General features: G+C 69.6%; 50 protein-coding genes (2 of these 50 only partly in view). 29 read left to right on the top strand and 21 right to left on the bottom strand.

Annotated features, from left to right (window positions below):
* Both AC06E6_RS11200 and AC06E6_RS11205 read left to right on the top strand, forming a co-directional pair.
* Positions 1 to 362 carry the end of a LysR family transcriptional regulator gene (locus AC06E6_RS11200; protein ID WP_478061354.1) on the top strand. Its footprint begins 568 nt before the window's first position, so the window shows 362 of its 930 coding nt (coding positions 569-930); its start codon lies beyond the left edge, outside the window; the stop codon is at positions 360 to 362.
* A 33-nt stretch (positions 363 to 395) separates the two neighbouring features.
* The gene (locus AC06E6_RS11205) at positions 396 to 596 is read left to right on the top strand and encodes a hypothetical protein (RefSeq protein WP_478061356.1); all 201 of its coding nucleotides are present in this window, start codon (positions 396 to 398) and stop codon (positions 594 to 596) included.
* Positions 597 to 784: 188 nt separating this feature from the next.
* Here the strand turns inward: AC06E6_RS11205 and recD are convergent, their stop codons facing one another.
* Genes recD through recC form a run of 3 tightly spaced genes read right to left on the bottom strand, consistent with a single transcriptional unit; the run spans position 785 to position 9698 of the window.
* Positions 785 to 2722 (bottom strand): exodeoxyribonuclease V subunit alpha, encoded by a 1938-nt coding sequence (gene recD / locus AC06E6_RS11210; RefSeq protein ID WP_478061358.1) that lies wholly within the window; start codon positions 2720 to 2722, stop codon positions 785 to 787.
* A complete protein-coding gene (locus AC06E6_RS11215) occupies positions 2719 to 6345 on the bottom strand; it encodes a UvrD-helicase domain-containing protein (protein WP_478061359.1) in 3627 nt (1208 codons plus the stop codon). Before AC06E6_RS11215 ends, recD begins: the two co-directional genes overlap by 4 nt.
* The gene (gene recC, locus AC06E6_RS11220; RefSeq protein ID WP_478061361.1) at positions 6342 to 9698 is read right to left on the bottom strand and encodes an exodeoxyribonuclease V subunit gamma; all 3357 of its coding nucleotides are present in this window, start codon (positions 9696 to 9698) and stop codon (positions 6342 to 6344) included. The genes AC06E6_RS11215 and recC overlap by 4 nt, the downstream gene beginning before the upstream one ends.
* 284 nt (positions 9699 to 9982) lie before the next feature.
* Between recC and AC06E6_RS11225 the strand changes: the two genes are divergently transcribed.
* From AC06E6_RS11225 to AC06E6_RS11250, 6 genes are all read left to right on the top strand, one after another.
* Complete coding sequence (locus AC06E6_RS11225) at positions 9983 to 10771, top strand: ABC transporter ATP-binding protein (RefSeq protein ID WP_104940037.1); 789 nt, start codon at positions 9983 to 9985, stop codon at positions 10769 to 10771.
* The gene (locus AC06E6_RS11230) at positions 10771 to 11520 is read left to right on the top strand and encodes an MlaE family lipid ABC transporter permease subunit (RefSeq protein ID WP_104940038.1); all 750 of its coding nucleotides are present in this window, start codon (positions 10771 to 10773) and stop codon (positions 11518 to 11520) included. The genes AC06E6_RS11225 and AC06E6_RS11230 overlap by 1 nt, the downstream gene beginning before the upstream one ends.
* 107 nt (positions 11521 to 11627) lie before the next feature.
* Complete coding sequence (mlaD, locus tag AC06E6_RS11235; RefSeq protein ID WP_161614557.1) at positions 11628 to 12143, top strand: outer membrane lipid asymmetry maintenance protein MlaD; 516 nt, start codon at positions 11628 to 11630, stop codon at positions 12141 to 12143.
* Between the two features lie 2 nt (positions 12144 to 12145).
* Positions 12146 to 12814, top strand: coding sequence for an MlaC/ttg2D family ABC transporter substrate-binding protein (locus AC06E6_RS11240; protein WP_104940039.1), 669 nt, complete (start codon positions 12146 to 12148; stop codon positions 12812 to 12814).
* Positions 12804 to 13112, top strand: coding sequence for an STAS domain-containing protein (locus tag AC06E6_RS11245; RefSeq protein WP_104940040.1), 309 nt, complete (start codon positions 12804 to 12806; stop codon positions 13110 to 13112). Before AC06E6_RS11240 ends, AC06E6_RS11245 begins: the two co-directional genes overlap by 11 nt.
* Before the next feature lies 1 nt (position 13113).
* Complete coding sequence (locus AC06E6_RS11250; protein WP_478061365.1) at positions 13114 to 14154, top strand: MlaA family lipoprotein; 1041 nt, start codon at positions 13114 to 13116, stop codon at positions 14152 to 14154.
* Between the two features lie 91 nt (positions 14155 to 14245).
* On the opposite strand, the gene AC06E6_RS11255 is transcribed toward AC06E6_RS11250, so the two are convergent.
* The 4 genes from AC06E6_RS11255 to AC06E6_RS11270 form a co-directional block, all read right to left on the bottom strand.
* On the bottom strand, positions 14246 to 14428 hold the full coding sequence (locus tag AC06E6_RS11255; protein WP_313255990.1) for a hypothetical protein: 183 nt from the start codon (positions 14426 to 14428) through the stop codon (positions 14246 to 14248).
* An 84-nt stretch (positions 14429 to 14512) separates the two neighbouring features.
* Entirely contained in the window at positions 14513 to 15058 is a 546-nt protein-coding gene (locus tag AC06E6_RS11260) for a glutathione peroxidase (RefSeq protein WP_478061367.1), read from the bottom strand.
* A gap of 42 nt (positions 15059 to 15100) precedes the next feature.
* The gene (locus AC06E6_RS11265) at positions 15101 to 15793 is read right to left on the bottom strand and encodes an alpha/beta fold hydrolase (RefSeq protein WP_313232042.1); all 693 of its coding nucleotides are present in this window, start codon (positions 15791 to 15793) and stop codon (positions 15101 to 15103) included.
* Between the two features lie 67 nt (positions 15794 to 15860).
* A complete protein-coding gene (locus tag AC06E6_RS11270) occupies positions 15861 to 17426 on the bottom strand; it encodes a DNA recombination protein RmuC (RefSeq protein WP_478061369.1) in 1566 nt (521 codons plus the stop codon).
* An 81-nt stretch (positions 17427 to 17507) separates the two neighbouring features.
* Here AC06E6_RS11270 and AC06E6_RS11275 point away from each other — a divergent pair, with 81 nt between their 5' ends.
* The 4 genes from AC06E6_RS11275 to AC06E6_RS11290 all read left to right on the top strand — a co-directional run bounded on the left by AC06E6_RS11275 (position 17508) and on the right by AC06E6_RS11290 (position 20855).
* Entirely contained in the window at positions 17508 to 18041 is a 534-nt protein-coding gene (locus tag AC06E6_RS11275; protein ID WP_161614241.1) for a nucleoside 2-deoxyribosyltransferase domain-containing protein, read from the top strand.
* A 19-nt stretch (positions 18042 to 18060) separates the two neighbouring features.
* Entirely contained in the window at positions 18061 to 18684 is a 624-nt protein-coding gene (leuE, locus tag AC06E6_RS11280) for a leucine efflux protein LeuE (protein WP_104940046.1), read from the top strand.
* Positions 18685 to 18706: 22 nt separating this feature from the next.
* Complete coding sequence (locus tag AC06E6_RS11285) at positions 18707 to 19063, top strand: DUF488 domain-containing protein (protein ID WP_313256000.1); 357 nt, start codon at positions 18707 to 18709, stop codon at positions 19061 to 19063.
* A gap of 352 nt (positions 19064 to 19415) precedes the next feature.
* Complete coding sequence (locus AC06E6_RS11290) at positions 19416 to 20855, top strand: amino acid permease (RefSeq protein WP_478061373.1); 1440 nt, start codon at positions 19416 to 19418, stop codon at positions 20853 to 20855.
* 295 nt (positions 20856 to 21150) lie between these two features.
* On the opposite strand, the gene AC06E6_RS11295 is transcribed toward AC06E6_RS11290, so the two are convergent.
* On the bottom strand, positions 21151 to 22392 hold the full coding sequence (locus tag AC06E6_RS11295; RefSeq protein ID WP_478061375.1) for a dipeptidase: 1242 nt from the start codon (positions 22390 to 22392) through the stop codon (positions 21151 to 21153).
* Positions 22393 to 22539: 147 nt separating this feature from the next.
* Positions 22540 to 23709: a class I SAM-dependent rRNA methyltransferase gene (locus AC06E6_RS11300; RefSeq protein WP_478061377.1), complete on the bottom strand. Its 1170-nt coding sequence runs from the start codon at positions 23707 to 23709 to the stop codon at positions 22540 to 22542.
* 277 nt (positions 23710 to 23986) lie between these two features.
* Between AC06E6_RS11300 and AC06E6_RS11305 the strand changes: the two genes are divergently transcribed.
* Positions 23987 to 24946: a TerC family protein gene (locus AC06E6_RS11305; protein WP_104940328.1), complete on the top strand. Its 960-nt coding sequence runs from the start codon at positions 23987 to 23989 to the stop codon at positions 24944 to 24946.
* 100 nt (positions 24947 to 25046) lie between these two features.
* Positions 25047 to 25841: a rhomboid family intramembrane serine protease gene (locus AC06E6_RS11310; RefSeq protein WP_104940051.1), complete on the top strand. Its 795-nt coding sequence runs from the start codon at positions 25047 to 25049 to the stop codon at positions 25839 to 25841.
* A 7-nt stretch (positions 25842 to 25848) separates the two neighbouring features.
* Here the strand turns inward: AC06E6_RS11310 and AC06E6_RS11315 are convergent, their stop codons facing one another.
* From AC06E6_RS11315 to rpmH, 7 genes are all read right to left on the bottom strand, one after another.
* Positions 25849 to 26925: a glycerophosphodiester phosphodiesterase gene (locus tag AC06E6_RS11315; RefSeq protein WP_478061431.1), complete on the bottom strand. Its 1077-nt coding sequence runs from the start codon at positions 26923 to 26925 to the stop codon at positions 25849 to 25851.
* Between the two features lie 160 nt (positions 26926 to 27085).
* Complete coding sequence (locus tag AC06E6_RS11320) at positions 27086 to 28702, bottom strand: ABC-F family ATP-binding cassette domain-containing protein (protein WP_478061379.1); 1617 nt, start codon at positions 28700 to 28702, stop codon at positions 27086 to 27088.
* Between the two features lie 184 nt (positions 28703 to 28886).
* A complete protein-coding gene (mnmE, locus tag AC06E6_RS11325; protein WP_478061381.1) occupies positions 28887 to 30236 on the bottom strand; it encodes a tRNA uridine-5-carboxymethylaminomethyl(34) synthesis GTPase MnmE in 1350 nt (449 codons plus the stop codon).
* A gap of 3 nt (positions 30237 to 30239) precedes the next feature.
* Positions 30240 to 32894 (bottom strand): polysaccharide deacetylase family protein, encoded by a 2655-nt coding sequence (locus AC06E6_RS11330; RefSeq protein WP_478061383.1) that lies wholly within the window; start codon positions 32892 to 32894, stop codon positions 30240 to 30242.
* A 131-nt stretch (positions 32895 to 33025) separates the two neighbouring features.
* Entirely contained in the window at positions 33026 to 34738 is a 1713-nt protein-coding gene (yidC, locus tag AC06E6_RS11335) for a membrane protein insertase YidC (protein ID WP_240213002.1), read from the bottom strand.
* Positions 34738 to 35199: a ribonuclease P protein component gene (gene rnpA / locus AC06E6_RS11340; RefSeq protein ID WP_054668516.1), complete on the bottom strand. Its 462-nt coding sequence runs from the start codon at positions 35197 to 35199 to the stop codon at positions 34738 to 34740. Before rnpA ends, yidC begins: the two co-directional genes overlap by 1 nt.
* Before the next feature lie 38 nt (positions 35200 to 35237).
* Positions 35238 to 35378 carry a 50S ribosomal protein L34 gene (rpmH, locus tag AC06E6_RS11345; protein WP_006404565.1) on the bottom strand — a complete coding sequence of 47 codons (141 nt, stop codon included), beginning with the start codon at positions 35376 to 35378 and terminating at the stop codon, positions 35238 to 35240.
* 253 nt (positions 35379 to 35631) lie between these two features.
* On the opposite strand from rpmH, the gene dnaA reads away from it, so the two are divergent.
* The 13 genes from dnaA (at position 35632) to AC06E6_RS11410 (ending at position 48890) form a co-directional block, all read left to right on the top strand.
* Complete coding sequence (dnaA, locus tag AC06E6_RS11350) at positions 35632 to 36960, top strand: chromosomal replication initiator protein DnaA (RefSeq protein WP_240213001.1); 1329 nt, start codon at positions 35632 to 35634, stop codon at positions 36958 to 36960.
* 321 nt (positions 36961 to 37281) lie between these two features.
* Entirely contained in the window at positions 37282 to 38382 is a 1101-nt protein-coding gene (gene dnaN / locus AC06E6_RS11355) for a DNA polymerase III subunit beta (protein WP_104937593.1), read from the top strand.
* A gap of 15 nt (positions 38383 to 38397) precedes the next feature.
* A complete protein-coding gene (locus AC06E6_RS11360; RefSeq protein WP_478061387.1) occupies positions 38398 to 38622 on the top strand; it encodes a hypothetical protein in 225 nt (74 codons plus the stop codon).
* 347 nt (positions 38623 to 38969) lie between these two features.
* On the top strand, positions 38970 to 40070 hold the full coding sequence (gene recF / locus AC06E6_RS11365) for a DNA replication/repair protein RecF (RefSeq protein WP_478061389.1): 1101 nt from the start codon (positions 38970 to 38972) through the stop codon (positions 40068 to 40070).
* Positions 40071 to 40179: 109 nt separating this feature from the next.
* Entirely contained in the window at positions 40180 to 42639 is a 2460-nt protein-coding gene (gyrB, locus tag AC06E6_RS11370) for a DNA topoisomerase (ATP-hydrolyzing) subunit B (RefSeq protein ID WP_313247962.1), read from the top strand.
* Between the two features lie 73 nt (positions 42640 to 42712).
* Positions 42713 to 43555: a lysostaphin resistance A-like protein gene (locus tag AC06E6_RS11375; protein WP_478061391.1), complete on the top strand. Its 843-nt coding sequence runs from the start codon at positions 42713 to 42715 to the stop codon at positions 43553 to 43555.
* Positions 43556 to 43627: 72 nt separating this feature from the next.
* Positions 43628 to 44434, top strand: a complete 807-nt coding sequence (locus AC06E6_RS11380) for a M48 family metallopeptidase (protein WP_104937597.1) — start codon at positions 43628 to 43630, stop codon at positions 44432 to 44434.
* Between the two features lie 153 nt (positions 44435 to 44587).
* Complete coding sequence (locus AC06E6_RS11385; RefSeq protein ID WP_240212998.1) at positions 44588 to 45781, top strand: heme biosynthesis protein HemY; 1194 nt, start codon at positions 44588 to 44590, stop codon at positions 45779 to 45781.
* A gap of 146 nt (positions 45782 to 45927) precedes the next feature.
* A complete protein-coding gene (locus AC06E6_RS11390) occupies positions 45928 to 46599 on the top strand; it encodes an energy transducer TonB (protein ID WP_104937599.1) in 672 nt (223 codons plus the stop codon).
* An 85-nt stretch (positions 46600 to 46684) separates the two neighbouring features.
* Positions 46685 to 47428, top strand: a complete 744-nt coding sequence (gene exbB, locus AC06E6_RS11395) for a TonB-system energizer ExbB (protein WP_054661248.1) — start codon at positions 46685 to 46687, stop codon at positions 47426 to 47428.
* A gap of 45 nt (positions 47429 to 47473) precedes the next feature.
* Positions 47474 to 47899, top strand: coding sequence for an ExbD/TolR family protein (locus AC06E6_RS11400; protein ID WP_104937600.1), 426 nt, complete (start codon positions 47474 to 47476; stop codon positions 47897 to 47899).
* 3 nt (positions 47900 to 47902) lie between these two features.
* Positions 47903 to 48313, top strand: a complete 411-nt coding sequence (locus AC06E6_RS11405) for an ExbD/TolR family protein (RefSeq protein WP_055768671.1) — start codon at positions 47903 to 47905, stop codon at positions 48311 to 48313.
* Between the two features lie 250 nt (positions 48314 to 48563).
* Positions 48564 to 48890 (top strand): ExbD/TolR family protein, encoded by a 327-nt coding sequence (locus AC06E6_RS11410; RefSeq protein WP_240213107.1) that lies wholly within the window; start codon positions 48564 to 48566, stop codon positions 48888 to 48890.
* Positions 48891 to 49192: 302 nt separating this feature from the next.
* On the opposite strand, the gene AC06E6_RS11415 is transcribed toward AC06E6_RS11410, so the two are convergent.
* The 3 genes from AC06E6_RS11415 to cls form a co-directional block, all read right to left on the bottom strand.
* Positions 49193 to 49948: a pyridoxine 5'-phosphate synthase gene (locus tag AC06E6_RS11415; RefSeq protein ID WP_240212997.1), complete on the bottom strand. Its 756-nt coding sequence runs from the start codon at positions 49946 to 49948 to the stop codon at positions 49193 to 49195.
* Positions 49945 to 50223: a hypothetical protein gene (locus AC06E6_RS11420; protein ID WP_233996262.1), complete on the bottom strand. Its 279-nt coding sequence runs from the start codon at positions 50221 to 50223 to the stop codon at positions 49945 to 49947. Before AC06E6_RS11420 ends, AC06E6_RS11415 begins: the two co-directional genes overlap by 4 nt.
* 69 nt (positions 50224 to 50292) lie before the next feature.
* Positions 50293 to 51753: a cardiolipin synthase gene (gene cls, locus AC06E6_RS11425; protein ID WP_478061396.1), complete on the bottom strand. Its 1461-nt coding sequence runs from the start codon at positions 51751 to 51753 to the stop codon at positions 50293 to 50295.
* A 112-nt stretch (positions 51754 to 51865) separates the two neighbouring features.
* On the opposite strand from cls, the gene AC06E6_RS11430 reads away from it, so the two are divergent.
* A complete protein-coding gene (locus AC06E6_RS11430; RefSeq protein ID WP_240212996.1) occupies positions 51866 to 52957 on the top strand; it encodes a PA0069 family radical SAM protein in 1092 nt (363 codons plus the stop codon).
* A gap of 19 nt (positions 52958 to 52976) precedes the next feature.
* On the opposite strand, the gene AC06E6_RS11435 is transcribed toward AC06E6_RS11430, so the two are convergent.
* Positions 52977 to 53405 (bottom strand): nuclear transport factor 2 family protein, encoded by a 429-nt coding sequence (locus AC06E6_RS11435; protein ID WP_240212995.1) that lies wholly within the window; start codon positions 53403 to 53405, stop codon positions 52977 to 52979.
* 115 nt (positions 53406 to 53520) lie between these two features.
* Positions 53521 to 54534 (bottom strand): class 1 fructose-bisphosphatase, encoded by a 1014-nt coding sequence (locus AC06E6_RS11440; RefSeq protein ID WP_104937606.1) that lies wholly within the window; start codon positions 54532 to 54534, stop codon positions 53521 to 53523.
* A gap of 187 nt (positions 54535 to 54721) precedes the next feature.
* On the opposite strand from AC06E6_RS11440, the gene AC06E6_RS11445 reads away from it, so the two are divergent.
* Positions 54722 to 55810, top strand: partial view of an MgtC/SapB family protein gene (locus AC06E6_RS11445; RefSeq protein WP_478061399.1) — the 5' portion only. Its footprint extends 147 nt past the window's final position; only the first 1089 of its 1236 coding nucleotides appear in the window; it begins with the start codon at positions 54722 to 54724; the stop codon falls past the right edge of the window.

Here is a 55810-nt window from a genome sequence, read left to right on the forward strand (position 1 = left end):
ACCGCGGCTTCCAGTACAGCTACACCCGCGGTGGCAACACCTGGCGCTTCCGCCACCCGCGCCACGGCGAATATGCGCAGACCGTGCCGCGCCAGTTGCAGGCCAACAACGCCGAAGTGTTCGCCGCGGCGCTGCGCGGCGGGCTGGGACTGGCCCTGCAACCGGAGTTCATGGTCTGGGACGACCTGCGCGCCGGCCGCCTGGAAACGGCGATGGACGACTGGCAGGTGGAGCCGATCGCGCTGCACATCGTCACCCCGCCCGGCCTGCGCCGCCCGGCGCGCGTACAGCGGCTGATCGACTACCTCGCCGCCGGGCTGGAACGTGCGCCGTGGGCGACGGGCGCGGGCGCAAGCCGCTGACCTCGCGGCTGGACGAGGACCACGGGGAAGGCGATGACCCTGGCGATGCGCATGCTGCTGGCGGGCCTGCTGCTGGTGCTGGCCGCAACCGCGGGCGCGACCGCGCAGGTACCGGACCGGGCCTTCATCGAAGGCCGCGACGACGCGCTCGATACCAACCCGCTGGAAAGCCAGCTGCGCGATCGCCCCGATTTCCCGCCAGCGCCGCTTTCTCGGCGATCGCTTCCAGGATGAATCCATGCGGCGTCATGCCGGTTTCCTTCGCCATCTCGGCGATGCGGGCCTTCAACTCGTCCGCAAGGCGGATGGTGGGGGTGCCCATGAGCTGCCCCGTTGGATCACTGATTCCGGACCGAAGTAGCACACGTGTGCTACTTGTCGGCACGAGCACTGATCGCCGGTCATGCAGGGCACAGCGGGCACTATCCCTGCGCCTGGCCCAGCCGCTGCGCCAGGCCCGACCAGCGGCTGGCGTGGCGCGACAGCGCGGCTTCGATCACCGCCGCGTCGCCGGCCAGGTGCAGGGCGTGGCGGGCGCGGGTGATGCCGGTGTAGAGCAGTTCGCGGCTGAGCACGCGGTTGTCGCGGTGCGGCAGCTGCAGCCAGACCTCGTCGAACTCCGAACCCTGCGCCTTGTGCACGGTCATGGCAAAGGCACTTTCGTGCGCCGGCAATGCCGCCGGGTGGAACGGCCGCGGCGCGTCGGGACCGTCGCCGGCGAACCAGGCGGTGGTACCGCGGCCGGTGCCGTCCCGCAGGCAGATGCCGACATCGCCGTTGAACAGGCGGTGGCGATAGCTGTTCTCGGTGACCAGCAGCAGGCGCCCGTGGAAGTGGGCGGGGGCGCCGCCGCGCGGGGTCGTGCCGCCGAGCAGTTCCTCGATGCGCGCGTTGAGCCCGCGCGCGCCCTGCAGGCCTTCGCGCACGGCGGTGAGCAGGCGCAGGCGCCCGGCCAGGGCCAGCGCCTGTGCCGGCGTCTGCGCGGCGGCCAGTGCTTCCCAGTAGCGCTGCAGCGGTTCACGCCAGGCCTGCAGCGGATCGTCCTCGGTCTCGTGGAAGTGCACGCCGGGCAGCTGCGCGTCGCGCAGCAGCGACAGCGCGCGGGCGGCGTCGCCGCCGCGCATCGCCGCGGCCAGCGGTGCCAGCTGCAGCGCCTCGCTCTGCCGGTAGCCGCGCTGCAACTGCACGCGGGTGCCGGCGAAACCGGTCGCCGGCGGCGTGATGGATGCCGCCGGCAGTGCGCCCAGCAGCCCCTGCAATGCCTGCGCGTCGTCGGGCGTGATGCGCGTGCCGTCGCCGGCGGCGCGCAGGATGGCGCCGAGCACGTCGCCGGCTTCCACCGAGGGTAGCTGGTCCGGGTCGCCGAGCAGCACCAGCCGGGTGCCGCTGGCCACCGCCTCGACCAGCTTGGCCATCAGCGGCAGGTCGATCATCGAGGCCTCGTCGACCACGATCGTGTCGTACGCCAGCGGGTTGTCGGCGTGGTGGCGGAAGCGCGGCGAATCCGGAATCACGCCCAGCAGCCGATGCAGGGTGGTGCCGGTGGTCGGCAGCTGCGCGCACAGCGCGGCGTCCACGCCCAGCCGCGGCAGCTGCTGCACGGCGTTGCGCAGGCTTTCGGCCATGCGCTCGGCGGCGCGGCCGGTGGGCGCGGCCAGCGCCACGCGCGGCGGCGCGCGGCCGGCGGCCTGGGCCTGCGCGGCCAGCAGCACCAGCAGGCGCGCGATGGTGGTGGTCTTGCCGGTACCCGGCCCGCCGGTGACCAGCAGCAGCGCGTGGCGCAGGGCCAGCGCCGCGGCGCGGGCCTGCTGGTCGCCAGCGGGGGAAGCGTCGGTGGGTCCGGCGGCCGCAGCGGCGGGCACCTGGGCGAACAGGTCACCCTGCCGGGCCGCCGGGCCCGGCGCGGCGGCCGCGTTGCCGGGAAACAGCTGCGCGAACAGCGGCGCCAGCGCCGCCGGATCGGCGGCCTGCAGCGGGGCCTGGCCGATGCGCTGCAGGCCCAGCGCCAGCCGCCGCTCGTACTCGCGGTAGCGCCGCAGGTACAACAGGCCGTGTTCCCAGGCCAGCGGCGCCTGCGTGGCCTCGTCGGCATCGTCGTCGGGCCGCGCCACCCAGGGCGATGCCTGCAGCTGCGCGATCCAGCCTTGCGCGTCGGGCCAGGGCAGCGCGGCCTCGACCAGCCGCGCCGGCCGCGCCGGGTCGAACCCGGCGTGGCCGTGGGCGACGGCCAGCGAGGCCAGCGCGGCGGCGGCCAGTACCGCGTCGGGGGTATCGGGATCGAGCCGGCGCAGGCTTTGCGCCAACGCGTGGTCGAGCGCACGCAGCGCCCCGGCCTTGTTGAGTGCGGCCAGCAGGCTCATGGCTGGCCTCCCAGCCGGGCCAGCAGCGCGGCGTGGGCGTCGTCACCGCCGGCGAACAGCGCGTCCACCGCGTGCACCAGTTCCGGCGCGAAGGCATGCGCGTACACCCCCGGCGAAGGCGTGCGGGTCGCATCCAGGCCACGGCAGAACAGGTAGCGGATGCCGCCGAAATCACGCGCGTAGTCATAGCCGTCGCCCAACCGGAAGCGTAGCCAGCGGTGCAGCGCCACGGTGTAGATCAGCGCCTGCAGGTCGTACTCGCTGTGGCGCATGGCCGCCTCCAGCTGCGCCGGGGCGTAGCCGGGCAGGCGGTTGGACTTGTAGTCGAGCACGTACCAGCGGCCGTCGCGCAGGTAGGTCAGGTCGATCTTGCCGGTCATCAGTCCTTCCAGGCGGCCACGCGCACCGAAGCCGTGGCGGCCGCGCACCACGCCGTGCGCATGCAGCACGCGCAGCAGCACCGGCACCGCGGTGGGCTGCATGGCGAAGTGGAATTCGATCTCGGCACGGCGCTCGCCCGCGGCCAGCGCATGCAGCGCGCCGCCTTCGGGCAGGTCCACGGTCAGGGTCTGCCCGACCAGCACGGTGAGCAGGGCCACGCCGTCGTCGATGTCGGCCTCTGCATAGCCTTCGGCGCGCAGTGCCGCGGCGATTACTCCGGCCTGCCCCGCAGGCGCCGCGTCGCCCGGCCGCCAGCCGCGCCAGGCGCCGAAGTCGGTGTTCTCCAGTGCCGCATGCAGCACGTTGCCGAAGCGGCTGCCGGCGAAGCGCGGATCGAAGGCCTCCTGCGCCGTGACGGGATCCTGGCCGGCATCGTCTTCGCCCTGCGCCGGTTCGTCGGCGGCGCCGCCGCTGTCCTGCGTGGCGGCGGCCGACGTGTCGTGGCCGGCCTCGGCGTGGGCGAGCTGGGTGAAGCTGTAGACCCACCAGTCCAGCGCCAGCGCGCGGCGCACCCCACGCACCGGCGGCACCGCCGGCTCGTGCGCGGGCGGCAGCCGCGCGGGCAGCGCATCCACGCTGCCCGCGACGATCTGGATGTCGGGGTGCGCGGCCAGCCGCTGCATGTCATCCAGCAGCGGCCCCAGCCGCGAACCGGGCAGCCCGGCCAGGGCGCCACCGGCGATCCACAGCGCGTGCTCGGCGCGGGTGAGGCCGACGTACAGCAGGCGCGCGGCTTCGGCCGCCTCCTCGGCGGCGGCCTGCTGGCCGACCGCCTTCCACTCCGCCGCGTCCTTGTCGATCTTCCAGTGCAGTACGCGGCGCTCACCATCGTGCACGATGCGGTGGCCGTCGCTGGCCGGTGCGCCGCCGTCGATGCCGACGAACGGCAGGTACACCAGCGGGTATTCCAGGCCCTTGCTCTTGTGCAGGGTGATGACCTGCACCCGGTGCGCGTCCGATTCCAGGCGCAGCAGCTGGGCCTCGTCGCCGTCGTCGGCGTGGGCGATGCGCGCCTGCAGCCAGTCGAGCAGGCCATGCAGGCCGATGCTGCGGCTGCCGGCTTCCTGCAGCAGTTCGCCCAGCTGCAGGTAGTTGGTCAGGCGGCGTTCGCCGTCGACCAGCGCCAGCAGGCGCTCGGCCTGTTCGGCGCACAGGTCCGACAGCATCGCCAGCACGCCGCCGCGCTGCCAGCGCTCGCGCCATTGCAGCAGGCGTTCCTGGTGCCGGCGCTGGCGGTCGCCCTCGTGCTCCATCGCGGCGATGGCCGCGGCGCTTTCGCCCAGCAGCACGGTGGCCAGCGCGGCGCGCAGGCGGCCTTCGTCGGCCGGTTGCAGCAGCGCCAGCAGCAACAGCCGCAGCTCGTGCGCCTCAACGGTCGCGAACAGGCTGTGTTTGCCGGCGGCCACCGCGGGAATGGCGGCAGCGGCCAGCGCCTGCTGGATGCGCGTGGCCTCGCGGTGCGAGCGCACCAGCACGGCGATGTCGCCGGGGCGCACCGGGCGGCCATCGACCAGCGCCCTGCCCTGGCGCGCCGCGGACAGCACGCGGTGGATGTCGGCCACGCAGGCCACGGTGGCGGCGTGGCGCGAGTCATCGGCCTTGAGCGGCTTGCCATCGGCGTCGGCGTCGAGCAGGTGCAGGGTCAGCGCCGGCGCGGGGACGCCGTCGAGCAGGTAGTCGGCATCGCTGCGCTTGGAGCCGGGCTCGACCGGCTCGAAGCGGATGCGCGGGTCGAGGAAAGCCTGTTCGCCGGCGTTGGCGTACAGCGCGTCGATCGCGCGCAGCAGCCCGGGGCGCGAACGGAAGTTGTGCGCCAGTCGCGGCGCCTCGGCGGCGCGCTCGCGGGCCTGCAGGTAGGTGTGCACGTCGCCGCCACGGAAGCCGTAGATGGCCTGCTTGGGGTCGCCGATCAGGAACAGCGCGGCGGCGGCGGGCGGTTCGGCGAACACCCGGCGGAAGATGTCCCACTGGCGCGGGTCGGTGTCCTGGAATTCGTCGACCAGGGCGAAGCGGTACTGCGCGCGCAGGCGTTCGGCCAGCACCATGCCGGCTTCGCCGTCCAGCGCCGCATGCACGCCGTCGATCAGGTCGTCGTAGGTCTGCACCCGGTACTGCTGCTTGTGCCGCGCCAGGCGCTGGCGGGCGTCGTCGCGCAATGCATGCAGCAGGACGATGGACTGCTGCCGGCGCCATTCGGCGAAGCGCGCCTGCGCCTGCACGTAGTCGGCGATCAATGGCTGCAGCGGCGACACCGGGGTGCTGCCGGCCTTGGCCTTCACGGTGCGGGCCGTCAGCGCGTCGAGGGTGAGCCGCTGCAGCCGCTCGTCCAGCGTTGCGGCCGGATCGGGATGGCGCGCCCAGTGCAGCAGCTGCCGGAACAGCGGTTCGATCCATTCGGCCTTGTAGCTGCTCCTGTTGAGCACGCCGCCCTCCAGCGCGGCGCGCAGCTGCTGCAGGTAGGCGTCGCCATGCGCGGCCAGCCCGCCGGCAAGGCGCAGCGCGGCGGCGTCGCGCGGCGGGCCGGCATCGTCCAGCGGCGCTGGCGGCAGCGCCGGCAGCAGCGGCAGGTCGGCGACCAGTACCGGCAGGTCGGCCGCCAGGGCGTCCGGGCCCTTCCACAGCGCGGTCAGGGCCGCCAGCGCATCCCCGCGGGCGGCATGCTGCCGCCACAGGTCGGCCGCGAGCCCGGCGTGGAGCGCGCGGGTATTGGTCAGCAGTTCCGGCGCGGCGAAGCTGTGGCCGCTCTCCAGCGCGTGTTCGGCCAGTACCCGGGCGCAGAAGCCATGGATGGTGAAGATCGCCGCCAGGTCGGTTTCCTCGGCGGCGATGCGCAGGCGCCGCGCCAGCTGCGCGGCGCTTTCGGTGCCCAGCTGCAGGTAACGGCGCAGGATGGCGCCGGTCAGCGCGACCTCGTGGCCCGCGTCCGCCGCTGGCGCGGCCTCGGCCAGCCGCGCCGCCAGGTCCAGGCGCTCGCGGATGCGCCTGCGCAGTTCCTGGGTCGCCGCTTCGGTGAAGGTGACGGCCAGGATCTGGCCCATGCGCAGGTGCCGTTCCACCACCAGCCGGGTGAACAGGGTGGCCAGGGTGAAGGTCTTGCCGGTACCGGCGCTGGCCTCGATCAGGCGCAGGCCGTCCAGCGGCAGCTCCAGGTACGGGTCGTTCACAGGTGCTGCGGCGCTCATGCGCGGTCCCCGCCGCCGGTCGCCACCCGGCCCTCGCGCAACGCGGTGAACACCACCAGGCTGTTGTGGATAAATCTGTTGGTAGTGGCCGCGTCGGCGAACGGATCGGCGCCGCGCAGCGCCAGTTGCACGGCTTCGCCGTCACGCTCGCCCCAGCTGCGGTCGCTGCCATGCCACTTCTCGCGCGCGACCTTTTCGCGGGCGTCCGGATCGGCGTTGTAGATCGCCCAGCCGGTGTAGGGGGCGAACGGCAGCGGCGCCTGCAATCCCCGCGCACGCAGCTGCAGCAGGGCCTGCAGGGCGGCGCGGGCCTGTTCAGCCGGTGGCGGCGGCAGGATGTGCGGGCCAAAGCCGCCATCGCCGGCATCAATGAACTGCAGCAGCGGCAGCGGCACGCCGGCGGCATTGGCCAGCAACCATTCCAACCCGCTGCGCAGCACCCAGGCCACGCCCGGCGCACCGGCCTGCAGGCGGGGCAGCCCCTGTGGATGGATCTGCGCGACACGGCCGTGGACGGTGGTGCCGTCGATCGCCACTTCCAGCCGCTGCGACTGCAATGGCGCGCCGTCGTACCACTGCGCGAAGCTGTCCGCGCACGGGCGGATGCGACCCAGCAGCTGCTCGAACTGCTGCCGGCCCAGCGCCCCGGAGGGCAGCAGCGCGCGCGCCCGCAGGCGCTCGTACAGGCCCTGTTCGCTGCCTTCCAGCAATGCGCCGAGTACCTGCTGCTGCAACGCGCTGTGCTCGCGCCCGCGTTCGGGCAGCACCAGCGGTTCGAGGTCGTCACCGGGCAGGATCTCGCCGCCCAGGCGCAGCCCCAGCCGCTGTTCCAGGAACTGCCCGGCCGGGTCGGCCAGGAAGCGGCGCAGCGCATCCAGCGACAGCGCGGGTTCGCGCAGGGCGTCGGGCAGAGGCGCGTCCAGTGCACCGGCGGACCAGGGCGCCAGCGGCTGGCGCTGGCCACCGACCGCGCCGGCGGCCGGGTGCCACTGGCGGCGGTAACTGAAACGCCGCGGCTCGCCATCGCCGCCGAACGCGGCCGGGGCGAAGGGCTGCAGCGGATGGCGCACGACCATCGCCTGGCGCGCGCTGGCCGCATCGGCATGGCAGGCGGCCACCGCGTCGATCAGCTCGCTGACCAGCACCGAAGGCTCGCGTTCGCTGCCGTCGCGCGCGTCGGCGCCGAGGTAGCTCAGGTAGAACACGTCCTGCGCCGACGCCAGCAACTGCAGGAACAGGAAGCGGTCGTCCTCGCGCAGCGAACGGTCGCCGTGGCGGCGCCGCCCGGTGCCGAGTTCGGCGGTGAGCCGGCTCAGGCCGGCGGCCGGGTCGCGGCGCGGGAAGTCGCCGTCGTTCAGGCCCAGCACGCAGATCGCGCGGAACGGCAGCAGCCGCATCGGCACCATGCGCCCGAAACTGACGCCGCCGGTGAGCAGCGGCGCGCGGGTGTCGGCCTCGGACAACACCGTGGAAAAGTGCGCACGCACCACCTCGGCGGGCACCGCCGCATCGAAGCCGGCCTTTTCCGCGTCCTCGGCGAAGGCGTTGATCAGCTTGCGCAGCCGGTCCAGCGCGCGCTGGGTGGACGGCTCGGCGGGCGTTTCCGGCAGCAGCGCGTCCAGCAGGCCAAACAGGCGTTCGCGCCACTGCGCCGGCGCCAGCGCCTCGGCCAGCGCCTTCTGGTGGCGGGCGAGCACCCGCAGCAGGCGGATCAGCGCATCCAGCGCGGCCAGTGCGCTGCCTTCCAGCTCCGGCCACGGCGCGACGCCGGCCAAGTCGTCGTCGCTGCCGCTGGCGTGGCCGAGCAGCAGCCGGTCCAGGGCGAACTGCCAGGTGCAGGCGTCGTCGAGCGGGGCCTGGTGCTGGCCGCGGTGCGCCGCATCCAGCCCCCAGCGCGCACCGGCGGCCTGCAGCCAGCCGTGCAGGCGCTCGAACGCGGCCGCGTCCAGTCCGGCGGCGGCGGCCAGCGGCGGGCTGGCGAGCAGGTCGAGGATCTCGTTGAGGCCGAAGCGCGACACCGGCAGCCCCAGCAGCTGCACGAACACGTCGGCCAGTGGCTCGCCCTGCAGCGGACTGGCGTCGGCCAGTGCCCACGGAATATGGCCCTCGCCGCCGCCGCGGCCGCCGAACACCGATTCCAGGTACGGCACGTAGGGGTCGATGTCCGGCGCCAGCACCGCGATCTCGCGCGGCTGCAGCGGCGGGTCGAAGCGCGGATCGTCCAGCAGCGCGCGCAGCTGGTCGTGCAGCACCTGCATTTCCCGCAGGCGGGTATGGCAGGCGTGGACCTGCACGCTGGGGTCGTCCAGCCGCAGCGCCGGGCGCAGCGGCGCCGGCGGCCGCGCGCGGCGGTGGAACAGGTCGGCCTGCAGGCGGTGCAGCAGGCTGTCGCGCAGGCCGCCCTGGTCCAGCGTCGGCCCGTCGCGCCGCTCGGGATCGGCATAGGCGGCGATCTCGCCGGACGGGTGCACCACTTCGTAGCTGCCCAGCACCGCCATGAAGTCGCGCCCGGCCGCGCCCCAGGCCTGCAGCAGCGGGTTCTCGCCGGCGTCGCTGCCGAACGGATCGTCGACGCCGCCGCGCAGCCGTTCGGCCAGGGTCTGCAGGTCGCCCCAATAGGCGCGCGTGGGCGTGGGCAGGTAGAAATGCAGCGTACCGACCCGCGCCTGGGTGGCGATCACCCGCAGCACGTCGGGCGAGACGTTGAGCGTGGCGAAGGCGAACAGGCGCGCCGGCAGGCCGCGCGGCAGCGGCTGGCCGGCGCCCTCGAACCGCGCCAGGTAGTCGTTGATGCGGCGCGCGCGGTGCTGCTGGCCGCCGGCGATGCGGCGCCAGAGGATGGCCTGCGGATCGGCGGGATCGGCGCCGGCCTCCCAGCGCAGCAGCCAGTCGCGGCGCCAGGCCTGGTACTTCTCGAATACCCCGCCCAGTTCGGCGGCCAGCGACCACACCCGCAGCGGGTCGCCGGCGCCGGGCGCGTCGCCCCCCAGATAGGTGCGCAGCGCGGCCATCGCCGGCTGCCGCATCAGCGCCGGGTCGGTCAGGGCCGCGTACAGCCGCCACTGCAGCCCCGGCGCGCCGAGGTCGTCCTGCTCGCCGGGCACGTTTTCCTGCAGCGCGCGGGCAACGAACTCACCCGGCGTGAGGAATTCGAGATTGGCGGCGATGCCGTATTCGGCGGCCAGCGTGGACTGCAGCCAGCGGCGCATCGCCACCTGCGGGATCAGGACCGTGTCGGCCGCCAGCAGCGGCTGCCCGGGCGCGGGCGCGCGCAGCGCGTGGGCCAGCAGCGAGGCGAGCACGTCCAGCGCATTGGAGTGGTAAAGGCGGAAATCCGCGGCGGCATCAGGCATGGCCGCGCCATTGTGCCGGAGCGGCGTCGCGTTGACTGCGACGCGCGCGGGCGCGACGTGGACGTGGCGGTGATCGGCGGTGGATGGCGCGGTTCGCGTGCCGTCGGCCACGGACGCGGGCACACGCCGCCGCAGCGCGTGTGACGACACCAGGGAGACTGGGCGTTCCGCGCATGGTCACTGACGCCCGGTGCCGGTCCGGCGACAATACTGCACGGTCCAGTTCTCTTTTGTTCAGGCGGACCCGATAATCCTGCCACGTTGGTTTTCCGTTAAAGGCCGCCATGTCCCTTCCCCGGACACCCCTGGTGCAGTTGTCCGACGTCCGCATCGACCGCGGCGGGCGCACGATCCTGCGCGACGTTTCGCTGGACGTGCCGCGCGGCAGCATCACCGCCGTGCTCGGCCCCTCGGGCACCGGCAAATCGACGCTGCTGGCGGCGTTGACCGGCGAGCTGCGCCCGGTCAGCGGCCAGGTGCGCCTGTTCGGGCAGGACATCCCGCAGGGCAACCGCGCGCTGCTGGAAATGCGCAAGAACATCGGCGTGCTGCTGCAGGGCAACGGCCTGCTGACCGACCTGACGGTCGCCGAGAACGTCGCCCTGCCGCTGCGGACCCACACCCGCCTGCCCGAGCCGGTGCTGCAGCGCCTGGTGCGGATGAAGCTGCACGCGGTGGGCCTGCTGGCCGCGGCCGATGCATGGCCGCGCGAACTGTCCGGTGGCATGGCGCGGCGCGTGGCGCTGGCCCGCGCGCTGGCGCTGGACCCGCCGCTGATGATCTACGACGAGCCGCTGACCGGGCTGGATCCGATCGCCTCGGGGGTGATCATGAGCCTGATCCAGCGCCTGAACCACAGCCTGGGGCTGACCAGCGTCATCGTCAGCCACCACGTGCACGAGACCCTGCCGATCTGCGACCACGCCGTGGTCATCGCCAACGCCGGCATCGTGTTCTCGGGCACGCCTGACCAGCTGCAGGCCAGCAGCGACCCGCTGGTGCGGCAGTTCCTGCACGGTCAGCCCGACGGCCCGATTCCGTTCGACGCCGCGCCGCGGCCGAGGGCTGCCTGATGCCGTTCGTGTCCTCGATCCGCTCGCTGGGCCGCGCCGGCCTGTTCTCGCTGACGGTACTGCGCGGCTCGCTGCCGACGCCCGATTTCCTCGCCGAGCTGACCCGCGAGATCTACAAGATCGGCGCGCGCTCGCTGCCGATCATCGCCGTGGGCGGCGCCTTCGTCGGCCTGGTGCTGACCCTGCAGGGCTACCGCACGCTGACCACCTTCGGCGCCGCCGATGCGCTGTCCACCCTGCTCGGGCTGTCGCTGTACCGCGAACTGGCACCGGTGCTGACCGCGCTGCTGTTCATCGGCCGTGCCGGCAGCTCCATCGCCGCCGAGCTGGGGCTGATGCGCGCCACCGACCAGATCAAGGCACTGGAACTGATGGCCATCGACCCAGTGGCCAAGGCGGTGGCGCCGCGCTTTTGGGCAGCGGTGCTGACCGTGCCGCTGCTGACCGGCGTGTTCTGTTCGCTGGCCATCACCGGCGGCTGGTTCGAGGCGGTGAAGGTGCTGGGCCAGGACAACGGCACGTTCTGGTCGGGGCTGCGCAGCAGCGTCGATTTCTGGGACGACTTCGCCGTGGCGCTGCTCAAGTCGGCGATCTTCGGCGGCACCGCCGCATTGGTCGCCGCCTATGTCGGCTTCCACGCCGAACCCACCATCGAAGGCACCTCGGTGGCCACCACCCGCGCGGTGGTGAATGCCTCGCTGCTGGTGCTGATGTTCAACTTCGTGCTTTCCGCACTGATGTTCCATTGATGCCAATCCCTGCCGGGTACCCGCGCGTGGCGGTGCGCGGATCCGACGAACAACCCGCTTCGCCCGCACCGGCGAGGCACCTGCTGGATCAGGAGTGAGACAACAACATGGCCATTCGTGGACCTCGACTCGAATTCTCCGTCGGCGCCTTCCTGCTGCTGGCGCTGGCGTCGCTGCTGGTACTGGCGGTGGCATCCACCAACCAGCGCTTCGGCATCGGCGGCGGCGACTACGTGCTCAAGGCGCGTTTCAGCCAGATCGGCCAGCTGCGGCCGCAGGCGCCAGTGAAGGTAGGTGGGGTGACCATCGGCCAAGTGGCCGATATTCAGCTGGACCCGGTTAAATACGACTCCATCGTCACCCTGTCGCTGGACGGCAAGTTCAAGGACCTGCCCGCCGACACCTCGGCCGGCATCTTCACCAGCGGCCTGCTGGGCGAAAGCTACATCGGCCTGCAGCCGGGCGGCGACCCGGACGTGCTCAAGTCCGGCGACGAGATCGTGTTCACGCAGCCGGCGGTGGACCTGATCCAGCTGGTCGGCAAGTACATGTTCAGCGGCGGCGGCAACAACGCCGCGTCCCCCCCGGGCCCCCACGAGACGCCCACCAAGGAAGAACCCTAATCATGAAAACCCGACTGCTCACCACCGCGCTCGCCGCCGCCCTGCTCGCCGCCGCCCCGTCGCTGGCGATGGCGCAGGCGCGCCCGGCAGCCAGCGCCGCGCAGCCTTCGGCCGCCGCGCGCACCGTGCTCGACGCCAGCTCGCGCATCCTGTCCACGCTGGAAACCCGCCGCGGTGAGTTCCGCGCCAACCCGACCGCGCTGCGCGGCTTCATCGACAGCGAACTGAGCCGTGGCTTCGACCGCGACTACGCCGCCCGCCTGGTGCTGGGCGTGCATGGCCGCGGCGCGGCCGATGCCGACGTCAAGCTGTTCGCCGACGCGATGGCCGACAACCTGATGGCCCGCTACGGCTCGGCCCTGCTCGACATCCAGGGCAAGCCCAGCTTCCGCTACAAGGGCGAGGCCGCGCTGCCGGGCAACCGTGGCGTGAAGGTGTCGACCGAACTGGTGCGCGCCGGCGCCGAGCCGACCCCGGTCGAATACCTGATGCGCAACGTCGGCGGCCAGTGGAAGATCTTCGACGTGATGATCGAAGGCATCTCCTACGTGCAGACCTTCAAGAACCAGTTCGACGCCCCGTTGCGGCAGAAGTCGATCAAGGAAGTGGCGGCCGAACTGCGCAACGGCAGCATGCAGGCCACCGCGGGCCCGGCACCCCGTGGCAAGTGACGCCACCGCGCGCGTCGAAGGCGACGCCCTGCACCTGGCCGGCACGCTGGACCGCGCCGCGGCGGTAGCGCTGTGGCCGCAGTTGCTGCGCCAGGTGGGCGGGCTGCGTCGGCTCGACCTGAACGCCGTCGAGCGCGTGGACAGCGCCGGGGTGGCGCTGCTGGCCGAGCTGTCTGCACGCATGCGTAGCAATGGTGGCGCTACCATCGTCGGCGCACCGGTGGGCCTGGACGAGCTGCGCGCGGCGTACCGGCTGTCACCGGACCTGGATTTCAACGCCTCTTCGGCGGAACACTGACATGAACCTCTTCCGCACCCTCCCGCTCCTGGCCGCCGTGCTCGTGCTGGGCGCCTGCGCCGGCAAGCCCGTGCGCGCGACCGCACCGCCCGCCAGCGCCAGCGTCGGCGCGGAGCCGTCCGGCTGCGCCAACGCCGCGTCCTGCGCGGGCGCACCGGCGCCGGCCACTGCACCGGCGCCGGTCCCGGTTGCCGACGTGGCGGCGCAGCCCGCCCGGGCATCCGACGACACGCTCGCGGGTACCCCGGCGCAGGCGACCCCGCCCAGCCCGGCCGCGGCGACCGACGCCGAGGACGATTTCGCCGCGCTGTACGGCCCCCCCGGTACGGAGCCCGGCAGCGGCGGCGATGGCGCGGCGCCGACCTACGATCCGTGGGAGAAGTACAACCGCCGTATGCACCGCTTCAACCTGGCGGTGGACCGCGGCATCGCCCGTCCGCTGGCTACCGCCTACGTGCAGGTGGTGCCGCGCGTGGCGCGCACCGGGGTCAGCAACTTCTTCAGCAACCTGCGCTTGCCGGTGACCATGGTCAACCAGCTGCTGCAGGGCCACGCCGACGACGCCTGGGACTCGCTGGGCCGGTTCCTGATGAATTCCACGCTCGGCATCGGCGGCCTGTTCGACCCCGCCAGCAAGGCCATGGTGCCGCGCCGCAGCGAGGACTTCGGGCAGACCCTGGGTGCCTGGGGCTGGCGCCAGTCGCGCTACGTGGAGCTGCCGTTCTTCGGCCCGCGTACCGTGCGCGACGTGTTCGGCCTGGCCGGCGACGTACCGTTGTCGCCGCTACGCCGGGTGGACACGGACACGCTGCGCATCGGCCTGCAGGGCCTGCAGCTGGTCGACACCCGGGTGCAGTTGCTGTCGCTGGACGACATCCGCGACAACGCGGTGGACGAGTACGCACTCACCCGCGATGCCTGGCTGCAGCGGCGCAATTACCAGATCGAGAAGGACCTGCGCCACGACCGCCGCCGCCACGGCGACGACGAGCAGACCACCATCCCGGTCGATGCGATGCCGATGCCCGAATGGGGGCGCTGAGCGCGCGGTGTGCAGTGCAGGTACGAAGAAAGCCCGGGGTAACCCCGGGCTTTCTTTTTTCCGGGCCGGCGTCGGCGCCCTGGACCGGGACTCAACTGCCGTCCGGGTGCCGGGATGCCTGGAGCACCAGCAACAGCGTGGCGAGCGGGCCAGGCAGCAGCGACAGCAGCCCCCGGTTCATGCCACTGCGTCCCTTGCCCTGGGCGAGCCCGGCGTTGATGAGCGCCAGGGTGAACCAGCCGACCGCGAACCCACCGGAATTGCCTGCCGTCATCCTGCGATTGCCTCTTCAGTCTGTTGCCCGATGCGGGGCGCGAAAACCGACCGCTGCCGCCCGGGCCGCGATCGGTGGCGGGGCTCAGGCCGCGAGCGCGGCATCGATCGCCGCACGCAGGCCGGCGTCATCGGCGGTGGTATCCGGCGAGAAGCGGCCGATGACCTGCCCGTCCTTGCCGACCAGGAACTTCTCGAAATTCCACAGGATGCCCGGCGCCGGGTTGGGTTCGATGCCGAAGCCGACCAGCTTCTCGCGCATCGGGCCTTCGCCGGCGGCCGCCGGCTGCGCCGCGATCAGCTGCTGGTACAGCGGGTGCACGTCGGCGCCGGCGACGCTGATCTTGGCGAACATGGGGAAGGTCACGTCGTAGGTGAGCGAGCAGAACTGCCGGATTTCGTCCTCGCTTCCCGGCTCCTGGCCGTTGAAGTTGTTGGCCGGGAAACCCAGCACCTCCAGCCCGGCGTCCTTCTTCTCGCGGTAGAGCTTTTCCAGCCCTTCGTACTGTGGCGTCAGCCCGCACTTGGAAGCGACGTTGACCAGCAGCAGCACCTTGCCGCGGTAGTCGCCCAGCGAGGCCGGGGCGCCGTCGAGGGTGGTCAGGGGGATGTCCTGGATGGCGGTAGCCATGGGGGGTTCCTGTGGTTGATTAGGCAGCCCAAGCATATCCGGTCAGGCGTCGATCCCTGCCGCAAATTCGCCGACGATCCTGGCGCAGGCCTCCGGCTCGGCCTGCAGCAACAGATGCGGACCTGCCACTTCCACCGTCCGACAACGTGGTATCGCAGCGCTCATCTGCCTGCCCGGATCGCGCTGGAGCAGCTTGTCGTCGCTGGCACGCAGATCGAGCACGGGCACGGCGATGGCGGCGCATCGCGCCAGCACGTCGACCCGCAGCGCGCTGGCGGCGCGGAAACGCAGCACATGGGGGGAAACCTGGCGCAATGCATGCCGCAGCGCGGCCTCAAGCGCTGGCGTCGCCCAACGCCCGAACAGCCACCAGGACAACAGCATCGATGGCGGGAGCGGGAAGGGAACGGCGTGCAGCAATGGGGCGAACGTACGCAAGAAGGGAACCGGTGCGGTTGCGAACGTAGTGGAGAGAACCAGGCCGCGCAGGTTGGCAGGCGGGTCTGCGGCGATGGAAAGCGCGACGGGTCCGGAGAAGGATTCGCCCAGCAGCACAAACGGTTTTTCTGGGAATGCAGCCCTGGAAATAACCTCCAGCTCGGCATAACCCAGCGGCCGGTCCGGGGGATACGGCACCACCTCAACGGAGTCGAACAGCGGCGCAGCGGCCTCAATGAATGCCGTGTGCAGCGTTGCCGTTCCGTCCAGACCGGGAAGGATGAGCAATGCGGTCATCTACATCCCCCATTGATGATGCTGCCGGGTGCCGGGCATCCGCGATGCGGTACGACGCTGCGGATCTTCAGTCCGTTGCGCTGGCATCGTCGCCCGTCATTCCATCGGTCAAGGCGCGCACGCTCTCCGGCTGCAGTTCCGGCGGCAGCGCCCTGCGCGCCTTGCTGCCGAGTTCGGCCAGGCGGCGGGCGCGGTTGGACACCGACTGCGGCGACTCGGTGAGGCGGTTGCGCGCCTGGGCAAAGGCCTTGCCCGCCTCCTCCAGCTTCCTGCCAACCATGTCGAACTCGGCCAGGAAGGCGACCAGCGCGTCGAGCACCTTGCCGCCGGTGTCGCTGATCTCCAGCGCCTGGCGCTGCACCTTGTCGCGCGTCCACAGCCGCTCGGTGACGCGCAGCAGCGCCATCAGCGTGTTCGGCGAGGCGAACACCACGCGGCGATCGAACGCATAGGACTGCAGGTCCATGTCCACGCCGAGCGCGGCCGAGAGCGCGCCTTCGATCGGGACGAAGGCGATGGTCACGTCCAGTGCGTCACCGCCGATGGCCTTGGGGTAGTTCTTGTCGCCCAGGTCCTTGACGTGCTGGCGCAGGCCGATGGCATGGCGGCGCAGGGCTTCGTCCTGCTGCTCGGGCGTGGCCGCGTTCATCGCTTCCTGCCAGGCGATGAGGTTGACCTTGCTGTCAATCACCACCGCGCGCTGGTCGGGGAAACGCACCACCACGTCCGGGCGCAGGCTGTCGCCTTCGTCGGTGGTGGCATGGGCCTGGCGCTCGTAGTGGATGCCCTCTTCCAGGCCGGAGCCGCGCAGCACGTTGTCGAGCATCAGTTCGCCCCAGTCGCCGCGCACCTTGGCGCTGCCCTTCAGCGCGCTGGTCAGCGCGGCGGCCTGCGCCGCCATGTCCTGGTTGAGGGTCTTGAGCTCACCCACCGCGCCGAGCAGGCTGGCGCGCTCGCGCGCCTCTTCACCGTACAGGGTGTCCACCCGCTGCCGGAACTCGCCCAGCTTGTCGGCGAACGGCTTGAGCAGGGTCTCGATGTCGGCGCGCGACTGGCCGGTGGCCAGGCGCACGTTCTTCTCGAACTGCTGGCCCTTCTCGTCGAACACCTTGGCGGCCAGTTCGGTGAAGGCGCCGGACAGGTTCTCGCGCGCCGCGGCGATCCAGTCGCGCAGCTGTTCCTGCGCCTGTCGCGCATGCTGCAGCTCGGCCAGCAGGCGCGCGCTGTCGGCCCGCGCGGCGTGCAGGGCCTGGCGCTCGCGTTCCAGCGACGCGCTCAGTTCGGCGAGCTGCGCGCGGGCGTCGGCCAGCGCCGCCTCGCGCTCGGCCAGGCGCACCGCGGCCTCGGCCGATTGCGTGGCTTCGCGTTCGATGCGCTGGTTCAGGGCGGCCAGCTGCCGGGCCTGCTCGGCCTGTTCGCGACGCTCGTGTTCCATTTCCGCGGCCAGCGATTCCAGGCGCCCGCGCAGCTGGCCGGCGTCGATGGCGGCGGCATTGGCGCGCTGGCGTTCGACGTCCAGGTCGCGGGCGAGCGCTTCAGCGTGCCCGTTGCCGCCAATGCGACGGAACACGAACACCAGCAGCACGATGACGGCCAGCAGCAGGCCGGCCAGGATCAGGGTTTCGGTTTGCATGGGGCAAAGTGTAGCCCCGCGCGTCTCACCGGCTGCGCCGCTTCTGCGATCATGTGCACCCCACGCGCATTCCCGCCCGCCATGAAGCCGTTGCTGCTGTCCTGCCTGTTGCTGCTGTCGCCGGTCGCCGCGGCGGGTTCGCAGACGATCACCTCGCCCGCCCCCATTCCCGCGGGCGACGCACGGCCCAGGGTGTTCCTGGCCGGCAGCATCGAGATGGGCAGGGCCGGCGACTGGCAGCAGCAGGTGCAGCAGGCGCTGGCCGACGAGGACGTGGTGCTGCTCAACCCACGCCGCGCCGACTGGAACCCGGCCTGGCGCGCCGAGGCCGACGAGCCGGAGTTCCGTCGCCAGGTGGAATGGGAGCTGGCAGCACTGGAACAGGCCGACATCGTGCTGATGTACTTCGCGCCGGGCACGCAGAGCCCGGTCACCCTGCTCGAGTTCGGCCTGTATGCGCGCTCGGGCAAGCTGCTGGTGGCCGCGCCGGCAGGTTTCTGGCGCAAGGGCAATCTGGACATCACCGGCGACCGCTACCAGGTACCGCGGCATGACGACCTGCAGGCGCTGATCGCCGCGGTGAAACAGCGCCTTGCCATGCAGCGCGCGCGCTGAGCCGGCCGGGACCAGCGCCATGCCGTGGATGGGCATCAACGACCTGGGCACCTTCGTGGTGGCCGTCATCCTGTTCCTGATGCTGCCCGGGCCGGGCACCTTCACCCTGCTCACCGCCACCGCGCGCGGCGGCGTGCGCGCCGGCTACGCGACGCTGGCCGGGTTGATGCTGGGCGACCAGATCCTGATCGCCATCGCCGCCACCGGCGTGGCCGCGCTGCTGAAGGCACATCCGCTGCTGTTCGCCGGGCTGCGCTACGTCGGCGCGGCCTACCTGGTCTGGGTCGGCCTGCAACTGCTGCGCGAACCGGCCGCCGCGGCCGGCGCCACGGCGCAGCAGTGGGGCCGGCGCTGGTTCCGGCAGGCGTTGCTGGTGGGCGTGCTCAACCCCAAGGCGATCCTGTTCTACATGGCGTTCTTCCCGCTGTTCATCGACCCGGCCACGCAGCGTGGCGCGTTGACCCTGGGGCTGATGGCCGGGTTGATCGCGGTACTGAGCGTGGGCTGGTGCTCGGTGCTGATCTTCGGCGGCCAGTTCATCGCCCGGCGCCTGGCCGGGTACCCACGCGTGGGCGTGTGGCTGCGGCGCGCGGTCGGCGTATGCTTGATCGCATTCGGGGTACGGCTCGGGCTGGAAGGCTGAGCCCCGGCGCCGGGAGGTCGGCATGCCCATCCATTGCAAGCGCGCCTATGAACCGGCCAGCGACGGCGACGGCCAGCGCTTCCTGGTCGACCGCCTGTGGCCGCGCGGGGTCAGCCGCGCCCGGCTACAGGCGCAATGGCTCAAGGACGTGGCGCCCAGCAACGAACTGCGGCAGTGGTTCGACCACCGCGCCGAGCGCTGGGACGCATTCCGCCAGCGCTACTGGCGCGAGCTGGCCGCGCAGCCACGGCTGCTGGCGCCGCTGCGCGATGCGCTGGACGCCGGGCCGGTGACCCTGGTCTACGCCGCCCGCGACACCGAACACAACCAGGCCGTGGCCCTGCGCGAGTACCTGCTGGCGCATCCGCGCCGCGCGTAGGTACGGGGCTTGCCGCGTACGGGGTTCGCCGCGGCGCGCCATCGGCGAAGCCCGGCGCAGTGAGCCCCCATGGCCACGACGTGGATGCGCCGCATCTTGCCGGCAGGTCCTGTCCCCCCATCGCCCCCAGGCGCTGCATCGGGCGCCCTGCCCCGCTTCGTCCACGCCGCCCCCCGGGCGCATTGGCGGGCGGCGCCATCAACACCTGGCTGGCGGCTTTTGTGCCGGATCCGTCGCCCCGGCTACCGCCCATCGCCAAAGCCCATGAAAGCAACGGGAAATTCTGGCTTTGCTGCGCTGCGTTCGGCGAAACTCGGCCCCTTTCCCGAATACCACGAACCGCGAGGTCCGCATGCAGTCCTGGCTCCGGCGCAAATCCATCGACCAACTCACCCAGCACGAGGAAGGCCGCCGCCTGATCCCGTCGCTGAGCTGGCCCCACCTGGTCGCGCTGGGCATCGGCGCCATCGTCGGCACCGGCATCTACACCCTGATCGGCGTGGGTGCGGACAAGGCCGGCCCGGCAGTGTTGATCTCGTTCATCGTCGCCGGCATCGTCTGCGCCTGCGCGGCGCTGGCCTATGCCGAACTGTCGACGATGATGCCGGCCGCCGGCAGCGCCTATACCTACAGCTACAGCGCGCTGGGCGAGACCATCGCCTGGGTGGTGGGCTGGAGCCTGATCCTGGAATACTCGCTGGTGGTCAGCACGGTGGCGGTGGGCTGGTCCGGCTATTTCGTCGGCTTCCTGGAATGGCTGCACACCTCCTTCGGCTGGAACGTGGTGCTGCCGCCATCGCTGGCCGCGGGCCCGCACGTGGAAGGCGGCTTGCTCAACGTGCCGGCCATCGTCATCACCTTCCTGGTCGCCGGCATGCTGATCGCCGGCACCCGCGAGAGCGCCACGGTCAACGCGGTGCTGGTGGTGCTCAAGCTGATCGCGCTGGCGGTGTTCGTGTGGGTGGCATTGCCGGCGTTCGACCCGGCCAACCTGCAGCCGTTCATGCCCTATGGCTTCCCCAAGTCGCTCGGTCCGGACGGGGTCGAGCGCGGGGTGATGGCCGCGGCGGCGATCATCTTCTTCGCCTTCTACGGCTTCGATGCGATCTCCACCGCCGCCGAGGAAACCAAGAACCCCAGGCGCGACCTGTCGATCGGCATCATCGGCTCGATGGTCGGCTGCACCCTGATCTACCTGCTGGTGGCGCTGGCCGCGGTCGGCGCCATGAGCTACACGGTGTTCGGCAAGAGCGCCGAGCCGCTGGCGCTGATCATGCGCGAACTGGGCCACGGCACCGCCGCGCTGGTGATCGGCGTGGTCGCGATCATCGCCCTGCCCACCGTGCTGCTGGCGTTCTTCTACGGCCAGAGCCGCATCTTCTTCGTGATGTCGCGCGATGGTCTGCTGCCGCGCGGGCTGTCGCTGGTGAACCCGCGCACCGGCACCCCGGTGACCATCACCGTGTTCACCGCGGTGCTGGTGGCCGCGCTGGCCGGGGTGGCGCGGCTGGACGAGATCGCCGCGCTGGCCAATGCCGGCACCCTGGCCGCGTTCACCGCGGTCGGCCTGTGCCTGCTGGTGCTGCGCCGGCGCGAACCCGGCCGCGCGCGTACCTTCCGCACGCCGCTGGCGTGGGTGGTCGGCCCGATCGCGATCCTGGGCTGCATCTACCTGTTCTTCAGCCTGCCCACCCGCACCCAGTTGTGGTTCGCGCTGTGGAACGTGTTCGGTCTGGTGGTCTACGTGCTCTACAGCCGCCGCAATGCGGTGCTCGGCAAGCCGCCGGGCTGACCCCGGCGGCGACCCCGGCACGCGGCGGGGCAACGTGCGTTGACCCACGCGGGCAACGCGCGCGCGCGGCGACCGCCGCGGCTTCGTGCCCGGGTACGAAGCGCAGCGCCGGGCGCGCCGGGTGGATCCATCCCAGGGAAACTGCGGCGGCCGATCACGGCCGCGGACAGACCGGCCGACCCGGGAACCGGCGCTGCCGCTGCCGTGGCAGCGAAGGCGCCGGGCATGCGGCGCTCGGCCTCGCCGTCGCGCGGCCAGCGCGGCCACGCGACGCAGCGGTGGCAATGGCGCCCGGTTACTTCGCGGCGTTCTTCGCCGCGTAGTCCTGCGCCTGGCGCATCACCCGCAGCACGTTGCCGCTCCAGATATTGGCGATCTGCGCATCGCTCAGGCCGCGGCGCTGCAGCCAGGCGGTGATCTTGGGCAGGTCGGTGACGTCGCGCATGCCCGGCAGGCCGCCACCGCCGTCCCAATCCATGCCGATGCCGACGTGGTCGGGGCCGACGACATCGAGCAGGTGGGCGAAATGGACGAAGAAGTCGTCCAGCGTCGCCCGCCGCCGCGGCAGGCGCTGGTCCAGCTCGGCCATCCCCCGCGCCAGCGCCACGCCCTGCTCGATCGGCATGCCATCCCAGCCGCCGAGCCGCTTTTCGAGGTCTTCCTCGGCCTGCTTGCGCTCCGGGCTGGGGGTCTCGTCGAGCAGGTAGCCGCCGTAGGCGTTGACCTGGATCACCCCGCCCTTGGCGGCGAGCTGGCGCAGGCGCGCGTCGTCCAGGTTGCGCGGATGGTCGAACACCGCCTTGGCGGCGCTGTGCGAGAGGATGAACGGCACCGGCAGCATCGCCGCCAGGTCATCGAACACCGCGTCGGACGCATGCGACTGGTCGATCACGATGCCCAGCCGCACCGCCTCGTGCACCAGCGCCTTGCCGGCCGGGCTCAGGCCCTTCCACTCCGCGCCCTTGGGGTCGGTGGCCGAATCGGCGAACTCGTTGTTGGCGAAGTGCACGGTGGACAGCAGGCGCAGCCCGGCCTTGTGGTAGAAGCCCAGCAGCGACGGGTCGGCCACCAGCGGGCTGCCGTTCTCCATGCTGATGTAGACCACGCGCTTGCCGGCGGCCTTGATCCGCGCGGCATCGTCGGCGGTGAGCGCCAGCTGGAAGCGGTCCGGGTGCGCGGCCAGCATTTCGCGGATCTCGATCAGCCGCATCAGGCCGTGGTCGCGCTCGGCCAGGTGCGCGGCGGGGCTGCGGTCGCCCTGGTCGGTGTAGATCGCCCAGAAGCCGCCGTCGAGCGCGCCGTCGAGCATGCGCGGGTAATCCACCTGCGACAGCGCGTTGTGGTCGTGGCGGTGCAGGATGTCGAAGCCGGGCCGGGCCAGGTTGGCCGGGGTATCCAGGTGGCTGTCCAGGGTCAGCAGGCGCTGCTGCAGGGCCTTGGCGCGGGCTAGTTCGGCCTGGGTGAATTCGACCGCCTGGACGGACAACGGGGCGCCCAGCGCCAGGGCGAGCAGCAGGGACAGACGACGCAGCGACATGCGGGCCTCGGCTTCGGGGAAAGGCCACGACCATACCGCCGCCGCGGCGCGGACCGGTAGTACCCGCCGTTGCTACAGCCATAGCCGCCGGGCATGGCGCCCGATCCGCGCGCTATGGGAGCGACCGTTGCCGCTCCCCTGGAATGCTCAGTCCACCACGCGGCAGAACACCGCCTTGAGGTAGCGCGATTCCTGCACGTGCGCCATGAACGGGTGGTCCGGGCCGGCGCCGGCCACCTTCAGGATCTGCAGGGTGCGGCCGGCGTAGAACGCGGCGCGGCGCAGCATGTCCAGGAACTGCTCCTCGGACACCAGGCCGGTGCAGGAGAAGGTGGCGAACAGGCCACCGGGCTTGACCACGCCCAGCGCCAGCTTGTTCATGTCCAGGTACTTCTTCAGCGCGTTGATCACCTGGTCGCGGTCGCGGGTCATCTTGGCCGGATCCAGGATCACCACGTCGTACTGTTCGCCGCGGTTGGCGGCATCGCGCAGCCACGGGAAGATGTCGGCCTGCACGAACTTCGGCTTGGCGTTGTTGAGCCGGGCGTTGCCCTTGGCGATCTGGATCACGTTCTGGTCGATGTCCACGCCCAGCACCTCGCTGGCGCCGCGCGCGGCCGCGTACACGGCGAAGCCGCCGGTGTTGCAGCACAGGTCCAGCACGCTCCTGCCTTCGACCTGCTGGCTCAGCCACTGCCGGTTCTCGCGCTGGTCGGCGAAAAAGCCGGTCTTGTGCGCGCCGGCCGGGTCAGCACGGAACTTGATGCCGTACTCGGTGATGACCGCTGGTTCGGTGGTGGTGTTGCCGTGGAAGTCGAAGCTCTCCTGCTTCTGCACGTGTTCGTCGGCGAAGCTGTGGAAGCGGCAACCCGGGAACTGCGCGCGCAGCGCCTCGTAGATCCATTCGCGGTGGCGGAACATGCCGGCGGCGAAGAACTCGACCACGATCAGGTCGTCGTAGCGGTCCACCACCAGCCCGGACAGGCCGTCGCCCTCGCTGTGCACCACGCGCCACGCGTTGGACACTTGGTCCAGCTTGAGCACGTCACGACGCAGTGACACCGCGTCGGCGATCCTGGCGGCGAACCAGGCCTGGTCCACGTCCACGTCGCGGCGGGTTTCCAGGATGCGCACGGCGATGCGCGAGTGGCCGTTGTAGAAGCCGCGGCCGATCCACTCCCCATCCACCCCGACCACGTCGACGATGGTGCCGGGCTTGGGCTTGGCGACGGGCTTTTCGACCAGCTTCTGGAAAATCCACGGGTGGCTGGAGCGCCACGCGTTCTTCAGGCGTACGACGGGAAGGGGGGTATTCATGGGCGCCATTGTAACGGGCGCCGGGCCGCCGCCGCGGCGCATTCATTGACGGCAAAGCGTCAAGCCGGCACTATCGGCGGCTGAAGGGGAGTAGCTCCCAGACGTTGTCGCCGTCAGTTCGAGCCGCAAGGCTCCGGTGCAACGGCAGTCCCGGCCCCGGGACTGTGAGCAAGACCTTCGCCGCATAGGCGAAGCTCTGTCCCCGGTCTCCCCGATTCCGTGTCCAGTTCTTGGCCCCTGCGGTTCCCAGAACCTCCACATGACCGGAACTCCCATGATCCAGACAATCGGTAATCCCTGGCTTTGGGGCGGCTTCGTCGCCGTCGTCATCGCCGCCCTGTTGATCGACCTGGTGCTGATGCGCCACGGCGGCCCGCACAAGGTGACCTTCAAGGAAGCCCTGCTGTGGTCGATCGGCTGGGTCGCCCTGGCCCTGGCCTTCAACGCCGGCCTCTGGTACTACCTGAACGAGACCGCCGGTACCGCGGTGGCCAATGAAATCGGCCTGCAGTTCCTGACCGGCTACCTGATCGAAAAGGCGCTGGCGGTCGACAACATCTTCGTCTTCCTGCTGATCATGGGCTACTTCGCGGTGCCCGAGACGGCGCGGCAGCGCGTGCTGATCATCGGCATCCTGGGTGCCATTGCGCTGCGTACGGTGATGATCTTCGCCGGCACCGTGCTGGTCAGCCAGTTCCATTGGCTGCTCTACGTGTTCGGCGCGTTCCTGCTGTTCACCGGCTGGAAGATGTGGTTCGCCGCCGGCCAGGAACCGAGCCTGGACGACAACCCCGCGCTGAAGTTCATGCGCCGGCACCTGCGCATCACCCATGAGTACAACGGCAACCGCCTGATGGCCGAGAAGAACGGCGTGCGCTGGTTCACCCCGATGTTCGTGGTGCTGGTGCTGATCGCGGTCACCGACGTGATCTTCGCGGTGGATTCGATCCCGGCGATCTTCGCCATCACCACCGACCCGTTCATCGTACTGACCTCCAACGTGTTCGCGGTGCTGGGCCTGCGCGCGATGTTCTTCCTGCTGGCCGGCATGGCCGACCGCTTCCACCTGCTGCCGTACGGCCTGGCGGTGATCCTGGGCTTCATCGGCGCCAAGATGCTGCTGATCGACCTGTACAAGATCCCGGTGCCGGTGTCGCTGGGCGTGGTCGCCGCGATCCTGGTGGTGACGATGGTGCTGAGCCTGAAGCTGCCGCCCAAGGGCGGGCACAAGGCCTGACCCGGAACCGGCATACGCCGCGATTGTCCCGCCGGTGGTACGCCGGCGTCCCGATGCGGCGCCCTTGCATTCACTGCAGGGCGCCGCAATCCCGAAAGCCATGGACACTTCCAACACGCCAGACACCGGCCAGACCTCGGCCACCGACCGCAGCAGCGACCGCCGTCGCGTGCTGCGCGCCTTCAACCTGAGCCTGGGTTTCGTGCTGCTGCTGGTGGCGATGTTCGCGCTGCAGCAGACCGGCTGGGACTGGCGGCCCTGGGCGGTGGGCCCGCACGACACCGCGGGCCTGTTGGGGCTGCTCGGCGCGCCGCTGCTGCACGGTTCCATCGAACACCTGGCGGCCAACGCGGCCGCGCTGCTGATCCTGGGAACCCTGGCCGGCGCCGTCTACCCGAAGGCGACGCTGCGCGCGTTGCCACTGCTGTGGCTGGGCTCGGGCGTCGGTGCGTGGATGCTGGGCGAGCCCGGCAGCCACCACCTCGGCGCCAGCGGCATCACCCATGGCCTGATGTTCCTGGTGCTGGGGTTGGGCCTGCTGCGCCGCGACCGCGCCGCGATCGCCGCCGGCATGATCGGCGTGCTGTTCTACGGGGGCATGGTGATGACCGTGCTGCCGCACGAGCCCGGCGTGTCGTGGCAGTCGCACATGGGTGGCGCGGCCGCCGGCGTGATCGCCGCCCTGCTGTTCCGCCATGCCGACCCGCTGGCACCGCGCAAGCGCTACAGCTGGGAGGACGAGGACGAACAGGACGACGCCGATGCGCCGCTGGCCGATGCCGAGCTGGAGCCGCCGTCGCCCGGCCAGGTGCCGGTGCTGTGGCAGCCGCGCGAGGGCCGCGACTACGAGGTGGTGGTGCAGCTGCGCCCGCGCCCGCGCCGCGACCCGTCGTGACCGGGCATCAGCCGGCGCCGCCGGCAACGGGGCCATCGCCGTCCACCGCGCGGCGGCCCAGCGCCGGGTCGTCGGTGAAGAAGGCATCGATCCCGGCCCGCAGATAGGCACGGATCTCGGCGATGGACCCCTGTGGGTTGCGCGCATCGGCTGCGCCCTGGCGCAGGTCCGGCGGCAGGAACGGGTTTTCCGGGCGGAAGGTATAGGCCACCACCTGCAGGCCGGCGGCATGCGCGTCGGCGATCAGTGGCGTGGGCGCGGCCAACCGCCCCTGCGCATCCAGCGGCAGCAGCGCGCGGCGCTCGACGCCGATCGCATCGGCATAGCCGGCCACCTCGCGCAGGCCGGCCGGCGTGGCCATGCGCGCGTAGGTCAGCTCGCCACCGGCCAGTGCCACGTCGGCAGGCTGCGCCTGGGCGTCGCCCAGCAGCTGCAGCAGGCGGATGTTGGACTGGCGGCCGATGCGCGCGCGCAGCTGGCGCAGGTTGGCGGTCTCGAACGACTGCACCAGTACCGGTGCGACACGGGTGTAGGGATTGCCGCGCAGGGCGTCGAGCAGGCGCTCCTCCATCGCCAGGCCGATGCCGCGGAAGTAACTGCCGTGCTTGATCTCCGGCGCCAGGCCGATGCCGCGCCCGCTGCGCCGCGCCTGCTGCACCAGGAACTCGAGGATCTCGTCCAGGGTGGCAATGCGGAACTCGCCGTCGAACGCGGTGCCGCGCAGCTCCGGCAGGCGCTCGCGGGCATGCAGGGTCTTCAGTTCGGCCAGGGTGAAGTCTTCGGTGAACCAGCCCTCGACGCGCCTGCCGTCGATCACCTTGCTGGTGCGCCGCGCGGCGAACTCCGGGCGCGCGGCGACATCGGTGGTGGCGCCGATCTCGTTCTCGTGGCGCGCGACCATCACCCCGTCGCGGGTCATCACCAGGTCCGGCTCGATGTAGTCGGCGCCATCGACGATGGCCTGCGCGTAGGACGCCAGCGTGTGCTCGGGCAGCAGCGCACTGGCGCCACGGTGCGCGTACACCGATACCTGCGGCGATGGGGGAACGGGAGCGGCGGCCATTGCCGTCGAGGATGCCATCATGCACAGCCCTGCCACCACCGCCATCACCGCTTTGCCGGACACCGCCCGCTCCTGTTGCCGTCATTGAAGGAAGCGGGAGTGTGCGGGGTGGATGTGACCGGCATGGGACATGGCCGCGCGCTGCGCCGCCACTGCCCGCATCGCGTGCGGCTGGCGTGATTCACGGCGGCAACCGGCACCAGCCGCCGGCGCCGGCATGCAGGCGGCCGCTGATGCCGATGCCACGCAGGAACGCTTCGTCATGTGCCGCCACCAGCAGCGTGCCCGGCCATTGCCGCAACAGCGCTTCCAGGGCCTGCGTCGCCTCCAGGTCGAGATGGTTGGCCGGTTCGTCGAGCAGCAACAACTGCGCCGGTGGCTGCGCGTACACGGCGCAGGCGAGCGCCAGCTTCATGCGCTCGCCGCCACTGAGCGCGGCGACCGGCGCGTCGGCGTGCCCGGCAGCCAGGCCCAGCAGCGCCAGCCGGGTGCGCAGCTCGGGTTCGGCCATGCCCGGGGTGGCATGGCGCAGCTGCTCCACCGCCGTACCCCGCGGCACCGGCAGGGACAGATGCTGGTCGAGCCAGGCATGCGCCACGTTGACCTGCACCGTGCCGTGCCGCGGCGCCAGCCGTCCGGCCAGCAGCTGCAGCAGCACCGACTTGCCGCTGCCATTGCGGCCGGTGAGGGCCAGCCGCTCGCCCCGCCCCAGCAGCAGGTCGATCCGCGCCAGCGCACCTTCGACGAACGGCAGCACCACGTCCTGCAGCGCGGCCACCTTGGCGGGCGCAGCGCCGGCGGCGGCGGCCGGCAGCAACACCACCGGGGCCGCGGCATCCACCTGCGCCGCCGCCTGCCGCACCTGTTCCTGCAGCTGCTCGCGTTGCTGTTGCCGTTGCAGCAGCGCCTTGCCGGCGCTGGCCTGCGCGCGCTGCTTCTGCCGGCCCAGCAGGATCGGTGCCTGGTTGGCGTGCGCCGCTTCACGGTTGCCACGGGCGGCGCGACGCTCGCGTTGTTCCTGCTGCTCGCGCAGCATCCGTTCGCCCTGGCGGCGTTCGTGGCGCCGCTGTTGCAGCGTGTCCGCGGCCTGGCGCCGCTCTTCGCTGCTGCGTGCCGCGTAGAAGTCGTAGTCGCCACCATGGCTGCGCAGGCCCAGCGAGGACAGCTCGACGATGCGCTGCATGTCGCCCAGCAGCTCGCGGTCGTGGCTGACCACCAGCAGGCCGCGTGGCCAGCCCCGCAACTGGTCGCGCAGCAGCTGCCGGCCCGGCGCGTCGAGATGGTTCGTGGGCTCGTCGAGGATCAGGAAATCGGCATCCGACAGGAACGCGCCCGCCAGGGCCACGCGCATGCGCTGGCCGCCACTGAGCCGGCGCACTGGCGTATCGGCGGCGACGCCCTGCAGCTGCATCCGCTCCAGTGCGGCCTGCAGCTGTTCGCGCAGTTGCCAGCGCTCGCCCAGTGCTTCGAAATCGGCGGGGTCGCTGCTGCCCTGCTCGATACGATGCAGCGCCGCCAGCGCATCGCCCAGGCCGGCGAGTTCGGCGACGCTCGCGGACGGCGAAGCGTCGATCTGCTGCGGCAGCCAGGCCACCGGCCCGGAGCGCAGGCAGCGCCCGCGGGTGGGCGCCAGGCGGCCGGCCAGCACCTGCGCCAGCACGCTCTTGCCCACGCCGTTGCGCCCGACCAGCCCGGTCGGGCGCGCGTCGAAGGTTTCGTCCAGATCGGAAAACAGCAGCCGGCCGTCGGGCAGCTGCCAGGAGACGCGTTCAAGCGTCAGGAAGGGAGTCGTGGTCATTGCATTCCATCCATGCCCGGATCACCCGGCTGCCAGCGGCAGCGGGACTTCGCGAGGCCTCGCCAGCGCGGGCTGGCAGGGCGGGCATCAATGGCGCATTGGACCGGACTCCTTCAGGGCCGCCCCCACGGCGGCCCGCGCAGACTAACCGGCCGCCGATGAACGTTTCAATGCCGGCGGCCGCTCACTTGCCGATGCAGAAGCTGGAGAAGATCCGGCCCAGCAGGTCGTCGGCGGTCATGCGGCCGGTGATTTCGCCCAGCGCCTGGTGCGCCAGGCGCAGTTCCTCGGCAGCCAGTTCCAGGTGGTCGTGGCGCAGTTGCGCCTCGGCATCGTCCAGGTGCGCGGCGGCCAGGACGATGGCCTGCACATGCCGCAGGCGCGCGGAGAACTCGCCCTGCTGGCCTTCACCGGCACCTTCGCTGGCAAGGTCGCGCAGGCGCGCGTGCAGCTGATCCAGCCCCTGCCCACTGGCGGCGGAGATCGCGATCACGTCGCCGCCCGCTGGTTGCGGCCATTGCCGCAGCAGGTCGCATTTGTTCAGTACCCACAGCTGGCGCGCGGCCTGGGCGGCGGCATCGCCGACCGCCTGCCGGCCCGCTTCCGGGTCGCGTGCGTCCAGCACCACGATGGCCAGGTCGGCGCGCTGCATTTCGGCGCGGGCGCGGCGCATGCCCTCGCGCTCGATGGCATCGCCGCCTTCGCGCAAGCCGGCGGTGTCGACCAGCTCCAGCTCCAGGCCGTCGATGCGGATGGTCTCGCGCAGGGTGTCGCGGGTGGTGCCGGCGATGTCGGTGACGATGGCGCGCTCGCTGCCGGCCAGGGCGTTGAGCAGCGAGCTCTTGCCGGCGTTGGGCGGGCCGATCAGCACCGCGTGCAGGCCGTCGCGCAGCTTGCGGCCACGTTCGGCGTCGGCGCGCAGCCGCGCCAGCGCCGCGCGCGCCTGGGCCACGCCGGCGCGTACCTGCGCGCCGCCCAGCGTATCCAGTGGCTCGTCGGCGAAATCGATGGCGGCCTCGACGTGGATGCGCAGCCGCACCAGCTGTTCGGCCACGTCCTCCACGCGCCGCGAGAACACGCCGTCGAGCGAGCGGCGGGCAGCGCGGGCGGCACGTACGTCGCCGGCGGCGATCAGGTCGGCGATGGCCTCGGCCTGGGCCAGGTCGAGCTTGCCATTGAGGAAGGCGCGTTCGCTGAACTCGCCGGCCCGCGCCTGGCGCGCACCGAGCGCGACGCAGCGCTCCAGCAGCTGGCGCAGGACCACCGGGCTACCGTGGCCCTGCAGCTCCACCACGTCCTCGCCGGTGAAACTGCGCGGACCGGGGAAGTACAACGCGATGCCGTCGTCGAGCACCTCGCCGTCCGCATCGCGGAAGCGCGCGTAGTGCGCATGCCGCGGTTGCAGCGCGGGGCAGCCGAGCGCGCGGGCGATCGCCGCCGATGCGGGACCGGAAAGCCGCAGGATGCCGACGCCGCCGGCCGCGGCGCCGCTGGCGATGGCAATGATGGTGTCGCGCCCGGCGCTGTCGTTCATGGCTTACAGCTTCTGCAGCTGCGCGCGGGCCTGCGCGGCGCCGCTGCCCTGCGGCTGCAGTTCCAGGTAGGTGGCGTAGGCCTGCTTCGCCCGGGGCTTGTCGCCAGCGTGGAAATAGGCGTCGCCCAGGTTGAGATGGGCCACCGCGCGCGACGGGTCGATCTTCAGTGTGTTCTCCAGCCAGCGCGCCGCTTCGGCGTAGCGTTGCTGGCGGTAGTAGACGAAGCCGAGGTTGTTGGCGGCCTGGGCGAAATCCGGGCGCAGCTTGAGCGCTTCGGTGAACTGCGCCACCGCCTCGTCGTAGCGCTTTTCACGGTACAGCTGCAGGCCACGGTCGTTGGCCTGCTGGGCGCGCTGGCGGTCGGACGCCGGCACCGCCGCCGGCACTACCAGCGTGCTGCTGCCGCCCTGCAGGCTGGCCACCTTCACCGCGGCCTCGGCGCCACCCTGGGCCGCATCGACGCGGCTGTTGAGCGCGATGGCGTCGGCCGAGAGCTGGGTGGTGCCGGCGTTGAGGAATTCCTGGCTGTCCGGTACCTGGAACACGAACTCACCGCCCTGCGAGCCTGGCAGGCTGCCGAACGCCGGGGTCTGCCGCGATACCGCCGACACCGCCGGCGCGACGTAGGCGGCCAGTTCGGTGCCGGTGATCAGGCCGTCGCCGTTGAGGTCGCCCTTGCCGGACAGTGCCTGCAGCAGCACCCAGGTGAACACCGAGTGGCCATTGGGCCCGCTGTCGGCCACCTGCTGGTCGGCGCCACCGGCGGTGAGCATCTGCCGCGCGGCACGCCGCGCGTTCTCGCGCAGGAACGCGGAAGACGACGCGCCGCCGCGGGTCAGCCCCAGGCCGCTGTAGCAGGCGTCCATCACGAACAGTACGTGCTTGGCCTGCAGGCTCTCGGCGATGTTCTGCACGTCGGTCATCGCGATCGCGTCGGTGGCGAACTCACGCGGGTCCGAGTCCACCGGGATGATGTAGCCCAGGTCGCGCCCGGAGGCGAGCTGGCGGGTGGCGCCATGGCCGGCGAAGAACACGAACACGCGGTCGTTCTTCTGCGTGCGGCCATCGGCGAGGCGGTCGTGGAACGCCGCCAGGATGTTGTTGCGGGTGGCCTCGTGGTTCTTCAGCACGATCACCTGCGAGGAAGGGAAGCCGAACTGGCCGGTCAGGGTGTCGGCCACGGCCTGCGCGTCGCGGCTGGCGTACTCCAGCTTCGGCCACTTCGCGTAGTCGTCGATGCCGATCACGATCGCCCAGGACTTCTCGTAGCCGGTGGTGACGGTGGCTGGGTTGCCGGCATCGCGGCGCGCGCGGCTGACGGAGAAATCGCGGCCGTTCCAGCCGGCGAACTGGTAGCCGTCGGCGATCAGCCGGTCCAGGATCTGCGGCAGCGCTTTCACCGCGCGATCGTGGATGTCATGGAACAGGATGATGCCCTTCTGCTCCTTCTGCACCTGCTCGAGCACGCGCTGCACGATGGACTCCGGCACCGGGTCGGCCCAGTCCATCGAATCGATGTTCCACATGATCGACTTGAGCCCGGCCTCGCCGAGCAGCTGCAGGCCTTCGGCGTTGCGCGCGCCATAGGGGAAGCGGAACAGCGGCGCGCGCTCGCCACCGACCCGGCGCAGCAGCGTGTCGGTGCCCAGCACCTGCTCGCGCAGCGCGTCGCCGCTGGTGCGCGACAGCTGCGCGTGGGTCAGGCTGTGGTTGCCCACCGCATAGCCGTCGGCCATCAACTGGCGGCTGATGCCCGCCATCGCACCGAGCGTCACCGTGCCGTCGGCAGCGACGGTGCCGATGTTGCGGCCCACCTCGAAGAACACGCCGGGGACGTCGTAGCGCTTGAGGATGGCGCTGATCTCCTCGGTATGCGCCTTGTGCGGACCATCGTCGAAGGTCAGCACCACGGTTTTGGCCGGAAGGTCGCGGCCGAAGATCTCGCGCTCGCTGTCCTTCATCGACATCGGGTAGGGCTCGATCACCCCATGGTCGCGCAGGATCACCTCGCGCTCGTAACGGGTACGCAGGTGGGCCACGTAGTCCTCCCACTTCTCGCGCTTGAGCGCGATGGCGCGGGTGCGATCGAAGCGGCTGAAGATACGGGTCACTTCCTGGTTGTAGTTGCGCTCGATCTCGTCCAGCGCCTCCAGGTCCTCGCCGATGCGCTGGTGCAGCTTGACCGCCGGCAGCGAGGAATCGGCGCCGATGCGCGCGTGCAGGTCGCGCAGCACCTCGCGGAACGCCAGGCGGTCGGCATCGAACAGATCCGGCGCCGACTCGATGTAGTCCAGCACCACGCCGAGCGTGGCGAAGCGCTGCGGGCTGGCGGTGCGCAGCAGCGCATCGAACTGCGCGGCGATCGCCTCGCGCTGTTCAAGCCCCTGGTGGAACAACTGCTGGCCGATGCGGGTGGACGTGGCGCGGTCGCGCTCGCCCTGCGCGCCCTCGTCGGCCAGCAGCACGATGATGCGGCGGTGGCCGTCGAGTTGCTTCTGCAATGCCGCCAGCAGCGGCGCGGCGGCAGGGTCGGCGGCCGCGGCCTGTTCCGCTGCCGGGGCCGGCGGTACGTCCTGCTGCCCGCCACCGCACGCGCCCAGCAACGCGGCGATCGCCACGGGCAACAGGAAACCGCGCAGTGCTGGAAAACGGGACATGGCAGACGAAGACGGGCGGAGGCCGGACGATTCTAGTGGAGCGGCGCCTGCGCCGCTGGCCCCGTGGGCAGCACGACGGCGCGCACCCGCGCCGCGCATGCGAAAAGCCCGCCTGCGGCGGGCTTTCGCGTTTACTTGGCTTCGGCCTTGGCCGGCGGCGTCGGTGCGTCCTCGCCGTGCTTCTTGGTCATCCACCACTGCTGGGCCAGGCTCAGCCCGCCGTTGACCACCCAGTACAGCACCAGGCCGGACGGCATGAAGGCCATCATGACGCCGAACACCAGCGGCATGAACTGCATCATCTTCTGCTGCATCGGGTCCATGCCCGGTGCCGGGGTCAGCTTCTGGGTGAACCACATCACCGCCACGTTGATCACCGGCAGGATGAAGTAGGGGTCACGCGCGGTCAGGTCCTGGATCCACGCGAACCACGGTGCCTGGCGCAGTTCCACCGATTCCACCAGCACCCAGTACAGGGCGAAGAAGATCGGCATCTGGATCAGCAGCGGCAGGCAGCCGCCCATCGGGTTGATCTTTTCCTTCTTGTACAGCTCCATCATCGCGGTCTGGAACTTCTGGCGGTCGTCGCCATAGCGTTCCTTGAGCTGGGCGATGCGCGGCTGGAACTTGCGCATCTTGGCCTGCGACTTGTACTGCGCATTGGCCAGCGGGAACAACGCCAGCTTGAGCAGGATCACCAGGCCGATGATCGACCAGCCCCAGTTGCCGACCAGCTTGTGGACCTGGTTCATCACCCAGAACAGGCCCTGGCCGATGATCGCCATCAGCGAGAAGCGGCTGTAGTCGACCACGCGCTCCAGGCCGGGCACGTCTTCCTTGGCGATCTGGTTGACCAGCTTCGGGCCGACCCACAGGCGTGCCTGGGTGCTCACCTTCTGGCCCGGGGCCACGGTGAAGCCGGGGCCGCGCGCCTCGATGACATGGCGCGGGCCGTTCTGCGAAAGCAGGTACAGCGAGGCCTGGTCGGCCTGCGGGATCCACGCGGTGAAGAAATGGTGCTGCAGCATCGCCACCCAGCCACCGGTGATAGTCTGGTTGAGGTTGCCGTCCTCCAGGTAGTCGGCGAAGGGCCGGCGCTGGTACTTCTTGTCGTTGTCGTACCAGGTGGCGCCGTTGAAGCTGAAGGAATCGGGGTTGGTCATGCTGCGGCTGAGCACCGCCGGCACCCGGTCCAGCTTGCGGAACACATAGCCCTGCCACGGCGTGGTGCCTGCGTTGACCACTTCATCCTTGACGCCGATGGCGTAGTCGCCGCGCTTGAAGGTGTAGGTGCGATGGATGCTGACGCCGTTCGGGCCGTTCCAGACGAACGGCACCTGCAGCTCGCTCTGGCCATCGGCCAGGGTGTAGTCCTTCGCCGCCTGCACCGGCTGGAAGCCGTTGGCGCCCGGCGCGGCCGAGCCGCCCTGGCCGACCCAGCCGCTGGTGGCGCTGTACGGATGCGCCTTTTCCTCGGTCAGCAGCTGCACCGGCGGGCTGCCGGCAGCCTTGGTCTGCGGGAACTGCAGCAGGTCGGCGTCGAGCACGCTGCGGCCGTCGAGCACCAGCTTCAGCACGTCGGTGGTCACGTTCACGCGGGGTGCGGTGGTGACCGCTTCCAGCGCTGGCGACGGCGTGGCCGCGGCCTGCCCGGGAACGGCCGCCTGCGGCACGTTGCCGGCGGCCGGCGGTGCCAGGTCGGCATCGTTTGCCGCCGGTACCGCGGGCTGGGTCGCGGCGACGGTGGCCGGGTCCGGCGCGTTCTTCTCGCGGCCCCACTCCATCCACAGCAGCACCGCCACCATCAGCCAGGCGAAAATCAGGAATACACGGGTCTGGTTCATCAGCAGGCAGGCTCGGCTCGACCAGGCAGGGTGCCCGGCGCGTTCAAGGAAGAAGAGGGTTCGTTGCCCTCGCGCGGCGGCATTGTGCCGTCAGCGACCACGGCGGGCAATGCGCCGGCACGGCGCAGCAGGCGTTCGAACGCCTCGCGGATCTGCCGGTTGCTGGCAAGTCTGGCCGCCGAGCGGGCGACCACGACGTAGTCACCCCCGGCCATGCCTGCCCGGAGGTGGCGTGTGGCATCACGCAGCACACGCTTGATACGGTTGCGGCCCACCGCGTGCGTATCGACCTTGCGTGACACGGCCAAGCCCAGCCGGGCGGGGGAATCCCCTTTCAGCCAGTGCAGTGTCATCAGCGGGTCGGATACACGGCGGGCGCCGTTGAAGACCGTTGTATATTCGGCACGCGTACGAACCCGCGCAGAGCGAGGAAATCGCTTGCGCGGGTCGGTGCTGCTCACGATCGGAGTTGCATCTGCCGCACGGGGCGGCAACGCAATCAAGCGCTGAGGACTTTGCGGCCCTTGGCGCGGCGACGCGACAGGATCTTGCGGCCGTCAGCGGTCTTCATACGCGCGCGGAAGCCGTGATCGCGCTTGCGCTTGAGGTTGCTGGGTTGGAACGTGCGCTTGGTGGCCATGGGGGCACCTGTATGAATGGGACGGAAAGAACCGGAAATTCTATAGACCCCACCCCCACTGCGTCAAGCCTTGTCCGGCCTGCGCTGCAGGGGTTTCATCCACAGGCTGTGGATGATCCTGTGAACAAGTCAGGGACAAGCATTCCCGCCCCCGCCGCGCGGTGGTAGTCTGGGCCATCCACTTTCCCCTACTCCGGCACGTGGCCGGGCGGCTCGCTGCGCCCGTCCCGCGTGCCTTCTACGATTATTCCTGATGGATGCCTGGTCCCGTTGTATCGAACGTCTCGAAGCGGAGTTCCCGCCCGAAGATGTCCACACCTGGTTGAAGCCGTTGCAGGCCGACCACCGCGCCGACAGCATGGTGCTGTACGCCCCGAATGCCTTCATCGTCGACCAGGTGCGCGAGCGCTACCTGCCGCGCATCCAGGAGCTGTTGCGCTATTTCGCCGACGTCACCGACGTGCAGCTGGAGATCGGATCGCGCCCGCGCGCGGCCGAACCGGTGGTGGCGCCCGCGCCTGCGGCCATTGCCGCGGCCGCCACGCCGGCGGTGCCGTTCAACGGCAACCTGGACGCGCATTACACCTTCGCCAACTTCGTCGAAGGCCGCAGCAACCAGTTGGGCCTGGCCGCCGCCTTCCAGGCGGCGCAGAAGCCCGGCGACCGTGCGCACAACCCGCTGCTGCTGTACGGCGGCACCGGCCTGGGCAAGACCCACCTGATGCTGGCCGCCGGCAACGCCATGCGCCAGGCCAACCCGGCCGCGCGGGTGCTGTATCTGCGTTCGGAGCAGTTCTTCAGCGCCATGATCCGGGCGCTGCAGGAAAAGACCATGGACCAGTTCAAGCGCCAGTTCCAGCAGGTGGACGCGCTGCTGATCGACGACATCCAGTTCTTCGCCGGCAAGGACCGCACCCAGGAGGAGTTTTTCCACACCTTCAACGCGCTGTTCGACGGCAAGCAGCAGATCATCCTGACCTGCGACCGCTATCCGCGCGAAGTCGAGGGCCTGGAAGCGCGGCTGAAGTCGCGCCTGGCCTGGGGCCTGTCGGTGGCGATCGAACCGCCGGATTTCGAGACCCGCGCGGCCATCGTGCTGGCCAAGGCCCGCGAGCGCGGCGCCGAGATTCCCGATGACGTCGCGTTCCTGATCGCCAAGAAGATGCGCTCCAACGTGCGCGACCTGGAAGGCGCGCTCAACACGCTGACCGCGCGCGCCAATTTCACCGGACGCGCGATCACCACCGAGTTCGCCCAGGAAACCCTGCGCGACCTGCTGCGCGCGCAGCAGCAGGCGATCAGCATTCCCAACATCCAGAAGACCGTGGCCGACTATTACGGCCTGCAGATCAAGGACCTGTTGTCCAAGCGCCGCACCCGTTCGCTGGCGCGGCCGCGGCAGGTGGCAATGGCGCTGACCAAGGAACTGACCGAACACAGCCTGCCGGAAATCGGCGACGCCTTCGCCGGCCGCGACCACACCACGGTGCTGCATGCCTGCCGCCAGATCCGCACGCTGATGGAGACCGACGGCAAGCTGCGCGAAGACTGGGACAAGCTCATCCGCAAGTTGAGTGAGTAAACCATCGGGACACCGGCAACGACGTGGCAACAGGGCCAGCGAATGATGCATCGGCGCGAGACAGGCGTCATCGCACAAAACGGTGCATCATTCGGGGGCAGACGTTGGGGAATCTGTGGATAAAAATGCGCTGCCAGATCGGCGCCAGGTTATCCACAGCTTTCCCCACCCGTTCCGGGCCAGTGATACAGAGGGTTTCGATGCAATGAAATCCTTTAAAAACAAATACTTGGGTGTGTTTTAAACCAAATCTGGCTCTACCAGCACCACCAAGCTTTTGATTTAACCCACATCTTTAAAAGCATAGGGGCACGAAACCACATGCGTTTCACACTGCAGCGCGAAGCCTTCCTCAAGCCGTTGGCCCAGGTCGTCAACGTGGTTGAACGCCGTCAGACCCTTCCGGTTCTGGCCAACTTCCTGGTCCAGGTACAGGGCGGCCAGCTGTCGTTGACCGGTACCGACCTGGAAGTGGAAATGGTCTCCCGCATCGCGGTCGAGGATGCGCAGGACGGCGAAACCACGATTCCGGCACGCAAGCTGTTCGAGATCGTCCGCGCCCTGCCCGACGGCAGCCGCGTGACCGTGTCGCAGACCGGCGAGAAGATCACCGTGCAGGCCGGGCGTAGCCGCTTCACCCTGGCCACGCTGCCGGCAAACGATTTCCCATCCGTGGACGAGGTCGAGGCGACCGAGCGCGTAGCGGTGCCCGAATCGGCACTGAAGGAACTGATCGAGCGCACCGCGTTCGCGATGGCGCAGCAGGACGTGCGCTATTACCTCAATGGCCTGCTGTTCGACCTGCGCGACCAGCTGCTGCGCTGCGTGGCCACCGACGGCCACCGCCTGGCGCTGTGCGAAACGGCGCTGGAGAACAGCACCGGCTCCAAGCGCCAGATCATCGTGCCGCGCAAGGGCGTGACCGAGCTGCAGCGCCTGCTCGAGGGCGGCGACCGCGAAGTGGAGCTGGAAGTCGGCCGCAGCCACGTGCGGGTCAAGCGCGACGATGTCACCTTCACCTCGAAGCTGATCGATGGCCGTTTCCCGGATTACGAAGCGGTGATCCCGATCGGCGCCGACCGTGAAGTGAAGGTGGACCGCGAAACCCTGCGTGCGTCGCTGCAGCGTGCGGCCATCCTGTCCAACGAGAAGTACCGCGGCGTCCGCGTTGAAGTCACGCCGGGCCAGCTGAAGATCAGCGCGCATAACCCCGAGCAGGAAGAAGCGCAGGAAGAGATCGAGGCCGATACCCAGGTCAGCGACCTGGCCATTGGCTTCAACGTGAACTACCTGCTCGATGCGCTGTCGGCACTGCGCGATGAGCACATCGTCATCCAGTTGCGCGATTCCAACTCCTCCGCCCTGGTACGTGAAGCCAGCAGTGAGAAATCCCGGCATGTGGTCATGCCCTTGCGTCTCTGAGGCGCGCAGTTCCACGTGGAACACAAGCCCGGCAATGCCGGGCTTCTTTTCGCCTTGCAGTTCACGCAAGGTTTCACGTGGAACCCGGCAGCGACGAAGTTGCTATTTGCCCTGCCCGATGTGGAACGCCTGCCAGTCCAGGCCGACGAGGTGCCTGTTGAAGGCTCCCGTTCCGGGATGCGTCGGCACTCAGAAAAGATCCCCCTTGGGAACGTCTGCGTGAGGCCTGCAAAGCTTTAAATCTGGAAATAAATCAAAAGCTTTGTGGTGATGGTAGTGCTGGATTTCATGTAAAACTAGGTTATCTATTTGTTTTAAAAGGATATTTATAGGGCGAAACCCCTGCGGAAAAGGCGGGGATTGCCCTGTGGATAGCTGTGGGTAGCCAGATCCGGGGGGGAAATCGGCGGATTTATCCACAGGGTACGCAGGGAGGACCCACTGGCCCCCCACAGGGCTGGGCGGCGCCCGAAGGCGACGATCGGCGGCACCCCCTTCACCACGCGGTCCGGGGGATGGATGCTTTAAGCTGCGGATCTTTCCCCGGGGGGTAACCGCCGGGGCGTTGCATCTACCCCCGAGCATCAATGCACATCGTCCGTCTCTCGCTGAACCGGGTCCGCCGGTTCGATTCCGTGGAGCTCGCTCCCCGCCCGGGCCTCAACCTGATCACCGGCGACAACGGTGCGGGCAAGACCAGCCTGCTGGAGGCCCTGCATCTGATGGCGTACGGGCGGAGTTTCCGTGGCCGGGTCCGCGATGGACTGGTGCAGAAGGGCGCCGAGGCGCTGGAAGTCTTTGTCGAGTGGCAGGAACGCGTGGGAGCCGGCGGTGACGAACGGCTGCGCCGTGCTGGCCTGCGTCATGCCGGCCAGGCGTGGAAGGGCCGTCTTGATGGGGAGGATGTAGCGCAACTCGGAACGCTGTGCGCGGCTCTCGCGGTGGTGACTTTCGAGCCGGGCAGCCACGCCCTGGCCAGTGGCGGCAGCGAGCCGCGCCGGCGTTTCATCGATTGGGGTTTGTTCCACGTGGAACCTGACTTTCTTTCGCTGTGGCGTCGTTACACCCGGGCCCTCAAGCAGCGTAATGCCCTGCTGAAGGCGGGCGCCGCCCCGCGCCAGCTTGATGCTTGGGACCACGAACTGGCCGAGGCGGGGGCGCCGCTGACCTCGCGGCGCCAGCATTACCTCGACCGGCTGCAGGAACGCGCCGTGGCCATTGCGGCGGATCTGGCGCCTGGGCTGCAGTTGCAGCGCCTGGAACTGCAACCGGGCTGGCGCCGGCACGAGATGTCGCTGGCCGACGCGCTGTTGCTGTCCCGCGAGCGCGACCGCGCCATGGGCCACACCTCGGTGGGGCCACACCGGGCCGACTGGTCGGTCGGCTATGGGGAGATTCCTGGCCGCGATGCGTTGTCGCGCGGCCAGGCCAAGCTCACCGCCCTGGCCTGCCTGCTGGCCCAGGCGGATGATTACGCGGCCCAGCGCGGCGAGTGGCCGGTGATCGCCCTCGACGACCTCGGGGCGGAACTGGACCGGCACCACCAGCAACGCGTACTGCATCTGCTGGCCGCAACCCCCGCCCAAGTCTTCATTACCGCCACCGAGACCCCTGTCGCCCTGTCCGAACACCTGCATCCGTCCGCCGTGTTCCACGTGGAACACGGCGCCATCCAAGTCCGCCCATGACGGTTCCGGGTGCGCAAGGGCCCGGCTGGTATACTTTCGACGATCCCCTCTTTACTCACGCCCCGACCTCCGGGCCGGCGCGTGACCTGTGGAGCCAACGGCAAGCGCGATGAGCGAAGAACAGAACACTCCGGCCAGCAACGGCAATTACGACGCCAACAGCATCACCGCCCTTGAAGGCCTGGAGGCTGTCCGCAAGCGTCCCGGCATGTACATCGGCGATGTCCACGATGGCACCGGCCTGCACCACATGGTGTTCGAAGTCGTCGACAACTCCATCGACGAAGCGCTGGCCGGACACGCCGACAACGTGCTGGTGACGATCCATGCCGATGGCTCGGTGTCGGTGTCGGACAACGGCCGCGGCATCCCGGTGGGCAAGCACGAGCAGATGAGCGCCAAGCTCGGCCGCGAGGTATCCGCCGCCGAGGTGGTGATGACGGTCCTGCACGCCGGTGGCAAGTTTGACGACAACAGCTACAAGGTGTCCGGTGGCCTGCACGGCGTGGGCGTCAGCGTGGTCAACGCGCTGTCGGAGAAGCTGCTGCTGGACGTCTTCCAGGGCGGCTTCCATTACCAGCAGGAATTCAGCAACGGTGCCGCGGTCGGCCCGCTGAAGCAGCTGGGCACCACCAGCAAGCGCGGCACCACCGTGCGCTTCTGGCCCTCGACCGTCGCGTTCCATGGCAACGTCGAATTCCATTACGAAATCCTGGCGCGCCGGCTGCGCGAGCTGTCGTTCCTCAACTCCGGCGTCAAGGTCATCCTGGCCGACGAGCGTGGCGAAGGCCGTCGCGACGATTTCCACTACGAAGGCGGCATCAAGAGCTTCGTCGAGCATCTGGCGCAGCTGAAGACTCCGCTGCACCCGAACGTCATCGCGGTCAGCGGCGAGCACAACGGCATCACCGTGGAAGTGGCGCTGCAGTGGACCGATTCCTACCAGGAAACGATGTACTGCTTCACCAACAACATCCCGCAGAAGGATGGCGGCACCCACCTGGCCGGTTTCCGCGGCGCGCTGACCCGCGTGCTGAACAACTACATCGAGCAGAACGGCATCGCCAAGCAGGCCAAGATCAGCCTGACCGGCGACGACATGCGCGAAGGCATGATCGCGGTGCTGTCGGTGAAGGTGCCGGACCCGAGCTTCTCCAGCCAGACCAAGGAAAAGCTGGTCAGCTCCGACGTGCGCCCGGCCGTGGAAAACGCCTTCGGCGCGCGCCTGGAGGAGTTCCTGCAGGAGAACCCGAACGAGGCCAAGGCCATCGCCGGCAAGATCGTCGATGCCGCCCGCGCCCGCGAAGCCGCGCGCAAGGCCCGCGACCTGACCCGCCGCAAGGGCGCGCTGGACATCGCCGGCCTGCCCGGCAAGCTGGCCGACTGCCAGGAAAAGGATCCGGCGTTGTCCGAGCTGTTCATCGTCGAGGGTGACTCGGCGGGCGGCTCGGCCAAGCAGGGCCGCAACCGCAAGAACCAGGCGGTGCTGCCGCTGCGCGGCAAGATCCTCAACGTGGAACGCGCGCGTTTCGACCGCATGCTGTCCTCCGACCAGGTGGGTACGCTGATCACCGCGCTGGGTACCGGCATCGGCCGCGATGAGTACAACCCGGACAAGCTGCGCTACCACAAGATCATCATCATGACCGACGCCGACGTCGACGGCGCGCACATCCGCACCCTACTGCTGACGTTCTTCTACCGGCAGATGCCGGAGCTGATCGAGCGCGGCTACGTCTACATCGGCCTGCCGCCGCTGTACAAGATCAAGCAGGGCAAGACCGAGCTGTACCTGAAGGACGACCCGGCGCTGGACGCCTACCTGGCCAACAGCGCGGTGGAGAACGCCTCGCTGGTTCCGGCTGCCGGCGAACCGCCGATCGAGGGCGTGGCGCTGGAGAAGCTGCTGATGACCTACGCCAGCGCCCAGGACGCCATCGACCGCAACGCCCACCGCTACGATCGCAGCCTGCTCGAAGCCCTGGTCGATTTCACCCCGATGGACCTGGAGCACCTGCGCAACGCGCCGGCCGGCGAGGGCCTGGACGCGCTGGCCAGGCGCCTGAACCAGGGCAGTCTTGGCACCCCGCGTTTCAGCCTGGTCCTGCAGGAACCGACCGAACAGCGCCCGGCCGCAGTGCTGGTCACCCGCCGCCACATGGGCGAGGAGCACATCCAGGTGCTGCCGCTGGCGGCCTTCGAATCCGGCGACCTGCGCCCGCTGCACCAGGCCTCGCAGCTGCTGCATGGCCTGATCCGCGAAGGCGCGACCATCAACCGTGGCAACCGCTCGACCGAGGTCACCGGCTTTGCCCAGGCCCAGGCCTGGCTGATGGAGGAAGCCAAGAAGGGCCGCCAGATCCAGCGCTTCAAGGGCCTGGGCGAAATGAACCCGGAACAGTTGTGGGACACCACCGTGAACCCCGATACCCGCCGCCTGCTGCAGGTGCGGATCGAGGATGCGGTGGCCGCCGACCAGATCTTCAGCACCCTGATGGGCGACGTGGTCGAACCGCGCCGCGACTTCATCGAGGACAATGCGCTGAAGGTCACCAACCTGGATATCTGACACAATCCTGCAACACGGGCGGGTGCCGCACCCGGCCCCCGCCCGCCGCCTCTCCCGCTGCCGCAGGAACACGATGTCCGCCCCACCACCGGTTCCGTTGTCCGTCCCGCCCGCCACGCCGCCGGTATCGCGCCCGGGCTCGCCGCTGCTGGGCTTTGGCCTGGACATCCTGCTGGCAGCCAGCATCCTGCTGGGGCTGAGCCTGCTCTGCGGCCTGGCGTGGGGCCTGTGGCGCGGGTTCGAGGTCGGCATGGCGGTCGCGCGCGAAGGCGGCGGAGCGCCGGATGCGGCACAACTGGGCGCGCAACTCGGCCAGCCCGGTGCCCTGGCGCAGATGCTGATCGCACTGGTGTCCACCAGCCTTGCCGCCCTGGTGCTGTACTTCTGGCGCCGGCCGGCCTCGCCGGCCGAGCGTGCCGCTTCCCATGCCGCCGTCCGCCGTGCGTCCACCTGGGGCTGGACCCTGCTGGTGGCTGCCGGGGTATTCGCCGGCAGCAGCCTGATCTCTTGGCTCGGCAAGCAGCTCGGCATCGAGCCGGTGCCGACCAATCTGCCGCTGATGGAACAGGCCCTGGCCCACTACCCGGTGTTCCTGGTGGTATTCGCCGTGTTCCTGGCCCCGGCCTACGAGGAACTGCTGTTCCGCCGGGTGCTGTTCGGACGGCTGTGGGCGGCGGGACGGCCGTGGCTGGGCATGGCGCTCAGCGGCGCGGCCTTCGCCTTCATCCATGAGATCCCCGGGACCACCGCCAACGGACTGCCGGAAGTCCTGCAGCTGTGGCTGGTCTACGGTGGCATGGGCGTGGCCTTCGCCTGGCTCTATCGCCGCACCGGCACCTTGTGGGCGGCGATTGCCGCGCATACGCTCAACAACGCGATCGCACTGACCGCGCTGGTGTTTTTCGGGCTGCAGTAAGTGCGCAACAGGTTGACGGAAATTTAAGCCGGGCGCTCGCACACTGCGGGCATGAATGAAGGGAAATACGCCATGAAACCCCTGCTGTTCGGCGCCGCCATCGCCCTGCTGCTGGGCGCCTGCGCGACCACGACCTCACCCACCGGCCGCCGCCAGGTGGTGGGTGGGATCTCGCAGCAGCAGCTGGACCAGCTCGGCGCGCAGGCCTTCGCCGAAACCAAGGCCAAGCAGACCCTGAGCCGGGACGCCCGCCAGAACGCGTACGTACAGTGCGTGGTCAATGCGCTGGTCGCCGAGCTGCCCCAACAGTACCGGGGCGTACGTTGGGAGACCGCGCTGTTCGTCGAGAAGGAACCCAATGCGTTCGCCCTGCCCGGCGGCAAGGTCGGGGTCAACAGCGGCATCTTCACGGTGGCGAAGAACCAGGACCAGCTGGCGGCGGTGATCGGGCATGAGATCGGCCATGTGATCTCGCGGCACCACGAAGAGCGTCTGACCCGTCAGCAGGGCACGCAGCTGGGCCTGGGCATAATCGGCGCGCTGGCCGGCGCGGCCTATGGCGATACCGCGGCCAGCGCGGTCAACCAGTTCGGCGGCCTGGGCGCACAGGGACTGATCCTGCTGCCCGGCTCGCGCACCCAGGAAAGCGAGGCCGACGTGGTCGGCCAGCGGCTGATGGCGCAGGCCGGGTTCGACCCGGCCCAGGCCGTGGACCTGTGGCAGAACATGATGGCGGCCGGGGGCGGACGTCCCCCGCAGTGGCTTTCCACCCACCCCGATCCGACCAACCGCATTCGCGAGCTGCAGCGCGATGTGGCCGTGCTGGAACCCGTCTACCGCCAGGCGCGCCAGTCCGGAAGGACGCCGCGCTGCGGTTGACCCGTGGACACCACCATCCCGGGCCTTGGACATTGGTGCAATACAGCATCGGAAGTGATTTCTCCGTCAAAATTTTTCTGTTACGTTTGGCGGCTCTGTCTGCACAGACAGTCCGTCTACAGCCCCGCCCCCGCGGTTCCATCGAGGTGACCCATGATCTCCCGCAGCCATAAGCAGGCCCTGCTTTCCGTCCTCGTCGCCACCGTACTGGGTGGTGTCGTGGTTGCCGACGCCGCCGCCCAGGCGCGTTCGTCCGATCGCGGGAGCGAGCGCCGCAGCCGCGGTTCGGCCAAGGCCGAGGTGCTGTATCCGGAAGCGACCCGCCAGGAACCCAATGGCAAGTCGTCCTCGAAGATGGGCGGCAAGCTGCAGAAGCTGTTCGCCGCCTACAACAAGGACGACTACGAGCAGACCCGCACCCTGGCCGATGAGATCATCGCCGCCGAGGGCGCCAATGACTATGACAAGGCGGTCGCCAACCAGCTCGCCTCGCAGGCGGCCTACAACCTGGACGACACCGCCGCTGCCAAGCAGTACCTGCAGCAGGCCATCGCGCTGAACCAGCTGGACAACAACGGCCACCTCCAGGCGATGCTGATGCTGGCCCAGCTGCAGCTGCAGGACGAGCAGTACGCCGAAGGCCTGGCCAACCTGGACAAGTACTTCGCCGAGTCCAAGTCGCACAAGCCCGAGGAGCTGGTGATCAAGGGCCAAGCCCTGTACCAGACCGAAAAGTACGCCGAGGCCATCCCGGTGCTGAAGGCGGCCATCGCCGCCTCGCCCGAGCCGAAGGACAGCTGGAACCAGCTGCTGATGGCGGCCTACGCCGAAGCCGGCCAGACCGGCGAAGCGGTCAAGGAAGCCGAGGCCCTGGCCGCCAGGAACCCGGCCGACAAGAAGGCGCAACTGAACCTGGCCAGCATGTACATGCAGGCCGACCAGATGGACAAGGCCGCCGCGGTGATGGACAAGCTGCGCGCGGCCGGACAGCTCACCGAAGAGCGCGAGTACAAGCAGCTGTACTCGATCTATGCCAACACCGAGAACAAGGAAAAGGACGTCATTGCGGTGATCAACGAGGGCATGTCCAAGGGCATCCTCAAGCCGGACTACCAGGTCTACCTGGCGCTGGCGCAGTCGTACTACTACTCCGACCAGATCCCGCAGGCCATCGAGGCGTGGCAGAAGGCCGCCCCGCTTTCCAAGGATGGCGAGACCTACCTGAATCTGGCGCGTGTGCTGCACTCTGAAGGGCGGATTCCCGAAGCCAAGCAGGCGGCCCGGGATGCAAAGGCTAAAGGTGTGAAGAACCCGGCCGATGCAGACAAGATCATCAACCTGAAGTAAGCAGGAATAACGCCTGAACAGCTGCATTTGTGATGCGCAGCCGGTCAGGATTGGTATAAGCTTGGAGGTTCCTGCGGTGTCATGCACCGCTGAATCAGGGGCGTCGGAACAGCGCCGCCCCGGCCCCACTAATGAGCTCTTGGCGCATGACGGAACAACTGGTTTTCCACCACAGGTATGACGGCGAGAAAGAGACGGGTCTGAGCTGGCCCCGCATCGCCGGTATCGCCTTTGTAATCGCACTCCATCTGGCAGCCCTGATGATGCTCCTGATTCCCGCCGTGGCCCCGAAGGCCGCCAAGGAAAAGGAACGCAACGTCATGGTGACGCTGGTCGACGCCCCGCCGCCGCCACCGCCGCCGCCGCCGCCGCCGCCGCCGCAGGACACGCCGCCGCCGCCGGTCAAGAACCTGGCGCCGCCGAAGCCCTCGCCGCTGCCGCCGCCGCCGGAAGCGCCGGTGGTGGACGTGCCGGAACCGCGCCCGAACGACGTGGTGACGCCGCCGTCGCCGCCGTCGCCGCCGGCGCAGGTCACCGACATCCAGGCCAGCGTGGACATCTCGTCCAAGAACATGAACCCGCCGCGTTACCCGCCGGCCGCCTTCCGCGCCGGTATCCAGGGCGAGGTCATCCTCATCATTGATGTCGACGCCAGCGGCAACGTCACCAATGTGTCCGTCGAGAAGTCCAGCCGTAACCGTGATCTCGACCGCGCCGCCATGGATGCGGCACGCAAGTGGAAGTTCAATCCTTCCGTCATCAATGGACAAAAGGCGGCTGGTCGCGTCCGCGTCCCGGTCAACTTTGCGCTGAGCTGATCCCCCGGCGGCCAGCGGCCGCCCGCAGGGAACCGTTCGACTTTAGCTACACCCTTTAACACCACACACAACAAAGGTAAGCGTCATGCTGCAGGAAATCTTCATCGCCGCTGCTGCCGGGGGCAACGCAAACAACGCGCTCTCGCAGATGGGCTTCGAGCATCTGATTCACGAAATGACCTCCAAGCCGGGTGACTTCGCGGTTTCCTGGGTCGTGCTGCTGACCCTGGTCGCGATGTCGGCGATGTCGTGGTACTGGACCGTCATCAACATCTTCCGTTCCACCCGCCTGAAGTCGGCTTCCGACCGCGTGCCGGGCATGTTCTGGGACGCCGCCAATGCCCAGGACGCGATCCGCGCCATGGAAGAGCAGCCGGCTTCGGAGCCGTTCTCGAAGATCGCGCTGGACGCCGCCCAGGCCGCTGCGCACCACCAGCAGGCCGGCGCCGCCGAGACCCTGAGCCGTTCGGAGTTCGTCGACCGCGCCCTGCGCCAGGCCGTCACCCGCGAATCCAACAAGCTGCAGGGCGGCATGATCCTGCTGGCCACCGTCGGCGCGACCGCTCCGTTCGTGGGCCTGCTGGGTACCGTGTGGGGCATCTACGGCGCGCTGATCAAGATCGGTGCCACCGGTTCGGCCTCGATCGACGCCGTTGCCGGCCCGGTGGGTGAAGCGCTGATCATGACCGCGATCGGTCTGTTCGTCGCGATCCCGGCCGTGTTCGCCTTCAACTTCTTCAGCAAGATCAACAGCGCCACCGTCAGCAAGTTCGACACCTTCGCGCACGATCTGCACGACTTCTTCGCCACCGGCTCGCGCGTTCGCTGAGCCGGCAGCAGAGCAGTCCTCGCAACGATATAGACGGAGCCCGTTATGGCTTTCAGTAGTGGTAACAGCGGCGGCCCCATGGCCGACATCAACGTCACGCCCCTCGTGGACGTGATGCTGGTGCTGCTGATCATCTTCATCATCACGGCTCCCCTGATGTCCCACAAGGTCAAGGTCGAGCTGCCCGAGGCCAACCTGAACATCAATCCGGACGACGCTGAGAAGCGTTCGGGTCCGATCACGGTGGCGGTCAAGGAAGACGGTTCGCTCTACTGGAACGATGAGCCGGTGTCGAAGGAGACCCTGGAATCGCGTTTCGCCACTGCTGCCCAGCAGACGCCGCAGCCGCCGCTCAACCTGCGTGGTGACAAGACCACCAAGATGAGCGTGATCAATGAAGTGACCAAGATCGCGCAGAGCCAGGGCATGCTGGACGTCGGTTTCGTTGCCACCAAAGAAAAGGGGCAATAAGCGATGGCTTTCAGTAGTGGTGGAAACAGGGGCCCCATGGCCGACATCAACGTCACGCCCCTCGTGGACGTGATGCTGGTGCTGCTGATCATCTTCATCGTGACCGCGCCGATCATGACGTACCCGATCGCCGTGGACCTGCCGCAGCGGGTCATCAACCCGCCGCCGCAGCTGCGCGAGCCGCCGCCGCCGATCGATCTGCGCGTGGATGCGAGCAATCAGGTTTACTGGAACAACAGCCCGGTGAACGTGAACGAGCTGCAGCAGAAGATGGAAGAAGAAGTACAGAAGGATCCGACCAACCAGCCGGAACTTCGCATTGATGCCAATCCGGATTCCGAGTACGAGGTCATGGCCAAGATCCTGGCCCAGGCCAAGAACGCTCAGATGAAGAAGATCGGTTTCGTGCAGTAACGCAATACCAAGTCATGACGCGACTGGAAAACGCCCCCGCTAGCCGGGGGCGTTTTTTTGCCTGGAAGTTTGTTCCCTTGCCTACGGGTGATGCCCCAGGCCGCTGGCGGCCGTGATCGACCCCGGAGCTTTGGGTCAGGAGCTGATAAGGTCCGCAGACACGGAAGCCCAAAGGGAACCTGGGATGCTGAAGGGGAAGAAGCTGATATGGGTTGTGGTGGCGCTGGCCGTGGCTGTGATTGGCCTGGCAATGGGTGCCTTGATGGTGACCGCACCGATCATGACCTATCCAATCTCGGTGGATCTGCCGCAACGGGTGATCAATCCGTCACAGCAGCAGAGCGAGCTGCGGCCAATCGACCTGCGCGTGGATGCCCGTAACCAGATCTACTGGAAGGAAAGTCCGGTTGACGTCAATGAGCTCCAGCAAAGGATGGAGGACGAGGTCCGGAAGGATCCGACCCATATGCTGGAACTTCGCATCGATGCCGATCCGGACTCTGATTACGAGGTCATGGCCAAGATCCTGGCCCAGGCCAAGAACGCTCAGATCAAGAAGATAGGTTTCGTGCGGTAGCGCAATACCGAATCATGACGCGGTTTTAAAAGCGCCCCGCTCTCTTTTCTTCCGCCGCACTTGGCGTGCCCTGTCGGCGGCGATGTGCGGCGGAGCGAAGCGGGACACCGGCCCATGCGCGAGGGGGCCGTGCCGGGTGACAGGAAGAGACCCGGAATGCAGGGTTCCGAGACGGGCTGCGATAGCTCTTACCCTTCTTTCCGGTCATCGTCCGGCTGCATCTATCCCCTATGGCGTAGGGCCGTTCGCCCGAAGCCGCTGCGCTCTACCCCGCTACCCACCGATAGCGCTGGGCGGCGCGATCAGGGACGCTGCGCGATGACGCGCAGGTAGCCTTTCACCGTCGCATCCAGCCCGTCGTACAGGGCTTCGCCGATCAGCGCGTGGCCGATGGAAACTTCCAGCACCTGCGGTACGTGCGCGAGGAAGCGGCCCAGGTTGGATTGCGACAGGTCATGGCCCGCGTTGACCCCCAGCCCGGCAGCCTGGGCACGGCGCGCGGCATCGGCGAACAGTGCCAATGCGGCGTCCGGGGCGCCAGCGGCGAAGGCCTCGGCATAAGGACCGGTATAGAGCTCGATGCGGTCCGCGCCGAGTGCGGCGGCGGCGGCGATATCGGGGTTGCCGGCGTCGACGAACAGGCTGACCCGGCAACCGTAGCCCTTCAGGGCGGCGATCAGCGGGCGCAGGCGTTCGCCGTCGCGGGCGAAATCGAAGCCATGGTCCGATGTCAGCTGGCCATCGCTGTCCGGGACCAGGGTGGCCTGCGCCGGGCGGGTCTGCTCGCACAACGGCAGCAGCCCTGGATAGCCCGGGCGTGGTGGCGCGAAGGGATTGCCCTCGATGTTGAACTCGACGCCGCGCGCGCGGGTGAGCGTTGAAAGCACGTGCACGTCATCGGCGCGGATATGCCGCTGGTCCGGGCGCGGGTGCACGGTGATGCCGTGCGCGCCGGCGTCCAGGCAAGCGGTCGCCGCGCGCAGCACGTCCGGGTCGTTGCCACCGCGCGAATTGCGCAGCACGGCGATCTTGTTGACGTTGACGCTCAGGCGGGTCATGACGGCGGGTGTTCTTCGGGAGCAGGAGGGGAAGGCGGCGTCGCCGGCGGTACCGGGGGGCGCAGCTGGTTGCGCAGGGCCTGCAGCTCGGCCGGGTGCAGGGCGCGCGGCGCCTGCCGGCTGCTGCCGGCGAAACGGGCCACGTACAAGCCCCTTATCCACAACAGGAACAGGGCCAGCGCGGCCAGCAGCGACAGCAGCAGCAGCCCGGCATGCGTGGTCGTGAGGGAAACGGTGAAGGCGCCCAGCGCGAGCAGCAGGAACAGCCAGTACATGACGATCTCCCGGTGGAGGCGCACAGTGTAGCGGCCCGCCCGGTGCGGGTTCCACGCGTGCACACCGCCCTACAGCAGCGGCGAGGCGAGCCGGGCGAACGCCTCGGGCAGCCGCTGCCGCCACAGCGGGCGATGGCGGTCGGGCAGCACCGGCGTGGCGTGCTCGAACTCCTGCGCGAGGATGGCTTCCAGCTCCGCGGTCAGGCCGCGGTCGTGGTAAAGCATGGACAGTTCGAAGTTCAGGCGGAAGCTGCGGTGGTCGAAATTGGCGCTGCCGACGATGCAGGTGTCGTCGTCGGCGATGAACGCCTTGGTGTGCAGCATGCGCGGGCCGTACTCATAGATCCTGACCCCGGCCTGCAGCAGCTCGTCGTAGTACGAGCGGCCGGCCAGGGTGACGAACAGCGAATCGCTGCGCCGCGGCACCAGCAGGCGTGTGTCCAGGCCGCCGAGCGCGGCCGAGGTCAGCGCCATCCGCGCCGCCTCGCCGGGGACGAAGTAGGGCGTGACCAGCCATACCCGGCGCGACGCCTCGTGGATCGCTGCCACGTGCATGCGGTGGATCGCCTCCCAGGAAGAATCCGGGCCGGAGACCAGCACCTGTGCCTGCACCGCACCGTCCTCGCGCGCCGGGCCGGCCGACGGGAACAGGTCCTCGCGGTCGAAGTGCGCCATGCCCTGCCCGCTCGCGTAGATCCAGTCCTCCAGGAACACCAGCTGCAGGCTGCGCACCACGTGCCCGGTCAGGCGGGTGTGCAGGTCGCGGTACGCGTCCGGGTTGCGGCTGTCATCCTCGTCGTCGGTGATGTTGATGCCGCCGGTGAAGGCGACCGTGCCGTCGATCACCACCAGCTTGCGGTGGGTACGCAGGTTCAGCCACGGCCGCTTGAACGGCTTGAGCAGCTGCCGGGGGTGGAACCACTCCACTTCGGCGCCAGCATCCAGAAGCGGGCGCAGGAAGCTGCGCCTGACCCGCGACGACCCCACCGCGTCCAGCAGCAGGCGTACCTTCACCCCGGCCCGGGCGCGCTCCACCAGCGCGTCGCGCAGCGCGGTTCCGGCGTGGTCGGGCTCGAAAATGTAGTACTCCAGGTTCACGTGGCGCCGCGCCACGGCGACCGCCGCCAGGATCGCGGCGTATGTCGCGGCGCCGTCCACCAGCCAGTCCACGGCGGTGGCGGTGCTCGGCGGCAGCCCGGTGGTGGCCTGGCCGATGCGCGCCAGCTCGGTGCAATGCACGTCGGCCGGGCAGACCGTGTTGTACGCCTCCATGCCCTCGCGCGAGCGCCCGCGCCGCAACCGCTGGCGCACGATCTTCTGCGGGCCTATCAGGTAGAACACGAACAGGCCGATGTAGGGCAGCGCCGCCAGTGACAGGATCCAGCTGAGCGTGGCCACCGGCTCGCGCTTCTGCAGCACGATGTAACCGGCCAGCAGTACCAGGTAGACGATGTAGGCCGCCGCCAGGATCTGGGCCGCGTGCGGAATGGCGGACACGCTGGTCCAGAGGCTGTGCAAGGCTTCGCGCATGCGCCGATTCTAGCCATGGGCGGTGCAGGGCGCGCGATGGTTGCAGCGCCACGCCCTCCCGCATGAACGCCACGTCGCTGCATCTGCGACGCAGCCGCGCTAGCGTAAGCGGATGCCGACTCCGATCAAGGGCCGCGGTGCCACCTGCCACCTGCCCGGCCGTTTCGAAACCACCACCACCGATGCCGTGGACGACGGCTGGCTGGCCGACGCCACCGACGAGTTCGCCGCGCCGCGGCTGCGTACCGAGGTGCGCGCGGAAACCGCGCGCAGCATCATCAGCCGCAACAGCTCGCCGGACGTGGGTTTCGAGCAGTCGGTGAACCCCTACCGCGGCTGCGAGCATGGCTGCTCGTACTGCTTCGCGCGGCCCACCCACGCCTACCTGAACCTGTCGCCGGGGCTGGATTTCGAGACCAGGATCTTCGCCAAGACCAATGCCGCCGAGCTGTTGCGCAGGGAGCTGGGCAAACCCGGCTACGTGGTCAAGCCGATCGCGCTGGGCATCAACACCGACGCCTACCAGCCGATCGAGCGCCGGCTGGGCATCACCCGGCAGCTGATCGAGGTGATGCTCGAGACCCGCCACCCGTTCTCGCTGATCACCAAGAACGCGCTGGTGGAACGCGACATCGACCTGCTGGCGCCGCTGGCGGCGCAGCGCCTGGTCAGCGTGCATTTTTCGGTGACGTCGCTGGACCCGCACCTGTCGGCGAAGCTGGAACCGCGGGCCTCGGCACCGCATGCGCGGCTGCGGGCGATGCGCCGGCTGCACGAGGCGGGCATCCCGGTCGGGGTGATGGTGGCGCCGGTGATCCCGTGGATCAACGACGCCGAGCTGGAGGCGGTGCTGGAAGCGGCGCGCGATGCCGGCGCGCGCAGTGCCGGCTACGTGCTGCTGCGGCTGCCGCATGAAGTGGCGCCGTTGTTCCGCGACTGGCTGCAGGCACACCACCCGCAGCGCGCCGGACACGTGATGAGCACCCTCAACCAGTTGCGCGGCGGCAAGGACTACGACAGCCAGTTCGGCAAGCGCATGCGCGGCGAAGGCGTCTATGCGCAGCTGCTGTCGCGGCGCTTCGCGCTGGCCAGCAGGCGCCTGGGCTTCAATGCTTCGCGCGAGCAGTGGCCATGGCTGGACTGCAGCCGTTTCGTGGCGCCGACGCCGCCGAGGAAGGCTTCGCCACAGGGCGAGCTGTTCTGACCGGCCTTGGCGCCGACTTTCAGGGCCCGGTCGGCGCCCGGCGCGACGAATGCGAGGCGACCCTCTGCCAGCGGCCATCGCGCAACTCCCACACGCGCGTGACGCGCAAGCGCCCTTGCCACGGCTGGCCGTCGCTGACCGCGGCCTGCACGCTGGTGCCGGTGGCCACCGCGGTGTCGCCGTAACGGCGTATGCGCACGTCCTCGTTGTCGATGCGGGGGGTGCGGCGCGGGCGCGTGGCCAGCGCCTGCAGGTCGTCGGCCTTGTGCTGCATGCGGCCGTCGGAACGGGTGAGCAGCCGATCCTCGGCCAGCAGTGGTGCCAACGCCGCCGCCTCGCCCTGCTGGCGCAGGCGGTTCCAGGCATCGTCGGCCTGCGCCAATGAGGGGGGCTGTGCCCCGGCCCAGCCGGCAACCAGGCACAACCCCGGGGCGAGCCATGCGCGCATCGGCCTATCCTCCGGCGAAACCCCGAGGGTGGCGCGGACCCGGCTGCCGCGGTAGTGCCGGGTCACGCCCGGCAGCCGCCGCAGCGCGTGCCGGGCTGTGCGCAGGCGCGCGGATTCAGGCCTGCGCGTCGTGCTCGCGGTGGTAACGCGTGGCCTCGGCCACCTCGTTGCGCGAACCCAGGAACACCGGCACGCGCTGGTGCAGCTGTCCGGGCTGGATATCGAGGATGCGGCGGCGGCCATCGGTGGCGGCACCGCCGGCCTGCTCGACCAGCATCGCCATCGGGTTGGCCTCGTACATCAGCCGCAGCTTGCCCGGCTTGGACGGATCCTTGCGGTCCCACGGATAGATGAAGATGCCGCCGCGGGTAAGGATGCGGTGCACGTCGGCCACCATCGAGGCGATCCAGCGCATGTTGAAGTCCTTGCCGCGCACGCCTTCGCGGCCGGCCAGCAGGTCCGCGACATAACCCTGCATCGGCGCTTCCCAATGGCGCTGGTTGGACATGTTGATGGCGAATTCCTTCGTGTCGGCCGGCACCTGCATGCCGCGCTGGGTCAGCACGAACTCGCCGGTCTCGCGGTCCAGGGTGAAGGCATGGGTGCCGTGGCCGACGCTGAGCACCAGCATCGTGCTCGGCCCGTAGATGCAGTAGCCGGCCGCGACCTGCTGCACGCCCGGCTGCAGGAAGTGTTCGTCGCCGGGCTGTTCCACGCCGGCCGGCGCGCGCAGTACCGAGAAGATGGTGCCGACGGACACGTTCACGTCGATGTTGGAGCTGCCGTCCAGCGGATCGAACAGCAGCAGGAAGTCGCCCTGCGGGTACTCCGACGGCACCGGCTGGCTGTGGTCCATTTCCTCCGACGCGCAGGCGGCCAGGTGGCCCCCCCAGGCATTGGCCTCGAGCAGGATCTCGTTGGAGATCACGTCCAGCTTCTTCTGCGCCTCGCCCTGCACGTTGCCGGTGCCGGCATCGCCGAGCACGCCGCCCAGCGCGCCCTTGCTCACCGCGATCGAGATGCTGGTGCAGGCGCGGGCCACCACCGCCACCAGCTGGCGCAGGTCGGCGTTGATGCGCCGGGCATGCTGCTCTTCGATCAGGAAGCGGGTCAGCGACGTGCGGGACATGTTCGGGGGCTACCTTCAGACGAAAGGAGCGCTATTGTCGCGGGTTGTCCCGGCTTTTACGAGGTCATGGCCCGGTCTTGTCCCGGGGTGGGGCGCAAACGGCCACGCGATGACGCCTGTGGCCACCGGCGCGCGTCATCGGCGCCGGCCGGTGCTGGCTTAACATGCGCGTTCCGGAGGGAGAGAAATGGACTGGGACCAGGCAACGCAGAGTCTGCCCGCGGCGCTCGGCATCGGCCTGTTGATCGGCGCGGTGCGCGAGCGCCAGCATGGCGATGCCATCACGCTGCAGGCCGGGGTGCGCACCCACGCCCTGCTGGCGTTGATGGGCGCGGTCGGCATCGCCTTCGGACCGGCGGTGTTCCTGGTGCTGCTGCTGGCGGCTGCGCTGCTGGCATGGAGCAGCTACCGCATCACCGCCCGCGACGACCCCGGCCTCACCGGCGAGATCGCGCTGCTGATCACCGTGCTGCTCGGCGCGCTGGCATTCGACGCCCCCGAACTGGCGGCGGCACTCGGGGTGGTGGTGGCGATCCTGCTGTGGGCCAAGGCGCCGCTGGCACGGCTGAGCCGCGACCTGATCAGCGACCAGGAGATGCGCGACGCGTTGCTGCTGGCGGCGTGCGCGCTGGTGGTGCTGCCGTTGCTGCCGGATGAGGCGATCGACCCCTGGGGGGTACTGGTGCCGTCCAAGCTCTGGCAGATCGTGGTGCTGGTGATGGGCGTGGGCATGCTCGGTCACCTCGCATTGCGCGCGGTCGGCGCGCGCTGGGGGCTGCCGGTGGCGGGCTTCTTCTCGGGCTTCGCCTCGTCCACCGCGGCGGTGGCCGGCTTCGGCCGCGGCAGCAGGGCGGCGGCGGAACTGGTCGGCCCTTCGGCGGCGGCGGCGTTGTTGGCCAACCTGGCTTCGTTGCTGCTGTTCGCGGCGGTGATCGGCACCACGTCGCCGGCGCTGCTGCGCGCCAGCGCCTGGCCGTTGCTGGCCGCGGCGCTGGCGTTGCTGGCGCTCTCGCTGCTCGGGCTGCGCCACGTGAAGGAGGAAGCCGTGCCGCGCACCGCCACTGCCAAGGCGTTCCGCCTCGGGCACGCGCTGATGATCGCGCTGGTGATCGCCGCGGTGCTGCTGGTGTCCGAATGGCTGCGCCAGGTGTTCGGCCAGGCCGGGGCGCTGGTGGGCGCGACCATTGCCGCGCTTGGCGAACTGCACGCCGCGGCAGCCGGCATCGCCAGCCTGAATGCCGCCGGCGGCCTGCAGCTGGAACCGGCGCGCTGGGGC

This window comes from Stenotrophomonas sp. Steno-Z10-HUANG (assembly GCF_056393075.1).

Excerpts from the sequence above, each read along its gene's own strand:
- AC06E6_RS11380 (WP_104937597.1), top strand. The coding sequence starts at position 43,628 with ATGAAACCCCTGCTGTTCGGCGCCGCCATCGCCCTGCTGCTGGGCGCC.
- AC06E6_RS11435 (WP_240212995.1), bottom strand. The coding sequence starts at position 53,405 with ATGCGCGCATGGCTCGCCCCGGGGTTGTGCCTGGTTGCCGGCTGGGCC.
- AC06E6_RS11300 (WP_478061377.1), bottom strand. The coding sequence starts at position 23,709 with ATGAATACCCCCCTTCCCGTCGTACGCCTGAAGAACGCGTGGCGCTCC.
- AC06E6_RS11295 (WP_478061375.1), bottom strand. The coding sequence starts at position 22,392 with ATGTCGCTGCGTCGTCTGTCCCTGCTGCTCGCCCTGGCGCTGGGCGCC.
- AC06E6_RS11315 (WP_478061431.1), bottom strand. The coding sequence starts at position 26,925 with ATGATGGCATCCTCGACGGCAATGGCCGCCGCTCCCGTTCCCCCATCG.
- mlaD (WP_161614557.1), top strand. The coding sequence starts at position 11,628 with ATGGCCATTCGTGGACCTCGACTCGAATTCTCCGTCGGCGCCTTCCTG.
- recD (WP_478061358.1), bottom strand. The coding sequence starts at position 2,722 with ATGAGCCTGCTGGCCGCACTCAACAAGGCCGGGGCGCTGCGTGCGCTC.
- AC06E6_RS11440 (WP_104937606.1), bottom strand. The coding sequence starts at position 54,534 with ATGTCCCGCACGTCGCTGACCCGCTTCCTGATCGAAGAGCAGCATGCC.
- AC06E6_RS11270 (WP_478061369.1), bottom strand. The coding sequence starts at position 17,426 with ATGCAAACCGAAACCCTGATCCTGGCCGGCCTGCTGCTGGCCGTCATC.
- AC06E6_RS11290 (WP_478061373.1), top strand. The coding sequence starts at position 19,416 with ATGCAGTCCTGGCTCCGGCGCAAATCCATCGACCAACTCACCCAGCAC.
- dnaN (WP_104937593.1), top strand. The coding sequence starts at position 37,282 with ATGCGTTTCACACTGCAGCGCGAAGCCTTCCTCAAGCCGTTGGCCCAG.
- AC06E6_RS11385 (WP_240212998.1), top strand. The coding sequence starts at position 44,588 with ATGATCTCCCGCAGCCATAAGCAGGCCCTGCTTTCCGTCCTCGTCGCC.
- rpmH (WP_006404565.1), bottom strand. The coding sequence starts at position 35,378 with ATGGCCACCAAGCGCACGTTCCAACCCAGCAACCTCAAGCGCAAGCGC.
- AC06E6_RS11430 (WP_240212996.1), top strand. The coding sequence starts at position 51,866 with ATGCCGACTCCGATCAAGGGCCGCGGTGCCACCTGCCACCTGCCCGGC.
- AC06E6_RS11390 (WP_104937599.1), top strand. The coding sequence starts at position 45,928 with ATGACGGAACAACTGGTTTTCCACCACAGGTATGACGGCGAGAAAGAG.
- recF (WP_478061389.1), top strand. The coding sequence starts at position 38,970 with ATGCACATCGTCCGTCTCTCGCTGAACCGGGTCCGCCGGTTCGATTCC.
- AC06E6_RS11330 (WP_478061383.1), bottom strand. The coding sequence starts at position 32,894 with ATGTCCCGTTTTCCAGCACTGCGCGGTTTCCTGTTGCCCGTGGCGATC.
- cls (WP_478061396.1), bottom strand. The coding sequence starts at position 51,753 with ATGCGCGAAGCCTTGCACAGCCTCTGGACCAGCGTGTCCGCCATTCCG.
- AC06E6_RS11400 (WP_104937600.1), top strand. The coding sequence starts at position 47,474 with ATGGCTTTCAGTAGTGGTAACAGCGGCGGCCCCATGGCCGACATCAAC.
- AC06E6_RS11240 (WP_104940039.1), top strand. The coding sequence starts at position 12,146 with ATGAAAACCCGACTGCTCACCACCGCGCTCGCCGCCGCCCTGCTCGCC.
- recC (WP_478061361.1), bottom strand. The coding sequence starts at position 9,698 with ATGCCTGATGCCGCCGCGGATTTCCGCCTTTACCACTCCAATGCGCTG.
- exbB (WP_054661248.1), top strand. The coding sequence starts at position 46,685 with ATGCTGCAGGAAATCTTCATCGCCGCTGCTGCCGGGGGCAACGCAAAC.
- mnmE (WP_478061381.1), bottom strand. The coding sequence starts at position 30,236 with ATGAACGACAGCGCCGGGCGCGACACCATCATTGCCATCGCCAGCGGC.
- AC06E6_RS11255 (WP_313255990.1), bottom strand. The coding sequence starts at position 14,428 with ATGACGGCAGGCAATTCCGGTGGGTTCGCGGTCGGCTGGTTCACCCTG.
- gyrB (WP_313247962.1), top strand. The coding sequence starts at position 40,180 with ATGAGCGAAGAACAGAACACTCCGGCCAGCAACGGCAATTACGACGCC.
- AC06E6_RS11405 (WP_055768671.1), top strand. The coding sequence starts at position 47,903 with ATGGCTTTCAGTAGTGGTGGAAACAGGGGCCCCATGGCCGACATCAAC.
- AC06E6_RS11230 (WP_104940038.1), top strand. The coding sequence starts at position 10,771 with ATGCCGTTCGTGTCCTCGATCCGCTCGCTGGGCCGCGCCGGCCTGTTC.
- AC06E6_RS11250 (WP_478061365.1), top strand. The coding sequence starts at position 13,114 with ATGAACCTCTTCCGCACCCTCCCGCTCCTGGCCGCCGTGCTCGTGCTG.
- AC06E6_RS11375 (WP_478061391.1), top strand. The coding sequence starts at position 42,713 with ATGTCCGCCCCACCACCGGTTCCGTTGTCCGTCCCGCCCGCCACGCCG.
- AC06E6_RS11310 (WP_104940051.1), top strand. The coding sequence starts at position 25,047 with ATGGACACTTCCAACACGCCAGACACCGGCCAGACCTCGGCCACCGAC.
- AC06E6_RS11225 (WP_104940037.1), top strand. The coding sequence starts at position 9,983 with ATGTCCCTTCCCCGGACACCCCTGGTGCAGTTGTCCGACGTCCGCATC.
- AC06E6_RS11265 (WP_313232042.1), bottom strand. The coding sequence starts at position 15,793 with ATGACCGCATTGCTCATCCTTCCCGGTCTGGACGGAACGGCAACGCTG.
- AC06E6_RS11420 (WP_233996262.1), bottom strand. The coding sequence starts at position 50,223 with ATGTACTGGCTGTTCCTGCTGCTCGCGCTGGGCGCCTTCACCGTTTCC.
- leuE (WP_104940046.1), top strand. The coding sequence starts at position 18,061 with ATGCCGTGGATGGGCATCAACGACCTGGGCACCTTCGTGGTGGCCGTC.
- AC06E6_RS11260 (WP_478061367.1), bottom strand. The coding sequence starts at position 15,058 with ATGGCTACCGCCATCCAGGACATCCCCCTGACCACCCTCGACGGCGCC.
- AC06E6_RS11410 (WP_240213107.1), top strand. The coding sequence starts at position 48,564 with ATGGGTGCCTTGATGGTGACCGCACCGATCATGACCTATCCAATCTCG.
- AC06E6_RS11275 (WP_161614241.1), top strand. The coding sequence starts at position 17,508 with ATGAAGCCGTTGCTGCTGTCCTGCCTGTTGCTGCTGTCGCCGGTCGCC.
- yidC (WP_240213002.1), bottom strand. The coding sequence starts at position 34,738 with ATGAACCAGACCCGTGTATTCCTGATTTTCGCCTGGCTGATGGTGGCG.
- dnaA (WP_240213001.1), top strand. The coding sequence starts at position 35,632 with ATGGATGCCTGGTCCCGTTGTATCGAACGTCTCGAAGCGGAGTTCCCG.
- AC06E6_RS11320 (WP_478061379.1), bottom strand. The coding sequence starts at position 28,702 with ATGACCACGACTCCCTTCCTGACGCTTGAACGCGTCTCCTGGCAGCTG.
- AC06E6_RS11205 (WP_478061356.1), top strand. The coding sequence starts at position 396 with ATGACCCTGGCGATGCGCATGCTGCTGGCGGGCCTGCTGCTGGTGCTG.
- AC06E6_RS11285 (WP_313256000.1), top strand. The coding sequence starts at position 18,707 with ATGCCCATCCATTGCAAGCGCGCCTATGAACCGGCCAGCGACGGCGAC.
- AC06E6_RS11215 (WP_478061359.1), bottom strand. The coding sequence starts at position 6,345 with ATGAGCGCCGCAGCACCTGTGAACGACCCGTACCTGGAGCTGCCGCTG.
- AC06E6_RS11415 (WP_240212997.1), bottom strand. The coding sequence starts at position 49,948 with ATGACCCGCCTGAGCGTCAACGTCAACAAGATCGCCGTGCTGCGCAAT.